The organism is Anaerococcus senegalensis JC48 (assembly GCF_000321005.1).
Taxonomy (GTDB): Bacteria; Bacillota; Clostridia; order Tissierellales; family Peptoniphilaceae; genus Anaerococcus; species Anaerococcus senegalensis.
On the sequence record NZ_HE578907.1, the window covers coordinates 735,817 to 790,194 of the forward strand.

The 54,378-nt window shown below is 29.2% G+C and carries 80 protein-coding genes, 3 tRNA genes and 1 pseudogene (2 of these 84 cut by a window edge); 8 read left to right on the plus strand and 76 right to left on the minus strand.

From position 1 onward, the window contains the following. The 38 genes from ASHG_RS03660 to ASHG_RS03830 form a co-directional block, all read right to left on the minus strand. Nucleotides 1-180 carry the start of a DUF4355 domain-containing protein gene (locus ASHG_RS03660; RefSeq protein WP_040397588.1) on the minus strand. The gene continues 408 nt to the left of window position 1, outside the view, so 180 of the gene's 588 nt are visible here — the first part of the coding sequence; the start codon lies at nt 178-180; the stop codon falls past the left edge of the window. 87 nt (nt 181-267) lie between these two features. After that, on the minus strand, nt 268-1,323 hold the full coding sequence (locus tag ASHG_RS03665) for a DNA cytosine methyltransferase (RefSeq protein WP_051145876.1): 1,056 nt from the start codon (nt 1,321-1,323) through the stop codon (nt 268-270). 248 nt (nt 1,324-1,571) lie between these two features. After that, nucleotides 1,572-1,748 (minus strand): hypothetical protein, encoded by a 177-nt coding sequence (locus tag ASHG_RS08980; protein WP_156981407.1) that lies wholly within the window; start codon nt 1,746-1,748, stop codon nt 1,572-1,574. Beyond that, nucleotides 1,748-2,665, minus strand: a complete 918-nt coding sequence (locus ASHG_RS03675) for a minor capsid protein (protein WP_040397590.1) — start codon at nt 2,663-2,665, stop codon at nt 1,748-1,750. The genes ASHG_RS08980 and ASHG_RS03675 overlap by 1 nt, the downstream gene beginning before the upstream one ends. Next, the gene (locus ASHG_RS03680) at nt 2,598-4,016 is read right to left on the minus strand and encodes a phage portal protein (protein WP_051145877.1); all 1,419 of its coding nucleotides are present in this window, start codon (nt 4,014-4,016) and stop codon (nt 2,598-2,600) included. Before ASHG_RS03680 ends, ASHG_RS03675 begins: the two co-directional genes overlap by 68 nt. Next, nucleotides 4,013-5,278, minus strand: coding sequence for a PBSX family phage terminase large subunit (locus ASHG_RS03685; RefSeq protein ID WP_051145878.1), 1,266 nt, complete (start codon nt 5,276-5,278; stop codon nt 4,013-4,015). The genes ASHG_RS03680 and ASHG_RS03685 overlap by 4 nt, the downstream gene beginning before the upstream one ends. Then, nucleotides 5,262-5,696, minus strand: a complete 435-nt coding sequence (locus ASHG_RS03690; protein ID WP_040397592.1) for a terminase small subunit — start codon at nt 5,694-5,696, stop codon at nt 5,262-5,264. The genes ASHG_RS03685 and ASHG_RS03690 overlap by 17 nt, the downstream gene beginning before the upstream one ends. Before the next feature lie 273 nt (nt 5,697-5,969). After that, entirely contained in the window at nt 5,970-6,440 is a 471-nt protein-coding gene (locus ASHG_RS03695) for a DUF1492 domain-containing protein (RefSeq protein ID WP_040397593.1), read from the minus strand. Nucleotides 6,441-6,449: 9 nt separating this feature from the next. Next, nucleotides 6,450-6,794 (minus strand): DUF1064 domain-containing protein, encoded by a 345-nt coding sequence (locus ASHG_RS03700; protein WP_040397595.1) that lies wholly within the window; start codon nt 6,792-6,794, stop codon nt 6,450-6,452. Continuing rightward, nucleotides 6,764-6,979, minus strand: coding sequence for a DUF3310 domain-containing protein (locus ASHG_RS03705; RefSeq protein ID WP_040397597.1), 216 nt, complete (start codon nt 6,977-6,979; stop codon nt 6,764-6,766). Before ASHG_RS03705 ends, ASHG_RS03700 begins: the two co-directional genes overlap by 31 nt. Then, on the minus strand, nt 6,966-7,265 hold the full coding sequence (locus ASHG_RS03710) for a hypothetical protein (protein WP_040397598.1): 300 nt from the start codon (nt 7,263-7,265) through the stop codon (nt 6,966-6,968). Before ASHG_RS03710 ends, ASHG_RS03705 begins: the two co-directional genes overlap by 14 nt. Continuing rightward, the gene (locus ASHG_RS08735; protein WP_208853623.1) at nt 7,255-7,656 is read right to left on the minus strand and encodes a nucleoside triphosphate pyrophosphohydrolase family protein; all 402 of its coding nucleotides are present in this window, start codon (nt 7,654-7,656) and stop codon (nt 7,255-7,257) included. Before ASHG_RS08735 ends, ASHG_RS03710 begins: the two co-directional genes overlap by 11 nt. 107 nt (nt 7,657-7,763) lie before the next feature. Continuing rightward, nucleotides 7,764-7,949, minus strand: coding sequence for a hypothetical protein (locus ASHG_RS03720; RefSeq protein ID WP_040397600.1), 186 nt, complete (start codon nt 7,947-7,949; stop codon nt 7,764-7,766). Next, entirely contained in the window at nt 7,946-8,155 is a 210-nt protein-coding gene (locus tag ASHG_RS03725; protein WP_040397601.1) for a hypothetical protein, read from the minus strand. The genes ASHG_RS03720 and ASHG_RS03725 overlap by 4 nt, the downstream gene beginning before the upstream one ends. Nucleotides 8,156-8,164: 9 nt before the next feature. Beyond that, nucleotides 8,165-8,398, minus strand: coding sequence for a hypothetical protein (locus ASHG_RS03730; protein WP_040397602.1), 234 nt, complete (start codon nt 8,396-8,398; stop codon nt 8,165-8,167). Next, nucleotides 8,395-8,613, minus strand: a complete 219-nt coding sequence (locus tag ASHG_RS03735; RefSeq protein ID WP_040397604.1) for a hypothetical protein — start codon at nt 8,611-8,613, stop codon at nt 8,395-8,397. Before ASHG_RS03735 ends, ASHG_RS03730 begins: the two co-directional genes overlap by 4 nt. Beyond that, a complete protein-coding gene (locus tag ASHG_RS03740) occupies nt 8,610-8,807 on the minus strand; it encodes a hypothetical protein (protein ID WP_040397606.1) in 198 nt (65 codons plus the stop codon). The genes ASHG_RS03735 and ASHG_RS03740 overlap by 4 nt, the downstream gene beginning before the upstream one ends. Then, a complete protein-coding gene (locus ASHG_RS03745; RefSeq protein WP_040397608.1) occupies nt 8,804-9,013 on the minus strand; it encodes a hypothetical protein in 210 nt (69 codons plus the stop codon). The genes ASHG_RS03740 and ASHG_RS03745 overlap by 4 nt, the downstream gene beginning before the upstream one ends. Next, on the minus strand, nt 9,010-9,405 hold the full coding sequence (locus ASHG_RS03750) for a YopX family protein (protein WP_040397610.1): 396 nt from the start codon (nt 9,403-9,405) through the stop codon (nt 9,010-9,012). Before ASHG_RS03750 ends, ASHG_RS03745 begins: the two co-directional genes overlap by 4 nt. Further along, the gene (locus ASHG_RS08985; protein WP_156981408.1) at nt 9,402-9,548 is read right to left on the minus strand and encodes a hypothetical protein; all 147 of its coding nucleotides are present in this window, start codon (nt 9,546-9,548) and stop codon (nt 9,402-9,404) included. The genes ASHG_RS03750 and ASHG_RS08985 overlap by 4 nt, the downstream gene beginning before the upstream one ends. Next, entirely contained in the window at nt 9,545-9,847 is a 303-nt protein-coding gene (locus ASHG_RS03755; protein ID WP_051145880.1) for a hypothetical protein, read from the minus strand. Before ASHG_RS03755 ends, ASHG_RS08985 begins: the two co-directional genes overlap by 4 nt. 141 nt (nt 9,848-9,988) lie before the next feature. Then, nucleotides 9,989-10,438, minus strand: coding sequence for a hypothetical protein (locus tag ASHG_RS08740; protein WP_051145881.1), 450 nt, complete (start codon nt 10,436-10,438; stop codon nt 9,989-9,991). Continuing rightward, a complete protein-coding gene (locus ASHG_RS03765) occupies nt 10,428-10,622 on the minus strand; it encodes a hypothetical protein (RefSeq protein ID WP_040397611.1) in 195 nt (64 codons plus the stop codon). The genes ASHG_RS08740 and ASHG_RS03765 overlap by 11 nt, the downstream gene beginning before the upstream one ends. Before the next feature lie 7 nt (nt 10,623-10,629). Then, on the minus strand, nt 10,630-11,112 hold the full coding sequence (locus tag ASHG_RS03770; RefSeq protein ID WP_040397613.1) for a single-stranded DNA-binding protein: 483 nt from the start codon (nt 11,110-11,112) through the stop codon (nt 10,630-10,632). After that, a complete protein-coding gene (locus ASHG_RS03775) occupies nt 11,105-11,731 on the minus strand; it encodes a hypothetical protein (protein WP_040397614.1) in 627 nt (208 codons plus the stop codon). The genes ASHG_RS03770 and ASHG_RS03775 overlap by 8 nt, the downstream gene beginning before the upstream one ends. Nucleotides 11,732-11,748: 17 nt before the next feature. After that, the gene (locus ASHG_RS03780) at nt 11,749-11,946 is read right to left on the minus strand and encodes a hypothetical protein (protein ID WP_040397615.1); all 198 of its coding nucleotides are present in this window, start codon (nt 11,944-11,946) and stop codon (nt 11,749-11,751) included. Further along, nucleotides 11,947-12,114: a hypothetical protein gene (locus tag ASHG_RS08990; RefSeq protein ID WP_156981409.1), complete on the minus strand. Its 168-nt coding sequence runs from the start codon at nt 12,112-12,114 to the stop codon at nt 11,947-11,949. A 4-nt stretch (nt 12,115-12,118) separates the two neighbouring features. Beyond that, complete coding sequence (locus ASHG_RS03785; protein WP_040397617.1) at nt 12,119-13,102, minus strand: hypothetical protein; 984 nt, start codon at nt 13,100-13,102, stop codon at nt 12,119-12,121. Nucleotides 13,103-13,129: 27 nt separating this feature from the next. Next, nucleotides 13,130-14,017 carry a recombinase RecT gene (locus ASHG_RS03790; protein ID WP_040397619.1) on the minus strand — a complete coding sequence of 296 codons (888 nt, stop codon included), beginning with the start codon at nt 14,015-14,017 and terminating at the stop codon, nt 13,130-13,132. Next, nucleotides 14,010-14,237: a hypothetical protein gene (locus ASHG_RS03795; protein ID WP_167320520.1), complete on the minus strand. Its 228-nt coding sequence runs from the start codon at nt 14,235-14,237 to the stop codon at nt 14,010-14,012. Before ASHG_RS03795 ends, ASHG_RS03790 begins: the two co-directional genes overlap by 8 nt. A gap of 73 nt (nt 14,238-14,310) precedes the next feature. Continuing rightward, complete coding sequence (locus ASHG_RS03800; protein ID WP_040397622.1) at nt 14,311-15,249, minus strand: YqaJ viral recombinase family nuclease; 939 nt, start codon at nt 15,247-15,249, stop codon at nt 14,311-14,313. Nucleotides 15,250-15,255: 6 nt separating this feature from the next. Beyond that, nucleotides 15,256-15,441 (minus strand): hypothetical protein, encoded by a 186-nt coding sequence (locus ASHG_RS03805; protein WP_040397624.1) that lies wholly within the window; start codon nt 15,439-15,441, stop codon nt 15,256-15,258. Nucleotides 15,442-15,443: 2 nt separating this feature from the next. Beyond that, nucleotides 15,444-15,626 (minus strand): hypothetical protein, encoded by a 183-nt coding sequence (locus ASHG_RS03810; protein WP_040397625.1) that lies wholly within the window; start codon nt 15,624-15,626, stop codon nt 15,444-15,446. A 70-nt stretch (nt 15,627-15,696) separates the two neighbouring features. Continuing rightward, a complete protein-coding gene (locus tag ASHG_RS03815; protein WP_040397626.1) occupies nt 15,697-15,939 on the minus strand; it encodes a hypothetical protein in 243 nt (80 codons plus the stop codon). 9 nt (nt 15,940-15,948) lie between these two features. Next, a complete protein-coding gene (locus ASHG_RS03820; protein WP_040397627.1) occupies nt 15,949-16,149 on the minus strand; it encodes a hypothetical protein in 201 nt (66 codons plus the stop codon). A gap of 9 nt (nt 16,150-16,158) precedes the next feature. After that, nucleotides 16,159-16,332: a hypothetical protein gene (locus ASHG_RS08995; RefSeq protein WP_156981410.1), complete on the minus strand. Its 174-nt coding sequence runs from the start codon at nt 16,330-16,332 to the stop codon at nt 16,159-16,161. A gap of 5 nt (nt 16,333-16,337) precedes the next feature. Further along, a complete protein-coding gene (locus tag ASHG_RS03825) occupies nt 16,338-17,102 on the minus strand; it encodes a phage antirepressor (protein ID WP_040397629.1) in 765 nt (254 codons plus the stop codon). Nucleotides 17,103-17,150: 48 nt separating this feature from the next. Then, nucleotides 17,151-17,360 carry a helix-turn-helix transcriptional regulator gene (locus tag ASHG_RS03830; protein WP_051145882.1) on the minus strand — a complete coding sequence of 70 codons (210 nt, stop codon included), beginning with the start codon at nt 17,358-17,360 and terminating at the stop codon, nt 17,151-17,153. 74 nt (nt 17,361-17,434) lie between these two features. On the opposite strand from ASHG_RS03830, the gene ASHG_RS03835 reads away from it, so the two are divergent. After that, nucleotides 17,435-18,007 carry a hypothetical protein gene (locus ASHG_RS03835; RefSeq protein WP_040397630.1) on the plus strand — a complete coding sequence of 191 codons (573 nt, stop codon included), beginning with the start codon at nt 17,435-17,437 and terminating at the stop codon, nt 18,005-18,007. A gap of 212 nt (nt 18,008-18,219) precedes the next feature. Here the strand turns inward: ASHG_RS03835 and ASHG_RS03840 are convergent, their stop codons facing one another. Continuing rightward, nucleotides 18,220-18,426: a helix-turn-helix domain-containing protein gene (locus ASHG_RS03840; RefSeq protein ID WP_040397632.1), complete on the minus strand. Its 207-nt coding sequence runs from the start codon at nt 18,424-18,426 to the stop codon at nt 18,220-18,222. Between the two features lie 74 nt (nt 18,427-18,500). On the opposite strand from ASHG_RS03840, the gene ASHG_RS03845 reads away from it, so the two are divergent. Next, nucleotides 18,501-18,749 (plus strand): hypothetical protein, encoded by a 249-nt coding sequence (locus ASHG_RS03845; RefSeq protein WP_040397633.1) that lies wholly within the window; start codon nt 18,501-18,503, stop codon nt 18,747-18,749. Here the strand turns inward: ASHG_RS03845 and ASHG_RS03850 are convergent, their stop codons facing one another. After that, nucleotides 18,750-18,953: a hypothetical protein gene (locus ASHG_RS03850; protein WP_040397635.1), complete on the minus strand. Its 204-nt coding sequence runs from the start codon at nt 18,951-18,953 to the stop codon at nt 18,750-18,752. Nucleotides 18,954-19,101: 148 nt separating this feature from the next. Further along, nucleotides 19,102-19,227 (minus strand): hypothetical protein, encoded by a 126-nt coding sequence (locus tag ASHG_RS09470; RefSeq protein WP_262359290.1) that lies wholly within the window; start codon nt 19,225-19,227, stop codon nt 19,102-19,104. A gap of 159 nt (nt 19,228-19,386) precedes the next feature. Here ASHG_RS09470 and ASHG_RS03855 point away from each other — a divergent pair, with 159 nt between their 5' ends. The 3 genes from ASHG_RS03855 (at nt 19,387) to ASHG_RS03865 (ending at nt 21,930) form a co-directional block, all read left to right on the plus strand. Continuing rightward, nucleotides 19,387-20,031 carry a LexA family protein gene (locus ASHG_RS03855; protein WP_040397636.1) on the plus strand — a complete coding sequence of 215 codons (645 nt, stop codon included), beginning with the start codon at nt 19,387-19,389 and terminating at the stop codon, nt 20,029-20,031. Nucleotides 20,032-20,117: 86 nt separating this feature from the next. Continuing rightward, nucleotides 20,118-20,735: a hypothetical protein gene (locus ASHG_RS03860; protein WP_040397637.1), complete on the plus strand. Its 618-nt coding sequence runs from the start codon at nt 20,118-20,120 to the stop codon at nt 20,733-20,735. A 67-nt stretch (nt 20,736-20,802) separates the two neighbouring features. Then, the gene (locus ASHG_RS03865) at nt 20,803-21,930 is read left to right on the plus strand and encodes a tyrosine-type recombinase/integrase (RefSeq protein ID WP_040397639.1); all 1,128 of its coding nucleotides are present in this window, start codon (nt 20,803-20,805) and stop codon (nt 21,928-21,930) included. A gap of 107 nt (nt 21,931-22,037) precedes the next feature. On the opposite strand, the gene ASHG_RS03870 is transcribed toward ASHG_RS03865, so the two are convergent. Beyond that, nucleotides 22,038-22,123: transfer RNA gene (locus tag ASHG_RS03870), tRNA-Leu, on the minus strand. Nucleotides 22,124-22,126: 3 nt separating this feature from the next. Further along, nucleotides 22,127-22,203: transfer RNA gene (locus ASHG_RS03875), tRNA-His, on the minus strand. A 323-nt stretch (nt 22,204-22,526) separates the two neighbouring features. Between ASHG_RS03875 and ASHG_RS03880 the strand changes: the two genes are divergently transcribed. Next, nucleotides 22,527-23,120, plus strand: coding sequence for a regulatory protein RecX (locus ASHG_RS03880; RefSeq protein WP_040397641.1), 594 nt, complete (start codon nt 22,527-22,529; stop codon nt 23,118-23,120). Continuing rightward, a complete protein-coding gene (locus ASHG_RS03885; RefSeq protein ID WP_040397642.1) occupies nt 23,120-23,395 on the plus strand; it encodes a GIY-YIG nuclease family protein in 276 nt (91 codons plus the stop codon). Before ASHG_RS03880 ends, ASHG_RS03885 begins: the two co-directional genes overlap by 1 nt. On the opposite strand, the gene ASHG_RS03890 is transcribed toward ASHG_RS03885, so the two are convergent. From ASHG_RS03890 to ASHG_RS04005, 25 genes are all read right to left on the minus strand, one after another. Continuing rightward, the gene (locus ASHG_RS03890) at nt 23,392-24,318 is read right to left on the minus strand and encodes a ribonuclease E/G (protein ID WP_040397644.1); all 927 of its coding nucleotides are present in this window, start codon (nt 24,316-24,318) and stop codon (nt 23,392-23,394) included. The two genes, ASHG_RS03885 and ASHG_RS03890, sit on opposite strands and share 4 nt — an antisense overlap. Next, entirely contained in the window at nt 24,315-24,941 is a 627-nt protein-coding gene (locus ASHG_RS03895) for a hypothetical protein (protein ID WP_040397646.1), read from the minus strand. The genes ASHG_RS03890 and ASHG_RS03895 overlap by 4 nt, the downstream gene beginning before the upstream one ends. A gap of 1 nt (nt 24,942) precedes the next feature. Further along, nucleotides 24,943-26,976: a penicillin-binding transpeptidase domain-containing protein gene (locus ASHG_RS09530; protein ID WP_316244688.1), complete on the minus strand. Its 2,034-nt coding sequence runs from the start codon at nt 26,974-26,976 to the stop codon at nt 24,943-24,945. A 13-nt stretch (nt 26,977-26,989) separates the two neighbouring features. After that, nucleotides 26,990-28,345, minus strand: a complete 1,356-nt coding sequence (locus ASHG_RS09535; protein ID WP_316244683.1) for a hypothetical protein — start codon at nt 28,343-28,345, stop codon at nt 26,990-26,992. Between the two features lie 11 nt (nt 28,346-28,356). Further along, nucleotides 28,357-28,848 carry a rod shape-determining protein MreD gene (gene mreD / locus ASHG_RS03905; protein WP_040397648.1) on the minus strand — a complete coding sequence of 164 codons (492 nt, stop codon included), beginning with the start codon at nt 28,846-28,848 and terminating at the stop codon, nt 28,357-28,359. Between the two features lie 7 nt (nt 28,849-28,855). Then, the gene (gene mreC, locus ASHG_RS03910; protein ID WP_040397649.1) at nt 28,856-29,686 is read right to left on the minus strand and encodes a rod shape-determining protein MreC; all 831 of its coding nucleotides are present in this window, start codon (nt 29,684-29,686) and stop codon (nt 28,856-28,858) included. 2 nt (nt 29,687-29,688) lie between these two features. Further along, nucleotides 29,689-30,702 (minus strand): rod shape-determining protein, encoded by a 1,014-nt coding sequence (mreB, locus tag ASHG_RS03915; protein WP_040397650.1) that lies wholly within the window; start codon nt 30,700-30,702, stop codon nt 29,689-29,691. Nucleotides 30,703-30,711: 9 nt separating this feature from the next. After that, complete coding sequence (gene radC, locus ASHG_RS03920) at nt 30,712-31,392, minus strand: RadC family protein (protein WP_040397651.1); 681 nt, start codon at nt 31,390-31,392, stop codon at nt 30,712-30,714. Continuing rightward, nucleotides 31,385-31,903 (minus strand): Gx transporter family protein, encoded by a 519-nt coding sequence (locus ASHG_RS03925; protein WP_040397653.1) that lies wholly within the window; start codon nt 31,901-31,903, stop codon nt 31,385-31,387. The genes radC and ASHG_RS03925 overlap by 8 nt, the downstream gene beginning before the upstream one ends. After that, the gene (locus tag ASHG_RS03930) at nt 31,900-32,283 is read right to left on the minus strand and encodes a NusG domain II-containing protein (protein WP_040397654.1); all 384 of its coding nucleotides are present in this window, start codon (nt 32,281-32,283) and stop codon (nt 31,900-31,902) included. Before ASHG_RS03930 ends, ASHG_RS03925 begins: the two co-directional genes overlap by 4 nt. Nucleotides 32,284-32,371: 88 nt before the next feature. Continuing rightward, a complete protein-coding gene (locus ASHG_RS03935) occupies nt 32,372-33,169 on the minus strand; it encodes an RnfABCDGE type electron transport complex subunit B (protein WP_040397655.1) in 798 nt (265 codons plus the stop codon). An 18-nt stretch (nt 33,170-33,187) separates the two neighbouring features. Then, nucleotides 33,188-33,763: an electron transport complex subunit RsxA gene (rsxA, locus tag ASHG_RS03940; protein WP_040397657.1), complete on the minus strand. Its 576-nt coding sequence runs from the start codon at nt 33,761-33,763 to the stop codon at nt 33,188-33,190. 8 nt (nt 33,764-33,771) lie between these two features. Then, complete coding sequence (gene rsxE / locus ASHG_RS03945) at nt 33,772-34,437, minus strand: electron transport complex subunit RsxE (RefSeq protein ID WP_040397658.1); 666 nt, start codon at nt 34,435-34,437, stop codon at nt 33,772-33,774. Between the two features lie 11 nt (nt 34,438-34,448). Further along, nucleotides 34,449-34,988: an RnfABCDGE type electron transport complex subunit G gene (locus ASHG_RS03950; protein WP_040397659.1), complete on the minus strand. Its 540-nt coding sequence runs from the start codon at nt 34,986-34,988 to the stop codon at nt 34,449-34,451. After that, nucleotides 34,981-35,919, minus strand: coding sequence for an RnfABCDGE type electron transport complex subunit D (locus ASHG_RS03955; RefSeq protein WP_040397660.1), 939 nt, complete (start codon nt 35,917-35,919; stop codon nt 34,981-34,983). Before ASHG_RS03955 ends, ASHG_RS03950 begins: the two co-directional genes overlap by 8 nt. 11 nt (nt 35,920-35,930) lie before the next feature. Then, nucleotides 35,931-37,247: an electron transport complex subunit RsxC gene (gene rsxC, locus ASHG_RS03960; protein WP_040397661.1), complete on the minus strand. Its 1,317-nt coding sequence runs from the start codon at nt 37,245-37,247 to the stop codon at nt 35,931-35,933. Between the two features lie 63 nt (nt 37,248-37,310). After that, complete coding sequence (locus ASHG_RS03965; RefSeq protein WP_040397663.1) at nt 37,311-37,967, minus strand: lytic transglycosylase domain-containing protein; 657 nt, start codon at nt 37,965-37,967, stop codon at nt 37,311-37,313. Beyond that, on the minus strand, nt 37,964-38,554 hold the full coding sequence (coaE, locus tag ASHG_RS03970; RefSeq protein WP_040397665.1) for a dephospho-CoA kinase: 591 nt from the start codon (nt 38,552-38,554) through the stop codon (nt 37,964-37,966). The genes ASHG_RS03965 and coaE overlap by 4 nt, the downstream gene beginning before the upstream one ends. After that, complete coding sequence (polA, locus tag ASHG_RS03975; RefSeq protein ID WP_040397667.1) at nt 38,541-41,183, minus strand: DNA polymerase I; 2,643 nt, start codon at nt 41,181-41,183, stop codon at nt 38,541-38,543. The genes coaE and polA overlap by 14 nt, the downstream gene beginning before the upstream one ends. A 198-nt stretch (nt 41,184-41,381) precedes the next feature. Further along, nucleotides 41,382-41,468, minus strand: a tRNA-Leu gene (locus tag ASHG_RS03980). Nucleotides 41,469-41,520: 52 nt separating this feature from the next. After that, nucleotides 41,521-42,111: a phosphatase PAP2 family protein gene (locus tag ASHG_RS03985; protein ID WP_040397668.1), complete on the minus strand. Its 591-nt coding sequence runs from the start codon at nt 42,109-42,111 to the stop codon at nt 41,521-41,523. 74 nt (nt 42,112-42,185) lie between these two features. Further along, complete coding sequence (locus tag ASHG_RS03990) at nt 42,186-43,445, minus strand: CapA family protein (protein ID WP_040397670.1); 1,260 nt, start codon at nt 43,443-43,445, stop codon at nt 42,186-42,188. 68 nt (nt 43,446-43,513) lie between these two features. Next, complete coding sequence (locus ASHG_RS03995; RefSeq protein ID WP_040397672.1) at nt 43,514-44,830, minus strand: sodium-dependent transporter; 1,317 nt, start codon at nt 44,828-44,830, stop codon at nt 43,514-43,516. An 18-nt stretch (nt 44,831-44,848) separates the two neighbouring features. Continuing rightward, nucleotides 44,849-46,171 carry a sodium-dependent transporter gene (locus tag ASHG_RS04000; protein WP_040397674.1) on the minus strand — a complete coding sequence of 441 codons (1,323 nt, stop codon included), beginning with the start codon at nt 46,169-46,171 and terminating at the stop codon, nt 44,849-44,851. A gap of 117 nt (nt 46,172-46,288) precedes the next feature. Continuing rightward, nucleotides 46,289-46,645 carry a PaaI family thioesterase gene (locus tag ASHG_RS04005; protein ID WP_040397675.1) on the minus strand — a complete coding sequence of 119 codons (357 nt, stop codon included), beginning with the start codon at nt 46,643-46,645 and terminating at the stop codon, nt 46,289-46,291. 88 nt (nt 46,646-46,733) lie between these two features. On the opposite strand from ASHG_RS04005, the gene ASHG_RS04010 reads away from it, so the two are divergent. Continuing rightward, the gene (locus ASHG_RS04010; protein WP_040397676.1) at nt 46,734-47,651 is read left to right on the plus strand and encodes a diacylglycerol/lipid kinase family protein; all 918 of its coding nucleotides are present in this window, start codon (nt 46,734-46,736) and stop codon (nt 47,649-47,651) included. A gap of 101 nt (nt 47,652-47,752) precedes the next feature. On the opposite strand, the gene ASHG_RS04015 is transcribed toward ASHG_RS04010, so the two are convergent. The 8 genes and pseudogenes from ASHG_RS04015 to greA form a co-directional block, all read right to left on the minus strand. Beyond that, a complete protein-coding gene (locus ASHG_RS04015; protein ID WP_040397677.1) occupies nt 47,753-48,355 on the minus strand; it encodes a DNA-3-methyladenine glycosylase in 603 nt (200 codons plus the stop codon). A 129-nt stretch (nt 48,356-48,484) separates the two neighbouring features. Further along, nucleotides 48,485-48,625: an NPXTG-anchored protein gene (locus ASHG_RS09325; protein WP_244264245.1), complete on the minus strand. Its 141-nt coding sequence runs from the start codon at nt 48,623-48,625 to the stop codon at nt 48,485-48,487. Between the two features lie 219 nt (nt 48,626-48,844). After that, nucleotides 48,845-49,276, minus strand: a pseudogene (locus tag ASHG_RS09575) (G5 domain-containing protein); the annotation flags it as partial. Nucleotides 49,277-49,314: 38 nt separating this feature from the next. Further along, the gene (locus ASHG_RS04025; protein ID WP_040397679.1) at nt 49,315-50,421 is read right to left on the minus strand and encodes an adhesin domain containing protein; all 1,107 of its coding nucleotides are present in this window, start codon (nt 50,419-50,421) and stop codon (nt 49,315-49,317) included. Nucleotides 50,422-50,947: 526 nt separating this feature from the next. Further along, nucleotides 50,948-51,577: an HAD-IA family hydrolase gene (locus tag ASHG_RS04030; RefSeq protein WP_040397681.1), complete on the minus strand. Its 630-nt coding sequence runs from the start codon at nt 51,575-51,577 to the stop codon at nt 50,948-50,950. A gap of 32 nt (nt 51,578-51,609) precedes the next feature. Then, entirely contained in the window at nt 51,610-52,131 is a 522-nt protein-coding gene (locus ASHG_RS04035) for a ClbS/DfsB family four-helix bundle protein (RefSeq protein WP_040397683.1), read from the minus strand. A gap of 149 nt (nt 52,132-52,280) precedes the next feature. Next, nucleotides 52,281-54,179 carry a lysine--tRNA ligase gene (lysS, locus tag ASHG_RS04040; RefSeq protein ID WP_040397684.1) on the minus strand — a complete coding sequence of 633 codons (1,899 nt, stop codon included), beginning with the start codon at nt 54,177-54,179 and terminating at the stop codon, nt 52,281-52,283. An 8-nt stretch (nt 54,180-54,187) separates the two neighbouring features. Beyond that, nucleotides 54,188-54,378: the 3' portion of a transcription elongation factor GreA gene (greA, locus tag ASHG_RS04045; RefSeq protein ID WP_040397685.1), read on the minus strand. Its footprint extends 283 nt past the window's final position; 191 of the gene's 474 nt are visible here — the last part of the coding sequence; its start codon lies off the right edge, out of view; the stop codon is at nt 54,188-54,190.

Consider the following 54,378-nt stretch of genomic DNA (forward strand, 5'->3'; position numbering starts at 1 on the left):
AAGCTCTTTTATTTTTTCATCTTGTTGTTTTTGCCACTTAGCTTTCTTTTCCTTGATAATTTCGTCTACTTGTTCATCAGAATATTTCTTTTCAGGCTCTTTATTCTCAGCCTTTTTTTCTTTTGTTTCTTCAATTTCTTCTGTAGTTTCTTCAACTTGGTTTTTAGTATCTTCTGCCATATTTACCTCCATAATTTAAAGTTGTAATGCTTAACTATCCTTAAAGTTTTACGTCATTAAAGCTTGGACAATAAAAAAATCGAACGATTAACGCACGATTAATTCATCTTTTAAACAATTCATAAAAATAGCAGCTAACACATCCACTACGATTGCATTACCTGCCTGTTTGTATAATTGACTATCGCTATTTACTTTTTGAGCCTTATAAAAATCTTCATCATCAATTCCCATAAGTCGCCAACATTCTAAAGGTGTAAGTTTTCTTATCCTTAAATCATCTGCAACAACACCTCTGTTATCACCACAAGTTAATGTCTGTATACTGTCTTTTTGAACTCTACCTCTTCTATTTTTACAATTAGGATTGATCAGATCTATACCATCTCCAGGATAAGCTTTTAAATAACCTTTCTTTGTAGAATTTTTAATTGGTATACAAGGTTGTTTTACCCTACCCCCAGTATGAGTTTGAATGATTTTAGGTTCAACAATAACATCATCATCTTTAATAATTTTAATCAATTGCCTAACCCTATCGTTAGATAAATAATATTTTTCGTCTACTTTATCTTCTAAAAAATCTTTTAATCTTGTTTTAAGTATTTGTTTTTCAGGGAATTTATATTCTTCATCACCTAGTATAGATACACAAAATACTCTCTCTCTATTTTGAGGGACCCCATAATCTTTAGCATTGAGAACTTTCCAATAATTTTTATATCCTATATCTTCTAAAGTCTTTAACCAAGTATTAAAACCTTCTATATTCTTTTTAAAAGTCAAAGCTTTTACATTTTCCATCAAAAGATATTTAGGCTTTTTATTTTTAATTATTCTTTCACATTCCCAAAGAAGAGAACTTCTTGTACCACTATCCTTACCAAATCCAGCTTGTTTGCCAGCCATTGATATATCTTGACAAGGAAAAGAGTATGTAAATAAATCAAAATCTGGTAAGTTATCGGGATTTATTTTACTTATATCACCATAATTATTTACTTTTCCATGTATTTGTTCATAAGATTTTAAAGCAAACTTATCTATTTCGCTTATCCCAACTACTTCATAATCAATATCTATTCTTTTTAAAGCCATGGCTTGCGTTCCTACACCAGCAAAAGCTTCAAATAATCTTATCATTTTATCTCCTAGCAATCCCTTTATTAACGTTCCTATACATAGGTTTACGGTTAAGAGATTTAAATTCTTCTTCTGTCAGTATCCTTTGCATTGCTATTTTGTATTTCTTGTTGTATGGATACTTATTGCTATCTATTAACCTTCTAACATTTAAAGCGTCTTTCTTGCACAAAAAATGGGCGTGTTGCTCATAAGCACCGCCATCTCTAATTAGTATCCGCTTTCTTTTTGGTAGTTTTGGATAATATTTAATTGTTAGTTTCATAATCATTAATAGTTTTTTCTATATTTTTATATCCCTCATGTAAGCCTTCCACCATACCTCTTAAAAAAGTTATTATGACTGGAGCTAAAACTAAATACCAAGACCAATTAATGTAGCCCAATGCTTTTAGTATTATTAAAGCTATTTGTATTAAAACCACTACTCCTCCTTAAAATGTGCAACAGTCGTACACCTACACCTAGGATGCCATAAAGGGATATTATCTCCCTCGACTGCTTCTGATATCTTCACAATATCCCCATTATGAGGACTACAATGCCTGCAAGCTGTAGGCTCGGTCATTATTTCTAAATACTTATAACCACCGTCCTTGTATGCTTCTATTTGCGTTTGTATCCATACTCTGCCAGATTCTGTATAGGCTAATCTTTCAGTAGCATTGGTGATATTTTTAATATCCTTACTAACTAAATCCCTAAGCTTTTTCGCAAACTCTCTAGGATTTTTTCCTTGAATTACAACCGATTCAATGTTTCTTTCAATTCGTCTCGATAATTCTCTTGTATCTCTCCAAACTCTGTCGGAAAAGTGTGCATTATGATAATCTTGATTAACAATAAATCTCGCCCTTCTTTCTATTCCTGTTCGGTTTATATTAAGTCCCAAAATACTTGCTTGGCGTTTGTACTCAGAAATAGAGCCTTTTATCAAATGGTCTTGAAGTTCATTTTCAACCTTTGAACCAGTCCCTATAATGTGAAGCCTTACCATTTGATTAAGCATTTCAAGTCGATTAAGTCGCATTGTAATGTTATAAAGCTTCATTTCTCGGTTGGCTTTTTGACTAAAATCTTTATCTTTTACATAAGTTTTTGCAAGATACTTATAATCTTCAACATCAGCCTTTTCAATCCTTTTTCTAGCCTCGTTTATAGATATTCCCTGGCTATCTGAAAATCGTGTAATTTGCCCCTGTATTTCTTTATTTATATTTCTTAAAAGCTCGTTATAAATATAGGCTATTCGTTCTTTTACGAACCTTTCATCTCTATTTTTGGATTTCAGAAGATTTTGGTACTCTCGCCTTCTCCAATATTCCTTGCTCGTCGTTGACATCTTCCATGCTCCAATCGTCGCTATGATCTTTTTCTATATCAGTATCAAATTCATCTTCTTCTTTCATCTTCTCAATTTCTTCTTTGGCATTATCGACAATAGAAAGATAAGATAAACCAGTTTCTTTGCTCACCAATCCATTTAAAGAATTAACAACCTGTGCTTCTTCTAATACGTTTTTAGGAGCGTTTCTAGTGAATTGATAGGTAATTCCCTTATAAGCTTCCTTATCTCCCCAATTTGGCAAATTACAGAGTAATTTATATCTAGTATTTAAACCAGCAGTAAACTTACGCTCCTTAGATTTACAAAGATTATCCAAGCCTTGCAGTTTATAAGATAAAGCAATACCAGATGATGTTCCAAAGTTTTCATCAGACAAATTTGGCACCATAGAAAGTTGATAAATCTTTTCTTCAAGCCTATTTAATAAATTTTCTTGCGTTTGATCAGCATCGGGTTTTGATAAAAATCCAACATCAGGAATAGTTCCATCAGCCTCGTTTGATGTTTTATACAAGTTCCAAATCCTATTTTCTTTTAAAAATCTGACTTGTTCTTCTGTAAGTTCTACACCAACAACCTTTAAATATGCATCAGCAAAATAATCAACATCATTTGCTTTTTCACTAATAACCTTGTCAATCTGATTTATAAGTGTATAAACCGATTCAAAAGCTGCTTGGCACTCCTCATTTTCCCTATATTCTATAATAGGACAAAAACCAAAATAATGAGGATATTCCTCAGAAATATAAAGTCCGTCCTTGCCCTCTTCAAAATAATAAATCTTTTCAGAATCAGAAAAAGTGCCTTTTAATTTTTTATCTTGATCTAAATAATAATGCACTCCATACCTAACCTTTTTTCTTATAGAATTATCCCTAATAACAAAAGTTTCAAGAGGACTAACATGCAAAATATTTTCGACTGCTTCCTCATCACAATAAAGCATTTCATAACCAACACCAAAAATAGACATATCCTTTGCTAACTCGTATTGCTCATCATCAATATTGTTGTAATCAGATATATCAGTAAGCTTGTTGATATATTCTTCACTATCGTGATTAATCTTAATAGGAATACCCAAAAAATATCCATTAAGAGTATCCACAATATACTTAGCAAAGTTCATAACCACCTTATTATCAGGCTTGTTAAGTGGTTTAGGTTCGTCAAATAAAATATTGTGCTTGCCTTGGTACATATTCAAAAGAGGCTCGTATCTTTCACTTACCAAGCTTTTATGTGCATTAATAAAACCCTCCAAACTTTCAAGGTCCAAAGGGTCATCTTTATCAATTATAAATTCTTTAAAATCGCCAACGATTGCTTTTGTATTTATCAAATAAAACCTCCTTTAAATAGTTTAATAGTGCCACCTTTCCCAAATTGATATTCCTCAGTTGCATACCTAAGAGCATCTAAAAGGTGGTTAAAATCATCTATCGGTTTATTAATATTCTTGCCAAACTTGTCCTTGTCCCATTGGTAGTTGGATATTTCCGTAAGAAAATTCACACATTTTGGGTGGATAATAATTTCAAACTCCTGTAAATAAGTAACTCCATTCATAATAGAGTCCTTGCCTTTTTTTGCCCCTTGAACTCTTGTTAGTCCCAAAGTCCTAAGTCTGTCATTACTTTTTTGTTCAGCAGAATCAGCAATGATTTTTTCTTTCTCATATCCTAAGCTTTTGATTTTCTTTGCTATCATTTCATTAGTCATAGCCTTTTGGTAAAATTCGTCCCAAATGTAAATCTTATGATCTTTAAAATCTACAAAGGCAACAACAAAAGCCGTAGGATCATGTACATAACCATAGTCAAGACCAAATACCGATTGAAATTTCCTAACATCTTCTAAATCAAAACTTTCTTCTCTCCAGTTTTCAAAGACTAATCCATCAACAATTCCCCAATTTCCAAGTCCAGCAACCTGGTATCTTCTAGGATTGTTTTTCTTCATTCTCTCAAAAACTTTTCTATCCGATTCCTCAAGCCATTCATTGCACTTGTAATTTGTAGTTATAGCTAAAATATCATCATCATTTTCCACATCAAAAAAACGCCCCTTAATCCAGTGGCGTTCATTCCAAGGGTTAAAAGATAAAGTTATCTGTTTAAATAAATAATCAGGAACTTCACCCCTTATAGATTCATCAAGAGTATCAAAAGCAGCTTCGTCCATTATCTCGTAAGCCTCCTCAATCCATAAAAAACACAAATAACCCTTATCAACAGTAACAGAAGTAATTTTTAAAGGATCATCCATTCCCCTAAAAAGTATCTTCTGCCCAGTAGGTAAATATGTAAGCTCCAAAGGACTTGTAGTAGACTTCCAATGCCTATCAACTTTAAGCCTATGAATTGCCCACTTAAGCTGGTTAAAACAAGAATCTTTCAAAGTTCTATAAGTTTTCCTAACAACAAGAGCATTTGATTCGGGATATTTCATAATCCTATAAATCAAATTCATAGCAGTAGTAGTTGATTTCTTAGAAGCTCTTGACCCCTTAACAACCCTATACCTGCCCTTGTAATTCCAGAAAGTTGCATAGCCTTTTCCAACAATATCTGGCAAATAAACATCGCTAATCTTCAAGTTCATCAGCTCCTGAAATTATAGTCGGCACATCTAAAGTCATATCAACCTTATCAGTCCAAGAGCCGTATCTCTTTCCTAAAAGTTCAGCAGCCTTTATCCTATCCTTAGCCGATATCTTCATAGATTGAATCTTTTGTTCGAAGTTTCCAACATTAACTAAAACATCTTCTCTTTCTTCATCTCTAACTATTCTAGTCAAGAATTGTAATATCTCGGTTTGATCTGCAATAGTTTCAGACTCAAGTTCCTTCATTCTTTCTTCGATGTAACTTGAAATCTGTCCATTATTTTCCAATAAAAACTTAGTAGCATTTTTAGCATAATTCTCACTATAACCCGCATTTATAGCCGACTGATAAGCATTCCCTGTCTTGATGTACTCATCAGCAAACTTCTTTTGTTTAATTGTCAATTTCTTCAAAGCACATCACCCCTTTCTTAAATCTATCAACTAGGCTGCCAAAAAAAAATAAAAGATAACTTACACGCACTTTTTAAAACAATAATAATTCGAAAGGAGGTTTTGGCAGCTTAGCTCATAGATTTAAATAAAAAAAAGACAGGTTCCCACCTGCCTAAAATGTTAACTTTACAACTCCATAGCCGTTTTGATAACGGCTTATATTTTAACACTTAATAATATATCATCTAAAGATAAGATTGTCATTCACTTCTTGTTTACCTTAAATTATATTTAATATTCTTTAAGTATTTTATTAATAGCTTTTAAAGCATGATCAGACTTCTTCCAAATAGCAGATTTACTTAAATGTAGCTTATTCCCCATTTGCTCCATAGTCATATCGTTGTTAATCCAAATGTGATACACAATAGATCTATAATCATCATCTTTTAAATTTTTAAGGGCATACCTTATATCAGCATTTTCAAGCCTTATTTCCGCTATTTCCCTATCAATATAATTTATCTTATCAATAACTTTTATTATTTTTTCTTCCTGTGTAGACCCACCACCTTGGACTGCTTCACTATCAGACATACAAGCCTTAATACCATCAATACTTGCTCTTAAATTATTCCTTTTATCGATTTTCATATCGATATAATCTAGGTCATATTTATATTTTTTTAATCTTTTCTTAACACTTTCCCTTTCAATCTCGTTCTTGACCTCTAACACGCTTTTTCTTTTCCTATAAACCATTATTTCTCCTTATGTTTCCAAAAATTTAAACTCATTCCCATACTTAAACAAAAACATCTTCTTTTTAAGCTTGTATACATCAGTTTTGAAACCTTTTACATCTTCAACAATCCATATCTTTTTATTATTATCAAAATATTTAAAATCAGCCTTATAAACAACTTTTCTGATAGTTTTCCCATTATGAATTTGTTTAGGAATAAGCTCAAAACTCGGTTGTAACTCTAAACAAGAAATAGCCTTTCCTTTTTCAAGAAGCTTTAATTCCTTATACCTTTTAGCTTCTTTCTTGCTATCAAATTTAATGCCGCCAATTTCAGTTTTTACTGCTCTATATTTACTGTATCTTGGCACTTTCCGATCTCCCTATTTAAATATGTTATATCCTTTCTTAAATCTTCTACCTTATCACCTTTTTTACCTGCCCTAGCTATATACTTAAAAGCATTACCAATATTAAAATTAAAGTTAAATGCATCTATTACATCAAAAGCTTCAATCCCGTTTGATTTATAATAGCCTGGTCTAATCTCTTTCATTAAAAATCCCCTTAAAACTAATTTTCGTTTCTTTCTCCAAAGTATCTGTAATATCTTTTAAACTAACACTATCATCATCTAAACAATCCATAGTCATTTTAAAATAATCAATAAAGTTTTCTAATCTGCCTCCCCCATATCCCTCTTTATCTCGTAAAAACATCATGGGTATAACAATTAATTGTTGCAGGGCTATATCAAGCCCTATGTTTTTCCCTTCTTCAAATTCAGTTTTTCTAATAATATCTACATCTTTTTTGGTGTAAATATTTTTTCTAATTCTCATTCAAATCACTCTCTTTTACAAAGCTACCATTTTTTATAACACCTTTTCTGTTTGCTATCTCGCTATAGGCACTTTCTACGCAGTCGATAAATTCTAAATCATAAAACTCTGCTACCATAATAATTCTAGTAAGTAGCATATGGATGTCTTGATTGTAGTGTTTGTCAACAAGTAAAGACGCACAATCACACATCAGATTTTTTATATACTCATACTTATCTGCATATTCACCTATTTCTTCAGATCTATTTAAAAGATAGATGGCATTTAATAAATTTTGTCTACGGTCACAAATTAAACATCCTACAACCAAAGTAACAAACACATCTCCAATAGCATCTTTGATATCCTTAACATTGTTTTTACTAATAGCTATGATAAGTTCTGACACTTCTTCTGCTGTCTTGATAACCTGACCTTCAACAGTCCCCTTTTTATCAAGGCTACGATCAATAGCCCATTGTTCAATTAGTTCAATTAGTTTAATTAATCTTTGCATTATAATTTTCTCCCTTTTTCTTCATCGTCATAATGGGACGTATAGTTAACACTAGGGCTTTTTATTTGGTGCTCTACCAACTGAGCTAATGGCACTAACTTGCACATATAGTTAACACTAGGGCTTTTTATTTTAAATATTTTTTTAATCGTTTTAATTAATTTATATTTAATGCTTTTTTTCATTCGACACTCCATTCCTTTATTTTATCCAATTCAAACTTCCAAACACCTTCATCGTAATCTTCTATTCTTAAAGTAGCACCTATGGGGATATTATGAAATCCCTCTCTTCTAAAATGTTCCATAATTTCATAATGCAAAACCCTTCCTATTATAAAAGTATCGGCTCCATTTTCAGCTTCTTTTAAAACAACTTTGATTGTATACATTCTTCCACCTTATAAATGTCTTTCATCGTATTGCCATTTCTTTGTAGTTAAACTACTACTGCCATCCCTATTAACTACACGTCTCATTCCTGTATCTGTTTTTAAATAGTCAAAATAATAAACTTCCTTTAAATCTTCTTCCATGTATTCTTCTTTAGGATTTAATTCTATCCACTTTTTTATTAAAGCTTTAGTGTTATAACCTCTTTTATAAGCTTCTTTCTCAAATTCTTCCTTGTTCATTTTTTAATCCCCATATCCATCAATTTCGCAAATGCTTCTTCTGCCTTAACATCTGTAATTCTATATTTTAATTTCAAGTTCAATTGCAACACTATATCTGAATCAGGGATAATATAGCTATTCTTCGTACAAGATTCAATATAACAGTCAATAATGCTACTAATCACTTCTATTTCTTTTCTAGTCATCATTACAGGGTATTTTTTATCACTCATTTTTCAACCTCATAATTAAAATTTGAAATCATACCAACTTCTGTTCTTCCATCATCAGCTAAAAATATTTCATTAACATCTTCAGTTAATTCAAAAATGACGTCCTCATCATCAAAACTCTTTTTTATATTAACCATTTCCTCTTCACTAACTTGGACTTCACAAGCATAATTAAATTTAATTTTTAATATCATTTTTCTTCTCCTATCCAAATTTCAATAACTCTATCTTTTCTTAAATATTGCAAATAAGAACTATTCTCGCTACTGCAATTAATTACATCATCATCACAATACCAATCATCCCAAAAATCATTTACATTGTCAGCTTTTATAATCTTACAAGGATAATCCTCATCAGAATAGTGTCTACAATCATCATAATAAAGTCTTACAATCATTCTTTTACCTCTTCTAATAATTCTTGATCTTCGTAAATATTTCCTACTACATAACAATTGCCAGCAAGCCTAGTAGTTTCATCTGAAAAATCTTCAAATCTGATATAGTCATTTTTAGTTTTTACATATGCTCCAAAGCAATTAATAATAACTTCGCCTTTAAACGATTCTTCACCGTCCCTGTATTCCACGATGTCACCTTCGTATATATCCACTCCATTTTCATCTTTTAAACCTATAGATTGCATTAAACTTATATCATTTGTAAGAAATATAGTTTCTAAATTTCCATCTCCATTAAAATCAACTAAAATGGTGTTTTCATTCACAACTCCAATGCTATAAATCATTCTTTTGTATTTATTAAAATATGCTCTAAATTTAGGTATCATTCTTCCACCTCCCTATAATCCCAACTAAAGAAACTCATCACATACTCGTACAATTCTTTTTCAACTTCTTCTTCGGTTAAATCATCGTCTAACTCTAAAACATCTTCAGTAAAGTCTAAATTTGCTGTAATTTTATATTTCATATTTTTTTCTCCCATTCTATAATCGGATATTCTGTCATAATCATTCCATTAATTGCAAGACTTGTAATAATATCTAAAGCTGTCCTTGTATCGCTATATCTACAATTCGGTCTTTTGTGTATTCTTGGGTCGCTATCAGACCAATCTATAATATCAATCATTTCTTTACTTAGAAAAATCATTTTACAACCTTTAGCCACGCATAAGTAATAGCAACCATTTTTGCCATAACTACCTTTACACTTTTTAAACCCGTATTTCTCATATTCTTTAACATCTTTAGTTGGTTTTAGCGTCATTTTTTTGACCTCTCTTCCTCCTTTTTAAAAGCATCTCTTATAAAAAGGAATAAAACTATTTCGAAAATTAATTTTAATTTATTTGTTCCACTAAAATAGCTTACAAGCCAAAAAATAACTAAAGCAAAATCAATAAAAAAACTACTCATCTTCAACCTCCACCAACTCAAAGTCTTCAAAATTTGTATGAAACTTTTCTCCCATATTCTCAATCTCTTTAAGGGTGAATTGTTTCTTATACCCCATGACTGTATACATAGCGTTTAACCATGGAGTGCCATCTGACTCATAAATTTGAAAATATCTACTATCTCCGTTAGTACATTTAAAATACCTATGTTTCAAATAAAACCTAGTTTCTTCCTTTCTATCCTCAATAGGAGTCTTTGCATACTCAACAATAAGGTTAAAAAGTTTGTCTTGATTTGTCCATTCAACATCTACAAAACAGAAAGAATTAATAACATATACTCGATACGTAGATACTTTAGCAACAGTAAATCCATCACTAACTATATCTATACATGTAACTCCCTTATGAGCCTTAAACCCTAACTCGTCAACTCTTTTTATAAATTCATTAGTTTTCATCTTCCACCTCCACAACTTCAACCTTATACCCTCTACTATTTAAACCTTTCCTTTGATTTCTCATCTTAGAATAAATAGTCATCTTATTCTTACCACTGTCTTTTGCTAATTCCTCAATACTATTACCAACAGCAATAGGCCACTCCAATTCATCTGCCGTTACCATAAAATATAATTTTTCCATAATTCACCTAAAATGGAATCCTCCCCTCATCTTGCACCTCTTGGAAATCATCATCAAAGAAAACATTATTATTTGCTCCGTAATTGCCTCTAGATTGATTTTGATAACCTTGACTACTATTTGTATTAGATTTATTATCCGCCCCGTCCTGCATTGTTCTAGTAAGAAATTCGACATGTTGAGCGACAATGTCCGTGGTAAAAACTCTATTACCGTTATTATCTTCATAAGATCCAGTCTGAATTGATCCATCAATTGCACATTGACTGCCCTTTTTTAGATATCTACTAGCATTTTCGCCCATCTTTCCCCAAACAATAATTCTAGGAAAATCAGCAGTCGGTTTATTTTGTGCTTCTAATTCCTCTTTTTTGTCCTTAGATAAATTCTTATTTACTGCCAAAGTAAATTGGCAAACTGCCATACCCGATTGTGTATATTTTAAATCAGGATCTTTGGTGAGTCTGCCGATCAGCAAAACCTTATTCATATAAACTCCTTCTCCTATTTTCCAAATAAAAATTAACAACAGAATCAACATCAGCTTGATTTTCACAAATCTTTAAAACTTCAACCCATTCGCCCTCGTGGTTTTCCTCAATCACCCAAAAGGCTTTATCACTTAATACATGTTTAACAACTAATCTAGTTTTGCAATCAATATTCCTAATAACTTCCGATTCATTTTTATTATCTTTTCTGCAATCATCAAGATTTATTAATTGGTCTATAAGCTTTTTACATTCATTTTCTACGTATCCTTGGTTGCAATGTGCAGGATTATCCCCTGCATGGTTACAATCAAAACCAAGTACATATCCATCTTCAAGATCCATGTCCTCTAAATCCATAATTCTACTCAAATAATCTGAAAAAGTTATTCCTCCATGAACCTCTATGTCGTACTCTTTTTTAAAATCCCAGTAAAACTTATCAACTAATTCATGATCATCTGGTAAAATCACATATCCGTTATACCAATTAGTCGACATAAGAACTCCTTCTAACATTTCTCTAAAAATATTGTCGTATTCTTTATCTTGGTAAATGTGTTTTATGAAATACATATATCCCTTGTAATTATCTACTCTTACTACTTTATCAATCATTCATTTCTCCTAAATGTTTACTTCACAACTTCTAAAACATTAAAATTATTTTTAATAGTTCCTGCCTTAACCTTAACTACTTCCCCACTATCTAGGACGAAAAGGTGATAAGTACACCCTTTCTCCTTGTGGTTGTTCTTATTAATCTTTGCAACATTCTCCAAATTTATAAAAACCTCTATATTTTCCTTGTCCTTGCATCTAATAAATTTCATTTACTCTTCTTCTCCTGTAAAAGGGATAATATAAATTACATCATTTAGGTTTATAATAAAATTATCTCCCCTTAAATAACCCATATCATCAAAACACATATTATTTAAACTACCTTCGTAAAATACAGTTGTTTTTCTTCCATCTTTAAATTTAACTAAATATTTCATTTACTTACCTTTCATTCATAATTCTTTCAAATCTCTTTGCCCTTGCTTTCTCTGCATAACTTTTGTATTCATCTTTAAGACTAGAGTTTTGTTTCTTGTCGTTATAATTGCCTTCCAAAACCTTTATAAAATTATTAGGTTTAATAAACCAATCAATAGTTATCCTAAAATCACTCACATATCCTTTAAGAAATTTACTTTGATCAATACTTTTAATAGCTTTAATTACAGTATCCAAACCATGTTCATTTATCCTTGCCTTTAACATGTTATATCTTTGTGTATTTGCATTTAATGTTTGTATTCTGGGGATATTTTTATCAAGAGAATTCCAAACACTTATTATTTTTTTATTCCACGTATCGCTAGACGTATCGTCCTCCCTATCGTTACACGATTCATCTTTACTACTTGGAGTGTTGAAATCTTCAACTTCTGACGTATCGTGGTACGATACGGGGTACGTATAATCATTAACATTAACATTATCATTAACATAATCATTAACATTAACATTAACATTAGATATAGCACTTCTTTTTTCTATTTCTTCTTCCATCAAAGACTTAATCATTTTGTCTACTGATCTATTAGATTTTAACCACCAATCTGACATAACTTTGTGAACCTTAATTATGTTTTCTGTAACCGTAACTTCTGATAAAAGTTGCCTCATCATATCTTCAATAGGCTTTCCGCCCTTAGAAACTGTATATTTTAAGGCTCTATAAATTGCTATTTCTTGGGACTTGTAATCATAATTAATTCGGTTGTATTTATTCATAAACCTATCTACTAAAGTTCTTACAGCCTCTGGACTGTAGCCTATTTCAAAAGCTATAAGCTTTATAGGTAGCTTGAATATCCCAAGGGCATTGCCCCTCGGACAAGTCAACAAGTACATCATAAATAACTTGTCCTCTGGGCTATACTCATCAATAATTTGTTCATCATTCCAAAATTCACGTTCAATTATTGTTTTAGCCATCAGCACCTCCTTTCTTCAAAACTCAACCTATTCACTTACAGGTTCAAACCCATCTTCAAAAAATCCCGTTTGAGCTATATCCTCACTCTTTATTTCTCCCGTTTCCTTGTCTACATTCTTTGGAGCTTCTTTCTTGTCTTCTTCAACTTCCACTTCATAATCAACATCAAATTCAATTGATCCGTCATCTTGCTTTTTATAGTCCTTAAATTCAGCATTATCAAAACTTGTAGCTTGAACCAAACTATTACTTTCAATCGCTTTAGGTGCGTATTTTAGAACTTGAATAAGTGCTGACTTTTTAGCCATAGAATCAAAATTTGTTTGCCAAGGTCCGTTGTTATAGGTTTTTGAATATGTTCTTCCGTACCTTTCGGCATCTGCCTTACTCATATAAAAAATATCTTGACCACCGTCTTTGGTTTGGTAAATTGCATAGTAACCTATAACATCTCCACTATCTCCAGCTAAACAAGGCTCATGCTTTACTTCTCCTGTTCCATAATTCAAATAAAAATCTTCATTTTTTCTTACTTCTCTTGCAGTTATTCTTTTAAATTGTCCAGTATTATATGCAAGCTTTAAAAGTCCTTGATAGCCCACTTGAAAATTAACTTTGTTCCCATAAGGAATTAAGTAAGCTTCCCCAAGTGGAGTATTAAATTCAAGCCCTAGTTGAGCCGAATTCATTATTGCTGCAAGTAAGCTTGTAGAATCACAATTTGCAAGCTTAGGATTTGAATTAATTGCAGTAAGTGCAGTCCTAATAAACTTTTCTGTTGGCATATACTTAGGCAAAGCCATTTGAATTTGGCTTTTCATACTTGTAAGCAATCCCCTAACCGTATCTTGTTTTCTTTGTGCTGGCGTTTTGTTTTGTGCATTTTTCTTTAGTGCGTTTTTTGCGTTAGTCATTCTTAATCTCCTTTACAAATAGTGCGTCGTTATTTTTCAATATATTCATCAACTCTTTTTCGTCTTTTCCGTATTTCGCAGCTAGAACAGCCCCTGCCAGTCCTGCTACTAGCATTGAATCAAAAAGTGTAGGATGAAGTTCATTAAATGGTTTACTAATTGTCATTTCAAAATTCTCCATCAATTTTTCTTCGCTGCCATCCCACATAACATCTAGCATTTTATGCATTGAACTCTTTAGTATCTCTAACAACATTTCGTTCAATAACTCGCCGCCATTCCTACTATCTTTTTTATTCATTTACTTTCTCCTTCAAATAAAATCTTCTTCCTTCACTCTGTTTTACATATTTCTTATAAAGTTCTGGTTCGTCTTCTTTAAATTTCTTACTGTCAAATCTATTAGAAATATAAGGCTTATAAGATACAGTCAAAAATTCATTTTCTCCATAATTAAAATCTTCCATTTGGAGTTTTATCGTCTGTTCTATCTCCTTATTTTGTTTTTCTAGTTCTTTAATTAAACTTTTACGGTCGATATAGTCCTTAAAGGTATCATTGCCTATCTCGATTGTTTTTGTTTCTTCTATGCCACCTTTAAATCGTTTTTTGAGACTATCATCATAAAGACTAGTTCCGTCTGGTGCTGGCACTTCATTTGCTAGTACATAATCGTTCCAAAACTCCCCTTCTTGTTTTCTTATCATGTCTATAATTTCTTCGTCTCTTTTGATTTCTCGAATTATAAAATCAGTTGAAAATATCAGACAAGCTATATAACATTTCTCAGCCCCCGTTACTGCCATATAATGGTGGCATTGGAGTTCGTATTGGATCGGTATTTCTCCATCTTCCCAATTGCTTTTTCCATAAGGACTTGTTGTTTTACATTCTAGGATTGCTTTTTCTCCTACAACCTCTCGGTCTATATCAGCAAGCATGAATGGATATTCATTATCTACCATCATGAAATTATTTCGTCTTACCTTTTTTCCTGTCGCTTCACAAAATCTTTTTGCCACATATTCTTCAAGGTCTCGCCCTTGCCTTAAAATCTCATTATCTTCTAAAGAGCCTTCAATTTGCCCAGTCTTTTCAAAAAATAATTGTGCCTTACTCTTCCAAGGATTAAGACCACAAGCAGCGGCACAATCACTCCCGCCTATTCCTTTACGTCTTAACTCTAGCCATTCTTTTCTTGTTAGTTTGGTAATATTTGCAATATTTTTCATAACTTATCAATAATCTTCCACTTCTTCTATGCTGTCATATTCAATTTCAATATCGCTTTTTTCTACATCTTCTATGTCCCACATAAGTATTTCATCTTTTATCGCTTGCAAGATATCATCAGGATCACTATCTTCATAAGCTGCTACCTGTGCTCTTGCCTTTATTGGGACTTTAAATTTAACCTCTATCATTTTTACACCTCATATAAATCTCCGAGCATTGCTATCAACTGCCTATCTCGTCTTTCCAGTTCCTTATCTAATGCTTTTAAAAAATTACTATTATCTAAATTTGCACCATTTTTTTCCAAAAGAATAATTCTTTTCTCTATAAATTCAGTCTTCCAATCTTTTATAATTTCTTTTATATCTTCCATTTTTTCTCCAAATCATGTATAATAGTTCCATAAACAAATTTCATTAAAGCCGATTTGCGTCGGCTTATTTTTATGCCCTAATTGACCCTATGCAAGCTATAAACATTGTAAATATCCCGCTTGTTTGTATAACTTCATTCCTACCGAATAACGCTAATATTAGGCTTAATAGACTTACAAATATTAAAAACATACGATCTCTTTTTCTATCTCTTTCAGGTTTTGCTGCTAGTATCAAATCTAGTTTTGTATATTTTGTTCCGTCCCATATTTCCTTTACTTCGCTTCTTTTTCTAACTTTTTTATTTTCCATAACTTCCTCCTAATTTTTAAATAAATTTTGTTCGCCTTTTAAACATCTATCTAGTGCGTTTTTATCAATTTTGTATGTGTGTCTTGTTGACCCCTCTCTCTTATATGCAATACCAAATGTGCATTTATTATTTTTTAACATTTCTCTAACTTGTTGCTCCCCCTTGCCAAGCCTTTTTGCAGCTTCTGATATTCCAATTATGCTTTCCATTTCTTCCTCCTACTCCACTTGATCAAATTCTTTACCGTAAAAGAATATTGCACTTTTATTTTCAATCTCTCCTACACCTTCAAATTCAAATACATCTTGTATATCTTCTGCTTCTATAAAAATTGTTATTCTTGTATCATCGTCATATTTATCTAAAATCTTTTTTAATTGTCTAATATTCATATTTTCTACCTTTCTATCATTGGTAAGTAGCCATTTTTCTTTAATTCGTCATACAAGAAAATTCTTCCCTTTTGTGTCCACTTAGTAAGTAGCCTTACATCTGTAGTTCCATCTTTCTTTTGGTAAGAGTGAGTTTCAGAGCTTGTATATCCCTTATCTTGTATCTTTGCATATAAAAGCCATTGTCCGCCTTGGTTATATTGGATTCTTAACTCATGTAAGAGTTTATTCATTTCCTGAGCACTCATTCCATAATCTTTTGCTATAGCACTAACCTTTATTAAAGATTTGTTTTGTAAAATTTTATCTACATAATCAGCCTTTGGTTTTAACTCACCGATTATTTGGTCTTTTTGTTTATTTTCAAGCTTTAATCTTTCCATGCTTTTTTGTGCAATAAGAACGGCTTTTGCCATAATTTCTTCTTCACTATCATTTTTATTAGCTAGCATATAGCCACCGTCTTTTCTTATAGCTGGTATGACTTCATGAGTAATCCATCTTTTAAACTGTTTAGCTTCTTTTTTTCTACTTGCTAAAATCAAATTATATAATCCATACTCATTAACCACATTAGTAGCTCCACCAGATAACCCTAAGTTGAACTTAGCCTTCTCATCATCGTCCAATCTACTGACAGCAACTGTTGGATTAGTTAGTTCTAACGCACTACATATATCTATAGCTACAAACCAAGGCTCGTTATTTTCATCTATAACAGTTCTTATCTGTCCAAACTCATTGTTTTTAAAAATTTTTAAATCTTTCATTCATTCTTCCTCCTTAACAATTAATATAGGTTTAAGTTCGTCTATATTTTATTCAAAACACGTTTTAATTGTATTTTTATTTAAAAAAATATCGTCTAAACCAACACCGAAATAATCAGCAATTTTCTTTGCAGTCTTTAAATTCATATTGTCTGAATTTTCAACCTTGCTTAATGTTTGTTGGCTAATACCTATTGCATCAGCCACTTCTTTTTGACTTACACCCTTATAAGCCCTTAATAATTTAATATTGTTCACAATAATAACCACCCCCTTAAATCTTTTCTTAGTCTCCAATGGTATAATATAAATAAAACACCCAGGAGAAAACTATGTCATTTTTAAAAAATAATTCAGAAATAATATCTACAATTATTTCAATAATAGCCCTCTTTCTATCAATCTATTCAGTTATAAAATCTAATAAAATAAATAGATTTGAAATAACGATAACTGATGTAGAATATGAACCTATCTCAAATAAAATAAGAATCAATTTTTCATTATTCAACAATTCAATAAAATCACTTTTAATCAATAAGATAGAATTCTTTTCAACCAAAACAAAAAGTAAATATTATCCAGATAACTTTGATATTGACGCTTATTACAAGCAAAAATCAGAACAAAATAAACCAAAGCCAAAACCAAAAGACCCTTTGTTTGGGAACTTGCTTAATACAAGTGATTTAGTAAGTTCATTCACAATGCCTGAATATGCCCAATCTTACGAATATCCATCAGAAACATCTAACTTAATAATCAAACCAAATGATTATCTAAATCTAACCTATTATTTTGATGAGATTAACGCAGAAACAACAATAAAAATCACTGCTAATGAAAGGCTTACTTTCTTTTCAAAAGAAAAATCATTCTCAGTCATCCCTATTAAGTCTAAATAAAATAATAGAATTCATAATCAAATGTATTACTAACATTACAAGAATTAATAAATCCATTACTCCTCCTTTTTAATTACCTGATCCTATACTGTTGATGATTGGCTCAACGATTTTTACAAACAGTACGAAGATAATTAGTAAAAGTTTTGTTTCCGAGCCTGAGCCTAACAAGCAAAGGCTCTTTTTTATCTTTTCCTTTTTTAAAAGTTTTATTATCTTTTTTCTTCATATAACAACCACCAATCAATTTCATAAAATTCACCAAGTTTTTTTGCATATCTTACAGGCAATTCCAAATCGCCCTTTTCATACAAATAATAAGTATTAATATGACAACCTAAAATTTTTGAAACCTTATTTTTGCTCAGTCCTTTTTTTCTCCTATAAAACTTTAGTCTACTACTCGTAGTATTTCCCATTTTTTCCTCCACAATATATTGTATATAATTATTTTTTTAAGTATAATATTATCAAACAAGAAAGGAGGTGCCCTATGAATCAAGACTTGGCAAAATACATTAATAATTGGATCAATTCTTCTTTAGATAATAGCTCAAATTCTGATACACAACTATCAGCCGACCTAAAAGAAATCAAGAAAACTCTTGAAAATTCAAGCTTAAATGCAGATGAATCAAAAGCTATATATGAATCAATTTACAAAACTATAAAGGCTAGTGTAAATATTTCTATAGTAGCTACATTGGAAGTTCTCGAGCAAAACGGATTCAAAATTTCATAATTAATATTTTTCAAAAGTGATATAGGGACGATATTCTTTAATATTGTCCTTATTTTCTTTTCTATCTAAGTTCTTATTTATAATCTCAATATTTCCGTAAGAATCAATCCTTATTATATTATTTGATTTATTTTCAATAGATATACATCCATCTTTCAACTTAATTTGCACTTCAACTTCTTTATTATCAACTTTTTCTTCCATATATCCCCTTCCTACCTAAAAAAATTAATCAAACTTAACAAAATACTAAAAATATTCAAACCAATTATAATTTTTAAAACATTTGAAAGTTTATTTCTATCATCTTTCATTTTTTCTATAGAATGAGTATAGTATTGATATAGTAGGGCTATGCCCTAACTATATCTATTATTTTGATGATTAACTCAATTAGCTTATCTATTAAACTGATTACCGCAGTAGCTAAAGCTAATTTTATGAGTTGATCATCTTTTTTATTGTCTTCTTTACTCATTCAATCCCCCTTTCTTGATTTGTTAATTATATAATACACGTTTTAATTGTATTTGTCAAATATTTTTTTAATTTATACTTGTATTTTTTATATAAAACACGTTTTAATTGTTGTATAATACCATTTTTAATTGTAAAATACAGTCAAGAGGTGATTATAATGCAAATAAAAGATAAATTAAAACAATTAAGAAAAGATAGAGGACTTAAACAAGAAGATGTTGCCTTTAAATTAAATATGTCTACAAGTGCGTATGGTTACTATGAACAAGGAAAAACAACTCCACCTTTATATAACTTGAAAAAACTAGCAAGTCTTTATGATATTTCAATATCAGAATTAACAGGAGAAAAAAACGACACAGTAGAAATGCTAGGTCAAGCAGTAACAATGAATAAATACCCTTACATAGACGATTACGTATCAGCAGGATCACCAGTAAATATAGAAGGTATGAAAGACGTCCCAAATATCTATGTACCAGATGAACTCCTTGGATCTTATGCAGGAAGCAAAAGATTATTCTTCCTTAAAGTAAACGGCGAATCGATGAATAAAATAATTCCCAACGGTTCAACTATAGGTGTAATAAGCTACGATAGTATTAACGATCTTAAAAGTGGTGATATAGTTGTATATTCAACTAAAGATGGAGAATATGCCGTCAAATATTTTTATAAAAAAGATTCTAAATTAATATTTAAGCCGTCTTCTACCCTAGACTATTATTATGATTTAGTTTTTAATATCGAAGATAATATAAGTATCATTGGTAAAGTTGTAATTTATTCAGTTATGCTTTAGAAAAATATAATACTTAAAATACGCTATTAAGTTAGTATGGGGGACTAACTTTAATATAAAATGTGAAAATAAAAAGGAGAAAACAAATGAAAAGTAAATTATTATCTATATTATTAGCTGCAAGCTTTATATTAACAGCTTGTGGACAAGACAAAAACGCTACAGAAACAAAAGAAGAACCTAGTAAAGAAGTTGAGCAAACTCAATCCGTAGAAAGTAACAAGGAAGAAAGTAGCGAAGAAGAAATTCAAGAAGAGAAAAAAGAAGAAGAAACAGCTACAAACGAGCAAGAAATCCAAGCAGAACCAGGAAATACCCAAGAAAAAAATTATTTTAATTGGGAAACAAATAATGCTATTTATAAACAAACAGGCGATGCATTTATTACAAATTCCAAATATGATGATAGCAAAATATTAGTAATTCCTATAAACTTTACAAACAAACAAGAAGAAGCTTCTGATCCTTGGATGACCTTTGTGCTTGATTATAAAGTATTTCAAGAAGACGAAAACCAAGAATACACACTTAACGGAGGACAAGGACAAGTTCCTGATGAATATGACTCCCCTTTAAATACAAGTGTTAAAAAGGACGGAAACACAGATTGGTATATAACCTATACACTAGAAAAACCAGAATCCGATGTAAGATTACAAACACAATTTGGTAGTGGTGTAGATTACACATTTAAACAAAAATAATTTTATAACCCCCTAATAAAGTGCAGATTAATTGCTGCACTTTATTTGTACCAGAAAGGAAAAACAAATGGCAAAAAGAAGAAGAAAATATGCGAACGGACAAGGTAGCATAACCCATGTAAAAGGGAAAAAATCTCCTTGGCGGGCTAGATTACCAGCCACTTACGATTCGTCTGGAAAAGAACATCGTAAAACTGTAGGTTTTTTTAAAACACAAAAAGAAGCTCAAAACGCCTTAGATTCCTACACTTTAATCGATGATATCAAAACATTTAAAGACATATATATAGAATATAAAAAAACAGACGATTTTTTAAATCTAACCAAAAAAACAAAAGATCGTTACGAAGATGCTTTCTTATCCTTTAAATCTCTTTGGAATAAAAATATTATGGATATAAAAGCATTACAATTACAAAAGTGTATTAACACAAAAGTGTTAGAAGGTTATTATGCAACAGAAGACGGGAAAAGAGTAAGAAAAGAATACTCAAAAGATTCCATCTCCAGATTAAAACATGTAGCAAATAAAATATATAACTTTGCAGAAAGACACGATTTAGTAGACAAAAATAGAGCAAAAGTTTTAGAAGTAAAAGGGTTAGACCCAAAACCAGAAAAAACAATATTTTTTGCAGATGAAATTGATAAATTATTTAATTCTATCCCCTACAATCCATATGCAAGGCACGTTTTAATAATGATATTTACAGGAATGAGGACATCAGAATATAGAAATTTAAAAGTAGATAACATAGATTTTGAAAACAAAATGATTACAGACTTTGGAATAAAAACAAACAAGGGAAGAAAAAGAATTATGTTTATCCATGAGAAAATAGAAGATATATTGTTAGAACTTGCAAAGGAATCCACAACAGGTTATATAGTAGAAAATATTACAATTAATAGGCAAAACAAAAAAGCTACCCACCCAAGCGATCAAACATTTAGAAAAGGTATATTTAATAAAGCACTAGAAAAAGCAGGATTAGAAAAAACTATACCCAAACAATGTAGATATACATTTGCAACTATCGCCCACCTATCTGGTATAAGTGATATGGATCTTATGGACTTAATGGGACACGAATCCATAATGACAACAAAAAATTCTTATATCCAAACTACAGATTTTTATTTAATGCAACAATTGCAAACTTATGATTTTAGAAAAGCACTAAAATTATCTTAATTTTTTAAAAAAAGACACTAAAAAAACGGATATTCAACCTTGCTGGTAACCTATTGGTAACCAAGGGAAAAATATCCGTTGATTTTAAGCCATTATCGGCTCTATATTGGTGCGGGATAAAGGAGTTGAACCTTCACGAGAAAATCTCACTAGATCCTAAGTCTAGCGCGTCTGCCAATTCCGCCAATCCCGCATATGGGGTGAGTAGAGAGATTCGAACTCTCGATCTCCTGGGCCACAACCAGGTGTCTTAACCAACTGGACCATACCCACCAAATAATTAACTTACTATATAAGTATACATCCAATTGAATCACTTGTCAAGTAAATTGTAAATTATTTTTAATTTTTTTTACATTTACTATGGCCTTTTCTTTCGACTTATATATAATATCATATTTATTTTTTTAATGCAAATTTTTTTAGATTTTTTTGTTTTACAAAAAATATATCTTATAGTAAAATACTGATAGGAAAGTGATTTGAGGTGATTTAATGAAGAAAAAGTCAAAAAGTAAAGTAATTTTAAAAATTTTTGCTGTAGTAGTTGCTCTATCTATGGTTATTCCTATTATTATGAATGCTGTTGAATCTTTATGATTGTAGAAAATATAGAGTATTCAGATAAATATAATTTGGTTAAGCTTACTATTTCGAAAGAATTTTTTTATATTTCTTACGATTTCTTTAATGATTTGAATATTTCAAAAGATCAAGATTTAGATTTTGATATTTATAAGAAAATTCTAAGCGAAGATGATTTTAATAGATGTAAGAATGAAGCTTTAAAACAAATTTCTTATAGGGCTAAAACTTCCCATGATATAATTTATAAGTTAAAGAAAAAAAATTATTCACAAGAATCTATTGACAAGGTAATAGATTTTTTAAATGAATATGATTTAATTGATGATGAAAATTATGTAAAATCTTATATTAATGACAAATCTAATATAGCAAATTGGTCTAGGGGAAAGATAAGATACAAGTTAAAGTCAAAATTTATTGATGATAAACTTATCGATAAATATTTAGATCAAATATCTTATGAAGAAGAATATGAAAAAGCTTATAATTATGGTTTAAGAAAAAAAATGAGTACGGATGATAAAAACAAAGTATATAGATTTTTAGCTTCTAAGGGATTTTCTTACGATATTATAAAAAATGTTTTGGGTGATTTGTTTTAATGAATGACGCTTACGTTTATATGTTAAGATGTTCTGATGATAGTCTATATACAGGTTGGACCAATAATATTAAAAATAGATTAGATAAGCACAATAAGGGAATTGGTGCAAAATATACAAGAGCAAGAAGACCTTGTAAGCTTGTTTTTTATAAAAAAGTAAATAATAAAAATAGGGCTATGCAGATTGAATATAGAATTAAAAGATTAAATAAAAAATATAAGGAAAATATTGTAAATAATTTTGATAGAAAAAAATTAGAGCTTATCGATTAGATAAGCTCTTTTTCTTTTAGTTTTTTTACAAGGTTTTCTCCTTCTCTTTTTAATGATAATTCAAATAATCCCATATTGGTAAAACCATAAATTGTATATGTTTTAAAATACTTTTTTATTTTTTTATTTATTTTTTCTATCAATTTGTCATTATAAGTAGAATTAAGAAAATCTATTACAATCATTCCGCCTATATTTCTTAGTTTCAGATTGTAGAATATAAAATCAATTACTTCTTCATTCACTTTGAAATAAAAATCATCCCTATCCATGGTTGATTTTTTCTTTGATGAATTAACATCTACAAAACACAATGTTTCTAAATCGTTGATTATTATTGAAAGATCATCCTTATAAATTTTTTCATCTTTTATTGTTTTTATAGAATCAAAAATTATTTTATTATTTTTTATATTAATTTCTTTACAAAGTAAATTTTTATTTTTTTCTAAATATAGATCAAATTCATTGTAGGTTTTTAATAATTTTGGTGTAGGATCAAATTTTTCCTCATTTATTAGTGAGTTTTTAATATCAATTAAATTATTATAGCTTTGGGCATTTTTATTTCTTCCATCTTTTAAGATTGGATAGCCCTTGTTCTTGAACCTATATAAATAGTAATCTTCATTTTCTATCCTAAAATTGGCACTAAATCTTGCAAGTTTATCATCAAATTCTTCTTTTACTATTTGACCAATTACGCTATCTCCAATTTTAAACTTTTTATTTGATTTTAAAAAAGCCTTCTTGTCCTTGTCATATAACAAAAAATATGCATTAATTGAATCAATTTTATCCACAACTTTAGCTCTATAAATATTATAAAGATAAGGAGAGTAAAATTTTAATTCATACAATTTATCGTCTACAATTTTTCCAAAGGCCTTTTCTTTGTAATCTACAAATATATATGATTTCATTGTGCTAATTTTTTCTTTAATTTTTCAAAAAATCCTATTTTTCCGATTGATTCTACTTTATCTTCCAATAAATTAGAAATTATAGCATCATAAGAATTATTTTTTGTCTTTAATCCCAAAAATTTTGAAGATTTATTAATAATTTGTTCTCTTTTTTCTCTAATATCGAAATACTTATCATCATTTTCAATATAAAAATAATCAGAGCTTATATCACTATCAAGTTCTTCTACATTTAAAATTTTAATTTCTTTTTTATTTTCTAATAAATTTGGATCTAATCCATAAATTATCAAATAATCATAATTCGATATTTTTTCAAATAATTGATTGATATCTTCTTTTTTGATTTTGTATTTATCTTCTACTAAAGGTGAGATAGCAAAATCAATATTTTCCTTATAAGTTCTAATTATCTTATCAAGGCCTACAATTTCAAGGAAATAATCACATATATCATATGTGATCATTCCTGCCATATCAAACAAATCTTCTATATTTTCGTTTTTGTTTCTTTTAAAAGATAGAAGTAATAAAGATTTATCTTTAGAAAGTTCATTTGAAAGTTCTTTTATAAATTTAAGTTCATTATGATTTTTTGAATTTATTAAAAACACATTCATGCTATTCTCCATTTGTATTTTCTTGTGTATTTACATTATTTTGATTATTTTCCTGATCATTTTTTTCATTATTATCTTTATTTTTATCTACAACAATGCTTTGATCATCAGGATTTATTTTAATATCAAAATATTTACAAACTATATCTCTTACAACTGGACCACAATTTATAGACGTTCCTGCTTGAACCATAAAAACTGTTATAGCAATTTCTGGGTCATCATATGGTGCAAACGCCACCATCCAAGCATAGGAATCGTAATCAGATCCATCCGGATTTTTTCCTTCAACTTCAGCAGTTCCTGTTTTTTCTCCAACTTCTATTGGTATATCCCTAAAGAATTTAAAAGCTTGAGCTGCTTGTAAGGCACCATATTTTATATCTTCAAAGTTTTTAGGATCTTTTACAGGAATTTTTGATCTTTTTACTTGATTTTTAAATAAAACATCTTTTGAATTATGATTAGTGACCTTATCAATCAAAGTATATTTATTTAAATAACCTCCATTTGAAATTGTTGATATAACCCTATTCATTTGAAGTGGAGTATATGAATTTTGTCCTTGACCAATTACAATATTTAGCATATCTGTAATATCCCATTCAGCTTGATTTAAGAAAGTATATTTTATACTATCAGCAAGCCCTGATTGTTCTCCATCAAGAACTTTTTCTGGTTCGTATCCATATTTATCAAGCTTTTTAATCAATTCATCTCTTGAAATTGATTTTGGTTTATTAGCTAATTTTACAATATTTTCAATATCTTTATTAAAATCATCTTTTGATTTTTTGGTATTTTCTTTTAAATATTTATTTAAGTTTTCTTCAAGATATTGTTTTAATAATGTTTTTGTTACTTCTAATTTTTTTTCTGTTGAAGGTATGTTTCCTCTAGATTCGCTTGGAATATTTATTTCTATACCAGTTGTTTCATCAAGTCCTAACATTTCTGCTGTTTTTCTTATATCATTAAGTTCAAGTTTTACACCAATACTTTTCCCGTTAGAAGGATTTTCTCCCAAGGCAAGTGTAAAGAAATAATAGTTACAAGAAACTTTTAAGGCATCATATAAGGTTTCGTCCCCATGTTTTATACCATATTCTGTCCACGCCAGACAAGAAAATCTTCTATTTCCTATATCCATAAATCCATTACAGTAATTTAATCTTTGTGGATCTAATCCTTTTTCTAAGGCTGCAAGTGATGAAACTAATTTAAAAGTAGAACCCGGCATTACAGCTGTTTGACTAGCCATATTTAACATTGGTCTTGGCGCTAATACAGTTGAGTTTTCTGGAACTTGTAAGCTCTCCCAATCTGTATCAGAAATTCCAGTAGAAAATAAGTTCGGATCATAGTTAGGATATGAAGCAGATGCCAAAACTTCTCCAGTTTTTACATTACTTACTACTACAGCACCACTAGCTGCATAATTACCTCTAACTGGTGGAACGTAATTTCCATAAATAGATTCGTAAGCTGTACCTGTTCTTATAGCTTCAAGCATTGCTGCCAAAGTTCTTTCAGATTCTTTTTGTAAATTTGCATCTATAGATAAGTAAACATCATTTCCTGGTTCAGAAGGAGTTTGTGATAAAGTTTTGATTCTATTTCCTGATGAATCAACTGTCACAATACTTTTACCATTTTTACCTCTTAAGGTTTCTTGGTAGGATTCTTCTATTCCAGTTTTTCCAACAATTTCATCTCTTAAATAAGAATCTTGATTTACATATTTTTCAACTTCAGTATCAGTTGCAATTGGCCCCATATAACCAAGTACGTGGCTTGCAAGATTTCTATTTGGATATGATCTTATTGGTATAGTAGCAACATCAATACCATTAGATTTTTTAATATTTTCCTCAATTCTTAAAACTGTAGATTCATCTAAATTATATACTAAATTAATTGGCCTAAAACCATAAGATCCTTGTTTGTTTACAATATTATCAATAGTTAATATTCCACAGGCTTCATAATTATTATCATTTTTTATATTTGAAACTGATTTTATATAATCAAGAATTTCTTTTGCATTTTTAGCTTTTTCTAATTTTTTTAATTATTTCATTTCTTGAATTATTTTTATCTTTGTTTGCATAATATTCAAAAAAATCTTTCTTTGCTACATTAAATGTATAGTCCCATTTTTCAGGTTTATCTTCTGTAATATCTATAGAAGGATATACACTATTTTTTGCATTTGCATTTTGTGCTAAAAATTTAAAATCTTTATCTAAAACTATATCTTTAAGTAAATGATTTTTATCTGCAAGTTCTGCTAATTCTTCTGCTGGATCTCCTGCTTGAGAATTTTTAAAATTTAATTCTACAGAATATATATTTTTATCATCTTTTGTTTCTGTTTTTACTTCTGTTTTGAAATTTGCATATATTCCTTTATTTTCTAATTTTTCAATTAAAACATCTGCCGGAATACTATAAGAACCATCATCCTCGTTTAAACTTGCTGATTTTAAGAAGTCTTTTATTGATGATTTTTTTACTATTTGATAAAAATCATCACTTGCTTTTGTATCAATTTTTATTTCAGGATAACCATTATTTAGGCTAGCTTTTTTTTGTATAAATTTCTCATCAGCAGTTAAAGTATAATCTTTAATTATTACATTTGATTGAAGATTATTTTCTTTTAAAATATTGTAAGTTAATAATCTAGCCTTATTATTTTCTAAAATATTTCTTAATACAGCTTTATCTTCTCCAATTTCACTTACAACAACATCAACAGGATCTTCATCAATAGTATGATTTATTGATTTTAATTTATTTTCTGCATTGTCTTTGTATGTTAAATTAAGGTCTCCATTTTTTTGATTTACTAAAATTGGTACATCAATTCCTCTTTTTTTCAAAGCAAGAAGGGCTGTTTTCATAGTTTCATATTTAATGCCGTTATTATCACTATGAGATTTCACAATCTCATCTATCAAGTTATTATCAATTATAGTATCTACAATTTTATCTTCTGGTGACTTTTCTTCTTTAAAATAATCTTCTTTGCTTTTATATTGGAAAGAGTTTAATCTTATATCAAAGTCATTTTGATAATTAACACCAGCTTCTTCTAAAATATTAGCCAAAGTAGTCTCAGCTTCTATCCTATCTTTGTCGTCTAAATTTGTTAATTGGTCCTTATAAAGTTGCACTGCAAAGGATGGAACTGTAGTAGCAAGCACATTTCCATTCCTATCTAAAATATCTCCCCTACTTGCAATCTCATCAACTTCTTGAACTTTTCTATTATCAGATAGGTCCCTATAATGTTCTCCTTGATTAATCATAAGTATAAATAATTTTACAAATATTGCTACAAACATCAAGCCAAAAACAATCTGTAATAGGGTAATCCTATTTTCTTTTTGTTTTTTCAAATTTTACACCCCTATATTCTGTAAGTTGGAATATACATTAATTTCTTTATTAAAAAGTGATAAACTAGATACACTAAAGTATTTAATACTGCCTCTACTAAAAGCGGTATGAATAAATAATTTTTAATTACAATAATGTCTGCTTTAAATATATAAGTTATTAAGCTAACAAAAATAAAGTTAATTATAGTAAAAACAAAACTCAAAATTAATCCTGTATTTTTATCACTATTAAATCTAAATCTATCTTCTGCGACAATATATCCAATCAAAAAGTATGATAAGGCTCTAATACCTATGATATTTGAAAACATAAAATCTTCTAAAAGACCAATTATAAGTCCCGTATATGCACCACTTTTAGAACCTAGTATTAATGAAAGACTAATTACTAGACCTATAACTATATTTACATTAGATCCAAAAATATCTATTTTTGAAAATACTGTTATTTGTAAAATAAATGTTATAAAAGCTATTATAAAAGTTTTTAATTTATTCATAATTAACCTACCTTCTAAGAATCAAAACTCTATATAAGTGAGTAAAATCTACAGGAGAATCTATATTTACATTTTTTCTTAAAGAATCTTTGCTCATATAAACATTTGATATTTCTCCTAAATATAAACCTTTTGGATATACTCCACCAATTCCACTTGTTAAAATTACATCGGATTTTTTAACATCACTATCAACCTCTAGCATATATCCATTTATAGATTTATTCTTGTAATCATCTATTACTCCATAATCCCCACTTCGAGAATTAATAAATGAAACATCATTTGAAGAATTTTTTATTGTTTCTACTTTACTTGTCGTAGAGTTAACTTTTACAACTTTTCCAATAACTGCAGATGAATATTCACTATCACCAATTGCTTGAAGTATTACATCATTAACTTTTAATCCGTCTTTACTTCCCTTATCAATAAAAAATGATTCCTGCATGCTTTTTACATCAGAACTAATTATTTGAGCTTTAAGATAAGAATATTCATTGTCATTCATAGCATCTTTTTCAGCCTTAAGAAAGTCTTTTCTATTTATTATTTCCATTAAATTAGCATTTTCTTTTAATAAGTTTTTATTTTCAATCTTTAATTTCTCAATTTCTGACCTAGTTTGTTTAGATCCAATTGTATCTTCAACTGCCTTTATTAATTCTGATGAAATAGAATAAGAAACCTTATTAAGTGGCTTAAAAATCGTATTTGTAACATTATTACCAGCCTTTGCTAAACCATTAGAAAAACTAGATACAAAAATCAAAACAACTAAAAGCGCTATTGTTACTATAAAAGATTTATTATTTTTCTTTTTTCTTCTATATGACATATTTACCTACTTTGATATTTTAAAAATCTATCTGGATTTTCCATAATTAAACCAGCACCTTTTATAGCATCAAGGTCTGGATTATCAGATACATTTGCCTTCAAATTTATTTTCTTTTCAATATATTCTCCAAGTCCTTTAACCTTTGCCATTCCGCCTGTGAGAATAAAACCATCATTTTTAATATCACTTGATAACTCTGGTGGAGTTTTTTCTAACACTAAAAAAATCATTTCAACTAAAGAATCTGCAAAATCACTCAAACAAGCAGCAATCTCTTCACTCTTTAACTTTATTCTTTTAGGTTTAGCATCTTTAAGATCTCTTCCTTCAACATCAATTGATAAATTTTTATCCTTAATTCTAAGAGATAAAATTTCTTTTTTGATTTTCTCTGCTGTATTAAGTCCAATTTCAATCTTTTTAGTATCTCTCAAAAAACTTTGAATATTTTTATCAATATCATCTCCACCGATTTTCAAAGTTTTACTAGCAACTATTCCATTTAAGCTTACAACACATACTTCACTATTGCCCGCACCTAGATTTAAAACTAAAATCCCTCTAGGATCTTCAGGACTCAAACCAACACCAAAACATGATGCTAATGATTCATCAACCATAATAACATCTCTGCTTCCCGCATGTAGTGCAGCATCTTCTACAGCTCTTTCTTCTATATCAGTTATTCCACTTGGAACACATACAACAGCTCTTGCTTGTAGAAAAGAAAAACCGGGATTTATTTTTTGAAAATAATAATTAAGCATAGCTTCTGTCAAATTAAAATCCGAAATAACTCCTTTTTCAATTGGTCTTTGTACAATAATTTCATCTGGAGTTTTTCCAATCATATCTTTAGCCTCTTGACCAATTGCCTTTATTTGTTGATTTTGATGATCTAAAACCAAAACAGTTGGCTCATTAATGACAACACCATCTTCTTTTTTATAAACTTTAATACTACTAGTACCTAAATCTATAGCAAGGTCTTCAGCCTTAATCCTTAACTTCATATTTATCTCCTACATTAAATTTTCTTTTTTAAAACTAAAATATTCTCCATTTCCAATTATAAGATGATCTAAAACATTAATATCCAAAATATCTCCAGCTTGAACTAATTTATTGGTAATAATCTTGTCGTTTTTTGAAGGTATACAATTACCACTTGGATGATTATGTATAAAAATTATAGCATTAGCACTTTTTCTAACAGCTGGTGTAAAACATTCTCTAGGATTTACAATAGATGAATTAAGATCTCCAGTAGAAATTAACTCCTTACTAATAATAATATTTTTAGTATCTAATAATATAGCATAGAAATGTTCTTTTTTTGTGTCTATAAATTTATTTTTCATTATAAAATAAGCATCATCGGCACAAGTTATTCTTTTAATTCTCTTATTTATCATTTTTTCACTTAATCTTTTGCCAAATTGGATAGCCGCAACAATCTTGCTAGCTTTTGCAATTTTAACTCCCTCTATAGAAGAAAGTTCTTCTATACTAATAGACAAAAGCTCATCAGTAGAAAATTTAGATAAAATATCCCTACTTAGCTCTATTGCATTTTTCCTTTTTGATCCAAATCCAATAAGAATAGCTAACAATTCCTCATCACTTAAACTATCATAACCATAATTTTTAAGTTTTTCTCTTGGCCTTTGGCTTATATCCAAATCTTTAATCTTTTTATTCATAAAAAATACCAATTTTGTCTAAATGCTCAATCATAAATCTAGAACTTAAACCCACAAAAAATCCAGTAAAAATTCCAATAAAAACTAAGACTGGAAAATAATAGAACATTTTTATATTCTGCATAAAAAATATAGCAACAATAATTTGTCCTAAATTATGACAAAAAGCACCAATTTCACTAACTCCAATCATAGAAAAATCATCATCAACCTTTTTAATAGCAAAGTAAATTGCAGTTGTAGAAAAAATTGCGCCTACTATCGAATAGAAAAAGCTCATAACTGATCCAGTAATCAAAACCAATAGAAAAGATTTCAAAATACTTACAGCCAAAGCTTTTTTATAATCATAAAAATATATACAAACTAATATTACTATATTAGAAAATCCCAATCTCGCACCAGGAATTGGTACCGGCATTGGGACCATTGATTCAATCAGAGAAATGGCAAGAGATAGGGCAGTTAAAAGCGATAAATTTACATAAACTTTTACATTACTTTTATTCATTTTACCACCTTATCAATATCATCACTGCTTATATCATCATCGGAAACAATTTCTAAAATTAGTCTATGAGGAAGACACACAATTGTTTCTCCAACTTTTTTTATTTTAGGCATACGAGTGCAAATTAAATCTCTACAATTTGCTTCTTTCATTTTAACCTCACCATTTTTTATATCTACAATATTATATTCATCATCCACTTTTATCTTAAAAGTTTTATCTTTATTCAAAGGGTATTTTCCATACTCTTTTCCATTTAGTTCTACTCTTAAATAATCACCATTTTGATCAGATTTAAATCCCTTCACAAAAACAGTCATTAATATACTTAAAAATAAAAGCAATACAATAACAATTATATCTCTTTTCTTTAATTTCATAAACACCTCTTATAAAAGTTTATCATTTAAAATATAATAATGTCAATTCAATAAAAAAAGACCACCGAAAAATCGGTGATCAGTAATTTTATTCTACATATATACATTTAGCTGGGCATTTTTCAGCTGCTTCTTTTAAAAGATTTATATCCAAATTGTCAGAAATCGTCTCTTTAGATAAGAAATTATCCATTGAAAAACCTTCTGGGTAAGTTCTTGCACAAATTGAACAACCAATACAACCTACTTTACAATTTCCTCTAACATCTTTTCCTTTGTCATGTGATGAACATTTTACAATTGCTTTTTGAGAATAAGGAACAAGTTCTATTATATTTTTTGGACAAGTTTTAACGCATGCACCACAGGCCACACATTTTTCCTTATCAACTACACTTACTCCATTAACCATATGTATAGCATCAAATTCGCAAGCTTTAACGCAAGATCCACATCCTACACATCCATAATTGCAGGCTTTTTTTCCACCAAAAAGTGCAATTTGTGCTCTACAATCATCAAGTCCTGCATATTCATATAAATCTTTTGCATTTTCACATGTACCATTACATTTAACAACAGCAACTTGTTTTTCACCAGCACCAGCTGATTCAACTCCCATTGCACTTGCAACTGAATCAGTTACAGATTGTCCACCAATTACACAAGCAGAAACAGGTGCTTCTCCTTTTGCAATTGCATTAGCACAACCATCACATCCTGGATATCCACAAGCTCCACAGTTAGCTCCAGGAAGTTCTTCTCTAACTCTTTCAACAATCGGATCAGTTTTTACTTCAAATTTTTTACTAATTACACCAAGTAATACTGCCAACAAAAATCCCAATCCTGCAAGTACTACCGCTGGTATTAAAATATTATTCATTAATATAACCTTCCTTCTCTATGCTAATCCTGCAAAGCCCATAAAAGCAATTGACATTAGACCTAGAGTAATCAAAGTAATAGGTCCACCCTTGAAAGCTTCTGGCAAGTCGTTATCTTCTATTTTTTCTCTTATAGAAGCAAGTATTACTAAAGCAATTAGAAAACCTACTGCTGCTGCCGCTGAGTTTACAACAGTTTCTAATAAATTATAACTATCATTAATGTTTTTTATAGCAACACCCAAGACCATACAGTTAGTAGTAATTAATGGTAAATAAACCCCCAATGCATCATATAAATTTGGCATTGATTTTTTCATAATAATTTCTACTATTTGTACTAAAGATGCAATTACAAGAATAAATACTACTGTTTGCAAATATCCAATATTTAATGGATCTAATATGTAGTATTGTATAATCCATGTAATTAATGAGCTTAAAGTTACTACAAATATAACTGCTGCTCCCATTCCTTTTGCTGTTTCTACTTTACCTGAAACTCCAAGAACAGGACAGATTCCTAAAAATTGTCCTAATACATAATTATTTACAAAAATTGATGCAATAATTATTGAAAATAAATTTGACATAATTCCTCCTACTTATTATTTTTCTTCTTGTTTGAAATAGCTGCTGCTACTGCAAACATGATTCCTAGGATAATAAATGAAGATGCAGGTTGAATTAAAAATCCAATTGTAAAATCTTCAGGAATTATTCTATTATCTAGTAATGTTCCATTTCCAAATAATTCTCTTATAGCTGCAAGAATTGAAATTGCTATAGTATAGCCTAAACCTTGGCCTAGTCCATCAATAATTGATGCAATAGGACCTTGTTGAGATGCAAATCCTTCAGCTCTAGCAAGAATAATACAGTTTACAACTATAAGTGGAATAAAAATCCCTAATGATTGATCAAGAGCTGGTAGGTAAGCTTTTATTAACATTTGTACCATAGTTACGAAAGATGCGATAACAACAATAAATGCTGGTATTCTAACTTCACCAGGTATAAAATTCCTTAATAAAGAAATAACTAAATTTGAAAGTGTAAGTACAAATATTACAGCAGCTCCCATACCGATAGCATTAAAAAGTGATGACGAAATAGCAAGTACAGAACACATACCTACCATTTGAACAAACACTGGGTTATTAGAAAATATTCCATCTTTAAAAACTTTTAGTAAATTAGGAGATTTTTTCTTTCTTTTTTCTTTTTCTTTTTGAACATCAATTGGTTTTCCCGTTTGTCTTTCCATTATAAACCTCCCTACTTAATATCCTTTAATACATCACGAGCTGTATTTATTCCCTTTAAAATAGCATCTGTTGAATATGTAGCTCCTGATATTCCAACAATTTCATTTTCAGATCCAGCTTCAGATGCTCCTACTTTTTTATCCATACTCACACCCTTAACGCCTTCTTTAAACCAATCTTCTTCCATTTGAAGACCAAATCCTGCAGATTCTGCATGTTTCAAAGGACTGAATCCTGTTAATTTATTCTCTTTATCAACACCAACGATAAATTCAATATCTCCACCGTATCCACCTTTGGCATTTACATCAAATACATAACCTTTGTCTCCATCAGCCTTATAAACTCCTTTTACAGACTCAGGATAATCTCCTTTTACTTCTTCAAAGCTTTTACCTTCTGGAAAAGCAATTTTTAATGATTCCTTCAATTTTTCTTTTTCAGCTTTTTTAATAATTGGATCTGTAACTGAATTTGTAAAGGCCAACACTAAAGCTGATACGGCTGTAATTATTAATAATTTGATTCCTAATTTTAATGCTTTATTCATCTTTTTCCCCTTTATTAGATACACCAAATACCTTAGGCATTGTTTTACTATCTATAAGTGGAACTAATAAGTTCATTAATAGAATTGAATATGAAACACCTTCTGGATATCCACCAAAAACTCTTATAAGTGAAGTGATAAGTCCACATCCGAAGGCAAATATTATCTCTCCTTTTTTTGTTACAGGACTTGTTGTATAGTCAGTTGCCATGAAAAATGCACCTAGCATAAGTCCACCTGATAATAATTGCTCAAGTATTCCATCTACAGATTTATTGAAAATCATCAACAAAACTGCTGTTGTTAATATGTATACTGCAGGTATTCTTAATGAAATAACTTTTCTAATTACTAAATATGCTGCTCCGATTAATATAGCAAGTGCTGAAACTTCTCCTATACATCCTCCCATATTACCAATAAACATATCTAATAAGCCAGGTTTATCTCCACCTGATAAAACTGTTGCTGCTGAAACTGCTGAAACTTTTCCAGGTGCTACATAATTTGACATATTTTTTGACCAAGATGCAAGTAAAAATGCTCTTGCTCCAAGTGCTGGGTTTACAATATTTTGCCCAATCCCACCAAAAAATTGTTTACAAATTACTATAGCAAATGCAGCTCCTATAACTGTTTGCCAGATTGGCATTGTAACAGGAATATTATAGGCTAAAAGTAAACCTGTAACTACTGCAGATAAATCATTTATTGATGTATCTCTTTTCATAACTTTGTTAGAAATAAATTCTGCTATTATACAACTTAAAACTGATGCTATTATTAAAGCCAACGCTTTTGTACCAAAGTAATAAACTCCTACAAGTCCTGTTGGAATAAGAGCAATTATTACATCTAACATTTCTTTAGTAACAGTTCTCTCGCTTCTCATATGAGGAGAGGATGATACTAATAATTTTTTTGCTTCCATTTAATTCTCCTCTACTTTCCTGCTTGACGAATTTGTCTTTTTCCAAATCTAATAGCTTCAACTAATGGTCTTTTAGATGGACAAATATATGAACATGAACCGCATTCAATACAATCTAGTATATGTAAATCTTGTGCTTTATCAAATTTTTCTTTAAGTGAAAATTTATGAATTAAAAGTGGCATAAGTCCTACTGGACACACGCTTACACACTTAGCACATCTAATACATGGATTTGTAATTGGTGCTTTTGATTCTTCTTTATTTAAAACTAATATACAGTTACTAGCTTTTTCTACTGGTTGGTTAACATTTGGTTGAGCAATTCCCATCATTGGTCCACCATTTATAACTTTTCCAGCATCTTCTGTCATTCCGCCAGCTTCTTCAATCATATGTTCAAAGCTTGTTCCAAGTCTAACTAAGAAATTAGAAGGATTTTTTATTCCATGACCTGTTACTGTCATGTATCTTTCTATCAATGGTTTTCCATAATAAACTGCTTCATAAACTGCGTTTGCTGAAGAAACGTTTGATACTATAACTCCAACATCCATTGGAAGACCACCTGAAGGCACTTCTCTATGTAATACTGCGTTTATTATTCTTTTTTCATCACCTTGTGGATATTTGGTAACCATTGTAGCAAGTTCTAGTTTTGTTGAATTTTTAGCTGCTATTGCTTTTCTTACTTTTTCAATTGCTTCTTGTTTATTATCTTCGATTGCTATAATTCCCTTTTTAGCATCTACTGCTTTTACAAGAAGTTCCAAACTATCTACAATTATTTCAGCTTTTGTTTTTAAAAGATAATCATCGCAAGTAACGTAAGGTTCACATTCTGCACCATTAATAATTACAGTATCAACTGGTTTATTTGGTGAATATTTTATATGTGCAGGAAATGCTGCTCCTCCCATACCTACAAGACCATTTTCTTTCATTGCCTCAACTATTTTTTCTTTAGTTAGGTTAGTAACATCTTTTCTTTCATAGTTAATTTCTTGGTCATAGCCTTCTGTATCGATTACTACAGCTTTAGCATTCTTACCTGATGCTGTTTGTATATCTATAACATTTGTAACTTTACCGCTAACTGATGAGTGAATGTTACATGAAAAATTACCTACAGCTTCACCTATAAGCTCTCCTACTTTCACTTCATCGTTTTTCTTAACTAAACATTTGCTTGGAGCTCCGATATGTTGAGTAAGTGGAATTGTTACAGTTTTTGGTACTTTTGCAACAATTAAGTTACTATTTTCACTTAATTCCTTGTACTCTGGAATCTTAACTCCATTGTCAAATGACAAATTTTCTAGAGCCATAATCTCTCCTTTCATTTATGCGTATATTATGATTATAAATTATTTGATGATTTTAATCAATAATTAGAAGACATCAAATAATATTTTTTTAACAAATTTCTTATAATTTTTAATAGATAGTTCTCTTCTATTTTTTAATTCTTTGTCACTTGGAAGTCCATCTTCATAAAAAACTTTCATCAAATCATAATTTGAATTAATTTTTATAACATATTGCCTAGTTTCTTCTACTGGAATTTTTGTTGGATCTGGGTCATGTTTATCTATCTTTTTTTCATTAATCCATTTATCTACATTTCCAATTCCACCATTATATGCTGCTAATGCTAAATCTACATTATTATAATATTTGTATAAATAATTAAAATATCCAACTCCCAAATTTAAATTATAATCAACATCTTTTAATTTATCCGGATAATATTCTTCTCCTATTAACTCTGCACTATGCTTTGCAGATGCATCTAATAATTGCATCAAACCTTTAGCATTTTGATTAGAATGAGCACCATTATCATAATCACTTTCTACTTTTATTATTGACGCAATTAATAGAGGATCCATATTATATTTCTCAGAATATTTTTTAATTTCATCTTGGTAGGCAATTTTTTGTCTTGAAGTTTGATAAGCAACTATTGAAAAACTTATTATAATTGCCATAACTATCCCTATTACTATAAGTCCTAAAATTTTAAAAATACTTTTTAAAGCTTTCATTTTTTCTCCAAATTATCTAAAGCTATATCTACTTTTTTTTCCAAATCATCTAAACTTGTGCTGTTATCAAATATAAGGTCTGACTTTTCTTTCATAAGTGAAAAGTTTTGACTATTTATTTTTTTTATGGCAAAATCTTTATCAATTTTATCTCTATTCATAAGTCTTTTTATTTGTACATCCTTATTTGTAGTAACAAGCCATACATATTCACAAGGAAATTTTTCTTTCATTTGAAAATATAAGGGAATTTCAATAAAAACATTTTTTTCCTTTGAATTTTCTATTTCCTTATTTATATATGAAATAATATTTTTATGGCTTATTTTATTTATCAATTCTCTTTTTTTAGGATCATTAAAAATAATTTCTCCAAGAATTCTTTTATTAATAATCCCATCTTCAAAGGCCTCGTTAAAGGCCCCTGATGATAAAATTTCTCTATAATTAATTTGATCTTTTTCTAAAAGTTTTGCATTAATCTTATCACTATCTATAACAAAATAACCCTTTTTTCTTAAAATATCTGATAAAGAAGATTTACCACTTGATATTGTGCCAGTTATTACAATCCTATTTTGATTCATACATGCTATCTCCGCTATCTATATCGACTAAAAGTGGTACTTTCAATTTTACCGCCTCTTCCATAGAAGATTTTAATATTTCTTTTGCCTTTTCTAAATCTTTTTTACTTGCCTCTATGATTATTTCATCATGGATTTGTAGGACAATTTTCGCATCTATCTTAGCTTTTTTTAGATTTAGGTATGAATTTATCATGGCAAATTTTATAATATCAGCAGCTGAACCTTGAATTGGAGTGTTTAATGCAACTCTTTCTCCAAAACTTCTCACATTGAAATTTTTAGAATTTATTTCTGGAACATACCTTCTTCTATTAAATATGGTGTTTACGAAGCCTTCTTCCTTGGCTTTTTTTACAATATCTTTCATATATTTTTTTATTTGAGGATAAGTATTGAGATAATTATCTATATATTCCTTGGCTCTTTTTCTAGGAATATTTAAATTTTGGCTTAAACCATAATCACTTATTCCATAAATTATTCCAAAATTCACAGCCTTTGCTTCACTTCTTTGTAATTTTGTAACCTCATCTATTGGTGTATCAAAGACTTCTGATGCTGTTTTTGTATGAATGTCTATATCATGAGAAAAAGCTTCTTGCATTTTTTTATCATTTGCAAGGTGGGCTAAGACCCTTAATTCTATTTGTGAGTAGTCTGCATCAATTAAGATTTTTTCATTATCTGCCTTAAAGGCCTTTCTAATTTTTCTTCCCTCTTCTGTTCTAATTGGAAGATTTTGTAGGTTTGGCTCAGTTGATGAAAGTCTTCCTGTAGCTGTTACATTTTGCTTGAAGGTTGATCTTATTCTTCCATCCTCGTCAATACATTCTTCTAAACTTTCAAGATAGGTTGATTTTAACTTATACATCTCCCTATATCTTTCAATTTTTTCTATTATAGGGTGCTTATCTCTTAGTTTTTCCAAAACTTTTGCATTTGTTGAATATCCTGTCTTTGTTTTTTTGATAATTGGAAGTTTTAAGTCTTCAAATAGAATTTTCGAAAGTTGTTTTGGTGAGTTTATATTAAACTCACTGCCAGAAAGCTCATAAATTATTTTTTCTAAATCTTTAAGCTCAAGTGAAACTTCATCTTTTATCTTTTCAAGCTCATCTATATCACATACAAAGCCAGTAATTTCCATATCTGCCAAAACTTTGGATAATTTAATTTCACAATCTTTATAAAGATCATACATAGATAGTTCTTTTAACTTATTAGTTAATATATCAAGACTATCCTCTATTGCATTTATAATTGATGCTAAATATTTTCCAAGCTCTTCATTACTTAAATCTTTATAAGATTTCTTATTTCTGCCCTTTCCCAACAAATCTTCTTCATTTAAAACTTCATATTTTAAAAATGCTTGACTAAAAGTTTTTAAATCATATGAAGATCTTGAAGGATCTATAAGATAGTGCATAAGCATAGTATCATCATAAGGAAAATTTATTTCTATACCCAACTTATTAAAAAGTACTATATCTTCTTTTATATCAAAAGAAACCTTATTGATATTTTCATCTTCAAAGTATTTTTTGAAATTTTCTACAAATTTTTGGTCTGGATTATAGATAAAAGTGTTGGATGAAGGTGACTTTATTGCAATCTTAAAAGCTTTTGAATGTATATAGTTATCATTTTCAAAAATAGTCTTAAAATAAAAAATCTTTTCTTTTTCAATATCTTCTATTATTGAAAAATCATCATCAGTAAAGGAGTAAGAAAAATCTAAATCTTCTCTTTGAACATCATTTCCGTCTTCAAATTTTTCCAAAAATTTATTGAAATTATATTTTGAAAATTTCTCCTTCAAAGTATTTATATCAGGATCAGATACCTTTAAATCACTTATCTTAAAATTAACAGGAGCATTTGTGACTATAGTTCCAATTTTTTTAGATAAAAAGGCAATTTGTCTTGAATTTTCAAGATTTTCCTTGGTTTTTTTGCCACTAATATCATCTAAATTTTCATACAAATCTTCCATTGACCCATATTTTTTAATATATTTAATGGCAGTTTTTTCTCCAATTCCGTCAACACCTGGAATATTATCAGACTTATCACCCATAAGCCCCTTTACATCTATTAATTGTTTAGGACTAAGGCCATAATCTTCTTTAATTTTTTCTTCGGTAATTTCTTCCACTTGAGAAATTCCCTTTCTTGTAAGATAAACAATAACATCATCATTTACAAGTTGAAAATAATCCTTATCTCCAGTTATTATTACAGTTTCAAGACCTTCATCTTTTGCAATTTTTGAATATGTCCCAACAATATCATCAGCCTCAAAGCCATCTATATCTAAATACTTGACATTAAGTGATTCAAGAATATCTTTTAAAATTCCAAATTGATAATTTAGTTCATTTGGAGCTTTGTCCCTATTTGCCTTATAATCTTCAAATTCCTTATGCCTAAAAGTTTTTGTCTTTTTATCAAAGGCAACCAAGATATAATCAGGTTTATATTCTTCAACAGCCCTAAAATACATAGTCAAAAATCCATAAACGCCATTGGTCATAACACCATCAGCATTAGTAAGATTAGGAAGGGCAAAAAAAGCTCTAAAAATCAAACTAGATCCATCAATCAGCATTACTTTTTTACTCATATAAATCTCCTTTCTATTAGTATAACATATTTTATTTTTCACAAAAAAAGTAAGTAAAAAAATCTACTTACTTAAATAAACATTTATTAATTTTAAAATATTTAATAAAATTATTGCCAACACGTTACCCACACCACAAATATAAAAAAAGCTATACCCCTTGGTATAGCTCAAATATGAAAAAAATAAAAAAATTAATGGTGCTGGTGGTGGGACTTGAACCCACACGTTCCGGAGAACAACAGAGTTTGAGTCTGTCTCGTCTGCCAATTCCGACACACCAGCATTAACACTACCTGTATATTATAGCACCATTTTTTTTCTATTGCAAATATTTTTACATTTTTCTTAAATTTTTATAATCTAATATTAACTCTTTGATATTATTTTTTAATTTTTGTCCTTTTTTAGAGTAGTAAAATTTTAGTGTTCCAACAGCTGTGAGAATTCCTATAATAATTCCAAAAATAACATCTGATGGAAAATGAACATATAAGTATAATCTAGAAAAGGCAATTAAAACTGCAAGTATAGTAGACATTATATTAATAGTTTTTGATTTTGAAAAAAATAATATTACAGTTAACATACAAAATGAAATTGCTGAATGACCTGATGGAAAGGATGGATCTTGTGGTTTTAAAACTAATAATTTTACCCCATCAACAAGTTCAAATGGCCTTGTTCTTCCTACAGCAGGTTTTAATATTAAATTAACAATAATTGTATTAACTAAAAGACAAAGAACCATTAGCCTTGCCATTTTTTTATATTCTTTTGTTGTTAGAAAAATCAAAATTAATAATATCCAAAAAATCCCCATATTACCAAGAGCAGTTATAGTTGTCATTATCTTGTCTATCAATGGACTTTTTAAGTTTTGTAAAAAATTTAAAATAGAAATGTCTATTTTCGTTATTAAATTCATATTTTCCCCTTTATATCCTTTGAATAATTTTATCATAAAGAAAGAAAATAAAAAAGACTGCACTTGCAGCCTTTTTATTCTACTTTTGTATTTACAGTTTTTCTTATCATTTCATCACATTTTCTGATTCTTTCTCTTTGGGCTTCATTTACTTTGTCGTAAAATTTTCCACCTTCAAGAAAATCTTCTGTCATAAAATCTTTTGCCAAATATCCATTCTCATCACGCATGTGACCATTCCAAATCGGATGAATTTTGACATCACCTAATTTAATTTTTCCTGTTTTATTGTTTCTAAGAATATTTATATCATAAAAAACTGATTGCTCTGTTCTTATATCTCCCAACACATCATAAGATTGGCAAGCTATAAAATTTCCACAAGAATAAGCAATATATCCTTCTCGTCCATCTTTTGTTTTATACTTTTGGGCAGGTTGTGTTACGTGAGGATGATTTCCAATTACAAGATCTGCTCCCCAATCTATCATTTCTCTTCCAAGTTTTATATGTTCATCAGTAGGATAAGATTGATATTCTACTCCCCAATGCGGATAAACTATTATTAAATCTGCCTTATTTTTCTTTGCTTCTTTTATATCTTCTTTTATTTTTTCAGGTTCCAGGTAATTAATTACATCTTCTGGTTTATTCTCAGTTACTAAACTATCAAGTCCATTTACTCCATAAGTATAAGACATAAAGGCAACTTTTAATCCTTTAACATTTCTATAAATAAACCTATCTTCTCCTGGTTTTCTTGTTCCAGTATGTGCCACTTCATATTCATCCATAGCATCAATAGTATCAAAAATACCTTGTTCAAAAGAATCTACTGAATGATTATTAGCAGTAGATAGCATATCAAAACCAGCATTTTTGATATCTCTTATATATTCTTTCGGTGTTGTAAATTGAGGATATCCAGAAGGTTCTCTTGTTTTACTTACACTTGTTTCAAAATTTCCTATGGTAAGATCTGAATCTAATAAAAAATCTTTCACATATTCAAATTGATTTGAAAAATCATATTTTCCATTTCCATAATTTCTAGCATAGTCAACTTGATCAATATGAGCCATCAAATCTCCACCAGCTTTTATATTGATTATTTCATCCTTTGTTTTCTCATCAATTTTTTTAGGTCTTTTCTTATCAATTTTAATAATGTCCTTGTTCTTATCATTTTCTTTTCTAACTTCTTTTTTTGAACTAGAAATATCTGAAGAACTAATATTATTAGCAGGATTTTCTTTTAAATTTTTACAAGAAGAAAAAGAAAATAGAATTATTATTGCTAATAAGAGACTTTGAAACTTATTAATTTTTTTCATTTTTACTCCTTTATTTATAATATCAATATATTTACTTTATTATATATTATTATATAAATAATGTCATATTAAAAAGAAATTTGATATCTTATTGCTATTATACAAAGAATTAGTGCAAGTGGGACGTATAAAAATTTCCCTAGTTTGTACCAACCATCCCCATGTTTGTGTTTTGCATTTTTGTTTATTTCTTCTAATAAATCTTCTTTCTTCATAACCCAAAACCAAGAAATCGCTCCAATTATAGCTGAAATTGGTAGGATATATATAGTTACAAAATTCATCCAAGCTCCCCATTTTGCAATAGGGTGTAAAAATAATCCACAAACAAAGACAATAATCATTAATACTACTAAAACAATAAGTCTATTTAATTTTTCAAATTTTGATGTAATAGCTTCAGCAACTGTTTCAATCATTGATTGAACTGATAAAATTCCTGCAAATACCATAGCAATATATAAAATTATTGCAAAAATTCTTCCTCCTGCTATTTCTTGTAAAACTTTTGGCAAAACTACAAATATTAATTTTGGTCCTTCTGATTGAGAAAATCCAAAAGCAAAAGTTGCAGGAAGCATTACAAATGTTGAAAGCATGGCTGCAACTGTATCAAGACTTGAAGTAATTGTTGATGAGTGAACAATATCTTCACTATCTGGAAGATATGAGCCATAAACAACCATTACAGTTGAAACAATTGATAATGAGAAAAAAGCTTGACCCATGGCTGCAATCCATAATTTGATATCCATTAATTTTTCAAAATCTAGGCTAAAAATAAATTTATATCCTTCAACAGCTTTGTTTAAAAATGCAATTCTAATAGCCAAAATTATAAATAAAATAAAGAATAATGGCATCATAAATGAATTTGTTTTTTCAATTCCCTTGGTTCCATAGGCAAGGGTAAAAAATACTATAATTATTAATAAGAAATGCTCTTTTGCTAAAACAAAATCTTTTGAAGAAATTGATTCAAACCAAACATTTGGATCTTGTGTTAACAAAACTCCAGTAATTGAATCTATCAAAGCTTTTAACACATAAGTTATTACAACAGTATATCCTATCGCAAGTAGAACTACTCCAACTAAAGGAATCCATCTTAAAACTCGTCCTACTCCTTCTTTATTTCTAGATTTCCAAACTTCTCTAAAAACCCCCATAGGGCCAGATTTATATTTTCTACCAACTGCACTTTCTGCAGAAAGTCCTACTCGCCCAAATAGAAATACAAAAAACAAATAAGGTATTAAAAAAGAAAGTCCACCATTCATTCCAATTTTATAGGGAAATGCCCACACATTGGCAAGACCAACTGCACTTCCAACGCATGCCATTATAAATCCCCATTTATTACTAAATTTCGAATTATTTTCCATAATTTTTCTCCATATATTTTAAAAAGTAACCTTAAACACTAAGGCAAGTATTGATAAACCAATTGCTATTGGAACATAAACATATTTTCCAAGCTTGTGCCACTTTTCTCCAACTTTTTTCTTAGCTCCCATATTAACTTCTTCCAATTGCTCTTCTTTTTTCCAAAAATAAAACCAAGTTATAGCCCCAATTGATGCTCCTATTGGAATAATATAAATTGAAACTAGATCCATCCATGGACCCCATTTTCCTATAGTTTCCATATTTACACCAACAAGAAAAGTAATTAAACCAATTAATATAAGGGCCTTTACCCTAGTGATATTTTTGTACCTATGTATCAGCGATTCAACGACAACTTCAAACATATTTTGTAAAGAAGAAATTCCAGCAAAAATTACTGCTAAATATAAAATAATTGCAAAGATTCTACCACCCTTAATATTTTGTAGAATTGTTGGTAAAACTTCAAATAAAAGTCCTGGTCCTCCTGCTTGATCTAAATTAAATACTAAAATAGATGGAACAATTACACATGATGATAATAAGGCAGATAGGGTATCAAATAGTGCTGTAGATTTTGCAGCTGATAAAATATCTTCCTTTTTATCAAGATAAGAACCACAAACAATCATCCCACATCCAGTAATAGATAAAGAAAAGAAAGCTTGTCCCATAGCTGAAATGACTGTATTAATATTTAGTTTATCAAAATCAAGCCTAAACATATATTTATATCCTTCAATGGCATTTGGTAGAGTAAAAATATAAATGGCTATTACTACAAACAATACAAAAAATGCAGGCATCATTATTTTATTAGATTTTTCAATCGTCTTAGCTCCTTTAATACAAGTTAAAAGTGTAGCCAAAATTATTAAAAAATGATAAACAACAACTGAATAATCATTATTTGAAAAAGATTCAAACCATTGTTTACTATTTACATGCAAAAGCTCACCACTTATTGAATCCACCAAGGCCTTACATACATAAGAAACTATTATTGCATATCCAATTGCAATAAATAAATTTCCTATTAAAGTTATAAAACCTATATTTTTACTAATAAAAGAATGACTTTTTTTCTTATTTTTTGAATTTAAGGCATATTCATAAGAGCCTAAAGTTCCTGTTTCAGCCCTTCTACCTATTGCAAATTCACTTGACAAACCTACATAAGCAAAAAGAGTAACAAAAACTAAATAAAATAATAAGAAAAATAATCCACCTTCTTGAAACCTAAAAGGAAATCCCCAAACATTTGCCATGCCTACGGCACTTCCCACTGCTGTCAGGATAAATCCTAACCTAGATGAAAATTTTTTTTCTTTGTCCATATATAACTCCTTTTTACTTTAGTACACCAAGGTATTGGTGTCCTATTGCACTTGACTTATTATATCATAAATCTATTATCTGTAAAATAATATTTTTAGGAGTCAATAAATTTAAATTTATATTTTCATAAAAGTAAATCTGCCAATTGCAATTAGTTTTTTATTATCATCAAAAACATCGCAATCTATATTCATAAGTTTTCTACCTACTTTTTTAGTCTTACATTTTGCATATAAAAATTTTGTATTTTTACCTGCTCTTACAAAATTCACATAGCTATCACTTGTTACAAATTCACCCTCAAAATATTCAGAGGCCTTCTTACCACAAGCAGTATCAATTAATGTCAAAGTCACTCCCCCATGGACAATACCATTAATATTCATACAGTAATCTTTGATAGGAATTTTTGTAATAATTTCTCCATCTTCATCTTTCACGTATTCCATTTCTAAATAATCAACAAAATTCATAAATCTTCCTTTCTTATAACTAAGGCAATTATATCATTTTTTTATAAATACTTTAATAATGGTATAATCTTAAAGCGAAGGTAAAATTATGAGAAAAACATTATTTATATTATCGTCAAAGGCAGGAAAAACTGAATTCGACATTAATGAAAAAGATATAGAAAAAATTTATGATAAAAAATATTTTGGAGAAAATATTAAAATAATTAGAACAAAATATGAAAATCATGCTATTGATGCTGCCAAATCATTTATTAATATATATAAAAATTTTAAAAAAACAATAATTGTAGGAGGTGGAGATGGGTCTTTAAATGAAATCTGCAATGTAATTTATGAAAATGATCTAGAAAATACAAGCCTAGGATTAATTCCAATGGGAACTGGCAATGACTTTTCCAAAAATTTTCCATACAAAAATTTCAAATTAGAAAGTCTATTAAACATAAAAGAAAAAAAGATTGACCTAATCAAAGTAAATGATAAGGTCGGAATAAATGTTTTATCTTTGGGTTTTGATACAGTAGTTTTAAAAAAAGCATATGAATATTTAGATAAAAAACCATCTTTAGGTAAGAAAGCATATTTTTTTGGAGTAATTAAATCCTTAAAACATTTATCCTATCTAAATCTTTCTTTAACTTTATATGATAAGAATAATGAGAAAATAAATATAAAAGATGATTTTTTGCTAAGTGCTATATGTAATGGAGGATATTATGGATCTGGTTTTAATCCAGCACCAAGTGCAAAAATAGATGATGGAATTTTAAATTTAGTTTTCGCAAAAAAACTTCCAAACATTTTATTGCCATCTTTAATTATAAGATATAAATTTGGTCTTTTAGAAAATTCAAAATACTTAGATGAGATAAAAATTAAAAAAGGAAAAATAAAATCTGATAGACCGATTTTAGCAAATATAGATGGAGAAATATTTCAAAGTAAAGAAATTAATTTTGAAATAATTGAAAAAGCTTTAACTTGGTCCTATCCTGATATGTAAAATTAAACAAATTATTATATAAAAATAAAAAGCTTTTGTAAATTATAAAACTTGAAATTACAAAAGCTTTTTTACTGATATATTATTAAAAATTCTAAACTTTAGAACTTAGATACATAATTATTATCCTTAATATAAAATCTATAAAGATAATCTTTTGCCTCTTTGGCATAGTCTATTCCAATTCTTTTTGACTCTACTATTTCAAAATTGTTATCTCCATTTTCTAAATAAAAATTATTTGAAAAAATATCCTTACCGTTAAAAGACTTATCAATTTTTAAAGCTTTTGTTAATTTTGCAGGACCATTACTTAAATTTTTCTTTTGATATGAATTTAAATCCTTATAATCTTTACCAAATCTATTGTTTGCAAATACATCAAAATTATCCAAAGGTTCAATCGCCCTTATTAAAACAGCCTCAGGAACTCCTTCTCCTACACTTGATATATTTAATAAATAATGAATTCCATATGTTAAATACACATACAATATCCCGCAATCCATATACATTATCTTATTTCTATTTGTTTTATTATCATTAAATGTGTGGCTTGCTCTATCATTAATTCCCAAATAAGCCTCAGTTTCAACTATTCTTGATCTTATTAATTTTCCATCAATTTTTCTAACAAAAACTTTGCCTAGTAAATCTTTAGCAAGTTTTATTGTATCTTTTCTAAAAAAATTTCTATCCAACATAATTTTCCCCTAAATATAATTCTATATTTAATATTTTACAATATTAATAAAAAAATAAAAGCTATGATAACTTTTAATTAAGAAAATATAAAAAATGTTAGATTAAAAATCTAACATTTTTTAAAAGCCCTATTTTTTCTTTTTCTTTGAAAAAACTAGGGTGGATAATGATATTCCTAAACTTGATAAAACTATTGATAAGATTGTTACACCAGTATTAGGATTATCTTTGTTAATATCGGAACTTTTAATTATATTACCTTTTTTCATTTTTCTTGATGGTTTTTCATTATTAACACTTATAGTTTTATTATTTTTTTCATTGTTTACTTTATCTTTTTCTTTTGAATCTTCAGGTTTTTGAGAGCCTTCTGGTGTTTCTGAGTTTTCTGGATCTTCAGGATCTGTTGGTGGAATTTCGCAGACATTTTTAGTTCCGACTTCTATAATCTTATCTTGTTTTTCTGTGATTGTCTTAGTAGTTCTGTAAACTTCTTTACTGTTTTCTATCTTAACTGTAGTTTCAGTTTTTCCTACTTTTCCTTCTTGGATTACATTAGTCTTTCCTGCTTCAAGGTCTGGATTTTCTCTAATTATGATATCATAAGCTTTTTCACTTTCGTAAGTGAATTCACCAATAGTCTTAGCACCATATTCTACAAGCTTATTTGTTGGCTCAACTAGTTCTTCTTTTACTTCGAGCTTACCAGTTTCCTTGTTGAAAGTAGTTGCATATTTTACATATCCCTTAGAACCTTCTTCGCTTGTCTTTGTTTTACCTTCTTTTAGGTCAGGATTGTATCTATATTCGGTAGTATCATGTCCAAGTTCATTTTTTCTTTCTACTGGTTTTATACCAATTCCTACAATTCTATCTTCTTTTTCTGTGATAGTTTCTATAATCTCGATTGATTTTCTAATGGTTTAGAATCTTTTACCTTTTGAGTAATAGTAACTTCTCAATTACCTAGTTTACCTTCTTTTTCTATAACTTGACTACTAGCTTCTAGGTTTTCATCATTATATTCGTCAATAAATCCTTGATCGTAATATCTTGTATCATCAAGGTTTATTTTAAATCCACTTATAAGGTTATAGTGGTCGTAACGATCTATGCCTTGGAGGTCAACCTCTACATCTTCTCCCCTGTGATTTATTATCCTTGTGCCTGCACCAGTTTGTGTATATGTTCCATAATTTTCATCATTATTAGCAATATTTTGTTCAAACTCGGCCTTGGTTCTAGGACGAGCGAAGAATTTTACTTCTAAGTTTTGGATGCCCTTGTACTTAGGGTCTTTGTAGAATATAGAATCTTTGTTTATATTTCCATTTTCATCTACAGCACCTTTTGGCATATCAACTACTACCTTACCTTCGTCATTTATGTATGCCTTCGCACCTTCAACGACTTCTCCTGTTATAGGATGGTAAACTTGACCTACTAGTCTAAGCCTTGCATTTTCGTCAAGATTTTCTACTTTTACCTTTGTTGTAATAGTTTGACCTTGGACAAATTCTTTTTGGTCATCAGTCCCATTAAGCTTTATAAGTGATAGTCTATCATTCTCATTTGGCCATGGATTTATTGTAAAGGTAAAAGCAACATTAGGACCTTCGGTAGCTTTTAAACCGCTAGGATTATCTTTTGTATAATGACCTTCTTCCCATGCCATAGTAGTATTTTTATTATCAACATTATTTATATGTTTTATATCATCTTCTGATGCATAGAGGTTTAAGTTTCTCTGTTTCTTACTAGCTGTTATTTCTACTTCTGATTGAGCTTTATAGTTAGAATCTTTAAATCCTTCTGCAAGCTTTTCACCTTCTTTTTTAGAACTCACACTTTCAGAGTCAAGAACTTCTGCCATATTACCAGTATTAGTAAAACCAAAGTCGGTGTAGGTGCTTTGACCTTTTTTCTTGTCGATTTCAATCTCCATACCCCACTTAGTTTTATCTTCGCTGGTTGCAGATGGTTCTAAATTCTTGTAGCTAAACCCGTCTTTAGAATCCATATTAGATTCAGTTGATAAATGAGTTGGTCCATTACCTTGCTCCATTTGGGTAGAACAGTAACGTTCAGAGTCATTAAAATCTTTTATTTCTTTTCATCACCTGCATAGTTTGGCTAAGTAGAATTTTGTCCTGCTTGCTGGGTTTCTGGTGTTTTATCTTCAGATAATTGAAGGTTATTATTTTCTTCTGTTATAGAATCATTTTTTACTTCTGTAACATTTTTGTTTTCTGTGTTTTCAATTTGATATGAATATTTATTTTTATTTTCTATTAATTCTTTTTAACTTACATAGCTGGTAATATCTGAAGTTGTTTCATCAGCATAGTAAACGTTTGCTAAACCGATAAAAAAAGATACTGATAATGCTAATGCTATAATATTCTTACTCTTATTCATTTTTCCCTCCTATTTTTATTTTATTGCACTATTTATATCATATTTTTATAAATCCTGTTATCATTTAAATATTTTTTATAATATTATGATTTCTATAATTAACCTTTTATTTAAAAAATACCTACTTTACTTTTATCTAAAGTAAAGTGGGTATTAAAAATTAATATTTATTTCTAAAACTTGTTTTTTATAATTTCAATAATATCATTAGGGGTTTCGGCAATGTATGTCGCATTTTTAAATTCTTCTTTATTACCATAACCATAAGCTACAGCAATAGATTTTAATTTAAGTTCTTTACTTGACTCTATGTCGTAAGACCTATCTCCAATCATAATAGAGTCGTTTTTATCTAGCTTATTTTTACTAAGAAGATGCTCAATCACTTTTTTCTTTGTGTTTTTATCATCTGATGATCCTGAAATATAAGAAAAGTATTTTAAAATTCCAAAATATTCTAGTATTTTCTTAGAAGATTCTTCTCCCTTACTCGTGGCAAGATAAATATCAAAACCACAATCATGTAATTTTTGTATCAATTCTTTTATCCCATCATAAATTTCAGTTTCAAAAATTCCTTTTTTAAAATAATATTGTCTATAATAATCAACTCCTTTATCAGCTGATTCTTCTCCCAATTCTTTTACAAAAGAATCTCTTAAAGGAGGTCCAATGTACTTATATAAATCATCTCTAGAATATGTTTTTCCCATTTTCTCCAAGGCATATTCAAAAGCATTCAAAATTCCAGGAGCGGATTTCGAAATAGTTCCATCAAGATCGAATATAATATTTTTTATCATATATTATCCTTTCTATTTTTTAAAAATGTCTATTAATTCAAGACAAATTTTTTCCACTTTCTAATTTTTGTTCTAAAAGTTCCAAATGGTGCTACTGTATTTATATGAATAAATTTATATACTTCCCAAACTGCCGTTTTTGTTGCATCATCAGCCCATTTTCTCATATGTGGTTTAAATAATTCATCATCACTTAATGAGTCAATCATTTCATACATTAACTCAATATTTCCTCTTAATTTTTCCTTTAATTCTTTTAGTGATAAATGAGCATAAGTATCCGTAAAATATTGATATAATTCGCCAAGTTGATTCCACTTAAAATATTCAGATGGCGTCTTAACTTCAAGGCCTTTCTTTTCATCATCTTCCCATTTTAAAACAAGTGTAGTCCATCCAACTTGATAAGCAAGGTTTTCAGCTGGAGTTCTATCAACTTCTTCAACTCTTTTATCTTTAAAATTTTCTGGAATATCATCAAATTCCGAAATATATTTTTCAAATTTCTTATTGATTTCAGCTTTCAACTCTTCTCTATTTCCATAAGTTCTCATAAATTACTCCGATTTTTTAAAACTCTAAGTTTCTATAGAATTAATTATATCATATATACTTATTAATAGCTTTCTACAAGAAAAAATTATCAGTATTTAAATTTTCCAACAAAAAAAGGCTGATTATTATCAACCTTTTAATAATTTTATTAATATATCTTAGCCCCTGCTGGTATATTATTTTTTAATATTATTAGATTTAATTTCTCTTGCCCATCTTTTTCATGAATTGCTGATAAAATCATTCCACATGAATCTATACCCATCATTTTTCTTGGAGGAAGGTTAGTAATTGCTAGAAGTGTTTTTCCAACTAATTGTTCAGGACTATAGTAAGCTTTTATACCTGATAAAATAGTTCTATTTTCTCCACTTCCATCATCAAGAGTAAATTCTAATAACTTTCTAGATTTTGGAACTTCTTTACAATCCAAAACTTTTACAGCCCTAAAATCTGATTTTGAAAATGTTTCAAAATCTACTTGGTCTTCAAATAAATCTTCTACAACAACATTAGTAAAATCAATATCTTCTGCTGCTTCTTCTATTGAATGTTGATTTTTTTCAATTGCTTTTTTCTCTTCACCAATTGGCTTCATTGTTGGGAAAAGTAATACGTCTCTAATTGAATGTTGACCTGTAAGAATCATAATCAATCTATCAATTCCAATTCCTAGTCCACCTGTTGGAGGCATACCAACTTCAAGAGCATTTACAAAATCATAATCCATCATTTGGGCTTCATCATCACCTGCTTCTCTTTTTGCTACTTGATCTAAAAATCTTTCTTTTTGATCAACAGCATCATTTAATTCTGAAAAGGCATTTGCAATTTCTGAACCATTTATAAAGGCTTCAAACCTATAAGTTAAGCTTGGATCATCATTTTTTCTTTTTGCAAGTGGTGAAATCTCTACAGGATAATCAACTATAAATGTAGGTTGGATAAGTTTTTCTTCAACAAATTCATCGAAAAATTCTGCTATGATTTCGCCTCTTGTCTCTTTAACTTCTACATTTTTTTCTTTAGCAATCTTAACTGCATCTTCATATTCTGTTATTTCATTAAAATCTATTCCAGAATATTCTTTAACAGCATCAATCATAGAAACTCTTCTCCAAGGAGCCTTAAGTTCTATTTCATTTCCATCAAATTCTACAATTGTGCTACCCTTAACTTTTTTAGCTACATCTTCTACCATTGTTTCTGTGATTTCCATCATATCTTCAAAATCGCCATAAGCTTGGTATAATTCCATAGTTGTAAATTCTGGGTTATGAGTAGCATCCATTCCTTCGTTTCTAAACATTCTGCCTATTTCATAAACTTTATCGAATCCACCAACTATCAATCTTTTTAGATAAAGTTCTGATGCTATTCTTAAATACATTCCTATATCTAAACTATTATGGTGAGTTATAAATGGTCTTGCAGTTGCTCCACCAGCTATTGTATTTAATATTGGTGTTTCTACTTCCAAGAAACCTCTATTTTCTAAAAATCTTCTAATTTCTGAAATTATTTTACTTCTTAAAACAAAAACATCTTTAACTTCTGGATTTACAATTAAATCAACATATCTTTGTCTATATCTAATATCAGGATCTTTTAATCCATGCCATTTTTCTGGTAAAATTTGTAAGGATTTGGTTAATAAATCTGCATGTTCTGTTTCTATTGAAACTTCCCCTTGGTTAGTTTTAAAAACTTTACCTTCAATTCCGATCAAATCTCCAATGTCATAGCCTTTTGTTTCTTTAAAATTATCGCCCATAACATTTTTACGATTTACAACTTGAATTTGTCCAAGAGAATCTTGCACATCCATAAAGCTCATATTACCATGGCCACGTCTTGCCATAATTCTACCAGCTACTCTTACAACTTTTCCTTCAAATTCTTCAAAATTATCTTTAATTTCTTTTGATAGGGTTCTATTTCTAAAATTTACAATTGTATGAGGATTTTTACCATCAGCTTTTAATTTTTCTAGCTTTTCTCTTCTAATTTGAAGCATCTCATTTAGGTCTTGATTTTTATTTGCCATATTCACTCCTATCTTATTTCTTTAATTGTGTAATAGCACTTTCCGTTTGGTGTAGCTACTTCTACTTTATCCCCTTTTTTCCTTCCAATCAAGGCTTCTCCAACTGGTGATTCATTTGAAATAAATCCATCAAGTGGATTTGATTCTGCAGTACCTACAATTTTATATTCAAAATCTTCATCAAATTCTTCATCGTGAA

Excerpts from the sequence above, each read along its gene's own strand:
- ASHG_RS04025 (WP_040397679.1), bottom strand. The coding sequence starts at position 50,421 with ATGGAGCAAGGTAATGGACCAACTCATTTATCAACTGAATCTAATATG.
- rsxE (WP_040397658.1), bottom strand. The coding sequence starts at position 34,437 with ATGGAAAGACAAACGGGAAAACCAATTGATGTTCAAAAAGAAAAAGAA.
- ASHG_RS03740 (WP_040397606.1), bottom strand. The coding sequence starts at position 8,807 with ATGATATTAAAAATTAAATTTAATTATGCTTGTGAAGTCCAAGTTAGT.
- ASHG_RS03895 (WP_040397646.1), bottom strand. The coding sequence starts at position 24,941 with ATGAATGTGTTTTTAATAAATTCAAAAAATCATAATGAACTTAAATTT.
- ASHG_RS03845 (WP_040397633.1), top strand. The coding sequence starts at position 18,501 with ATGAATCAAGACTTGGCAAAATACATTAATAATTGGATCAATTCTTCT.
- ASHG_RS03770 (WP_040397613.1), bottom strand. The coding sequence starts at position 11,112 with ATGAATAAGGTTTTGCTGATCGGCAGACTCACCAAAGATCCTGATTTA.
- ASHG_RS08990 (WP_156981409.1), bottom strand. The coding sequence starts at position 12,114 with ATGAAATATTTAGTTAAATTTAAAGATGGAAGAAAAACAACTGTATTT.
- ASHG_RS03935 (WP_040397655.1), bottom strand. The coding sequence starts at position 33,169 with ATGAATAATATTTTAATACCAGCGGTAGTACTTGCAGGATTGGGATTT.
- ASHG_RS04035 (WP_040397683.1), bottom strand. The coding sequence starts at position 52,131 with ATGAGAACTTATGGAAATAGAGAAGAGTTGAAAGCTGAAATCAATAAG.
- ASHG_RS04010 (WP_040397676.1), top strand. The coding sequence starts at position 46,734 with ATGAGAAAAACATTATTTATATTATCGTCAAAGGCAGGAAAAACTGAA.
- ASHG_RS03825 (WP_040397629.1), bottom strand. The coding sequence starts at position 17,102 with ATGAAAGATTTAAAAATTTTTAAAAACAATGAGTTTGGACAGATAAGA.
- ASHG_RS03795 (WP_167320520.1), bottom strand. The coding sequence starts at position 14,237 with ATGCTAGATGTTATGTGGGATGGCAGCGAAGAAAAATTGATGGAGAAT.
- ASHG_RS03995 (WP_040397672.1), bottom strand. The coding sequence starts at position 44,830 with ATGGAAAATAATTCGAAATTTAGTAATAAATGGGGATTTATAATGGCA.
- ASHG_RS03710 (WP_040397598.1), bottom strand. The coding sequence starts at position 7,265 with ATGAGAATTAGAAAAAATATTTACACCAAAAAAGATGTAGATATTATT.
- polA (WP_040397667.1), bottom strand. The coding sequence starts at position 41,183 with ATGAGTAAAAAAGTAATGCTGATTGATGGATCTAGTTTGATTTTTAGA.
- lysS (WP_040397684.1), bottom strand. The coding sequence starts at position 54,179 with ATGGCAAATAAAAATCAAGACCTAAATGAGATGCTTCAAATTAGAAGA.
- ASHG_RS03765 (WP_040397611.1), bottom strand. The coding sequence starts at position 10,622 with ATGGAAAAATTATATTTTATGGTAACGGCAGATGAATTGGAGTGGCCT.
- ASHG_RS04000 (WP_040397674.1), bottom strand. The coding sequence starts at position 46,171 with ATGGACAAAGAAAAAAAATTTTCATCTAGGTTAGGATTTATCCTGACA.
- ASHG_RS04015 (WP_040397677.1), bottom strand. The coding sequence starts at position 48,355 with ATGTTGGATAGAAATTTTTTTAGAAAAGATACAATAAAACTTGCTAAA.
- ASHG_RS08995 (WP_156981410.1), bottom strand. The coding sequence starts at position 16,332 with ATGAATATTAGACAATTAAAAAAGATTTTAGATAAATATGACGATGAT.
- radC (WP_040397651.1), bottom strand. The coding sequence starts at position 31,392 with ATGAATAAAAAGATTAAAGATTTGGATATAAGCCAAAGGCCAAGAGAA.
- ASHG_RS03775 (WP_040397614.1), bottom strand. The coding sequence starts at position 11,731 with ATGATTGATAAAGTAGTAAGAGTAGATAATTACAAGGGATATATGTAT.
- ASHG_RS03665 (WP_051145876.1), bottom strand. The coding sequence starts at position 1,323 with ATGATAAGATTATTTGAAGCTTTTGCTGGTGTAGGAACGCAAGCCATG.
- ASHG_RS03810 (WP_040397625.1), bottom strand. The coding sequence starts at position 15,626 with ATGGAAGATATAAAAGAAATTATAAAAGATTGGAAGACTGAATTTATA.
- ASHG_RS03720 (WP_040397600.1), bottom strand. The coding sequence starts at position 7,949 with ATGAAAAAAAGCATTAAATATAAATTAATTAAAACGATTAAAAAAATA.
- ASHG_RS03860 (WP_040397637.1), top strand. The coding sequence starts at position 20,118 with ATGAAAAGTAAATTATTATCTATATTATTAGCTGCAAGCTTTATATTA.
- ASHG_RS03880 (WP_040397641.1), top strand. The coding sequence starts at position 22,527 with ATGATTGTAGAAAATATAGAGTATTCAGATAAATATAATTTGGTTAAG.
- ASHG_RS03925 (WP_040397653.1), bottom strand. The coding sequence starts at position 31,903 with ATGAATAAAAGTAATGTAAAAGTTTATGTAAATTTATCGCTTTTAACT.
- ASHG_RS03885 (WP_040397642.1), top strand. The coding sequence starts at position 23,120 with ATGAATGACGCTTACGTTTATATGTTAAGATGTTCTGATGATAGTCTA.
- ASHG_RS09470 (WP_262359290.1), bottom strand. The coding sequence starts at position 19,227 with ATGAGTAAAGAAGACAATAAAAAAGATGATCAACTCATAAAATTAGCT.
- coaE (WP_040397665.1), bottom strand. The coding sequence starts at position 38,554 with ATGAATCAAAATAGGATTGTAATAACTGGCACAATATCAAGTGGTAAA.
- rsxA (WP_040397657.1), bottom strand. The coding sequence starts at position 33,763 with ATGTCAAATTTATTTTCAATAATTATTGCATCAATTTTTGTAAATAAT.
- ASHG_RS04005 (WP_040397675.1), bottom strand. The coding sequence starts at position 46,645 with ATGAATTTTGTTGATTATTTAGAAATGGAATACGTGAAAGATGAAGAT.
- mreB (WP_040397650.1), bottom strand. The coding sequence starts at position 30,702 with ATGAAGTTAAGGATTAAGGCTGAAGACCTTGCTATAGATTTAGGTACT.
- ASHG_RS03685 (WP_051145878.1), bottom strand. The coding sequence starts at position 5,278 with ATGAACTTGAAGATTAGCGATGTTTATTTGCCAGATATTGTTGGAAAA.
- ASHG_RS03745 (WP_040397608.1), bottom strand. The coding sequence starts at position 9,013 with ATGATTGTAAGACTTTATTATGATGATTGTAGACACTATTCTGATGAG.
- ASHG_RS08740 (WP_051145881.1), bottom strand. The coding sequence starts at position 10,438 with ATGAAAACTAATGAATTTATAAAAAGAGTTGACGAGTTAGGGTTTAAG.
- ASHG_RS03780 (WP_040397615.1), bottom strand. The coding sequence starts at position 11,946 with ATGAAATTTATTAGATGCAAGGACAAGGAAAATATAGAGGTTTTTATA.
- ASHG_RS03840 (WP_040397632.1), bottom strand. The coding sequence starts at position 18,426 with ATGGGAAATACTACGAGTAGTAGACTAAAGTTTTATAGGAGAAAAAAA.
- ASHG_RS03990 (WP_040397670.1), bottom strand. The coding sequence starts at position 43,445 with ATGAAAAAAATTAATAAGTTTCAAAGTCTCTTATTAGCAATAATAATT.
- ASHG_RS03790 (WP_040397619.1), bottom strand. The coding sequence starts at position 14,017 with ATGACTAACGCAAAAAACGCACTAAAGAAAAATGCACAAAACAAAACG.
- ASHG_RS03695 (WP_040397593.1), bottom strand. The coding sequence starts at position 6,440 with ATGGTTTATAGGAAAAGAAAAAGCGTGTTAGAGGTCAAGAACGAGATT.
- ASHG_RS03805 (WP_040397624.1), bottom strand. The coding sequence starts at position 15,441 with ATGATAGAGGTTAAATTTAAAGTCCCAATAAAGGCAAGAGCACAGGTA.
- ASHG_RS03785 (WP_040397617.1), bottom strand. The coding sequence starts at position 13,102 with ATGGCTAAAACAATAATTGAACGTGAATTTTGGAATGATGAACAAATT.
- ASHG_RS09325 (WP_244264245.1), bottom strand. The coding sequence starts at position 48,625 with ATGAAAAAAGGTAATATAATTAAAAGTTCCGATATTAACAAAGATAAT.
- ASHG_RS03735 (WP_040397604.1), bottom strand. The coding sequence starts at position 8,613 with ATGAGTGATAAAAAATACCCTGTAATGATGACTAGAAAAGAAATAGAA.
- mreD (WP_040397648.1), bottom strand. The coding sequence starts at position 28,848 with ATGAATAAATTAAAAACTTTTATAATAGCTTTTATAACATTTATTTTA.
- ASHG_RS03865 (WP_040397639.1), top strand. The coding sequence starts at position 20,803 with ATGGCAAAAAGAAGAAGAAAATATGCGAACGGACAAGGTAGCATAACC.
- mreC (WP_040397649.1), bottom strand. The coding sequence starts at position 29,686 with ATGTCATATAGAAGAAAAAAGAAAAATAATAAATCTTTTATAGTAACA.
- ASHG_RS04030 (WP_040397681.1), bottom strand. The coding sequence starts at position 51,577 with ATGATAAAAAATATTATATTCGATCTTGATGGAACTATTTCGAAATCC.
- ASHG_RS03675 (WP_040397590.1), bottom strand. The coding sequence starts at position 2,665 with ATGTCAACGACGAGCAAGGAATATTGGAGAAGGCGAGAGTACCAAAAT.
- ASHG_RS08985 (WP_156981408.1), bottom strand. The coding sequence starts at position 9,548 with ATGAAATATAAAATTACAGCAAATTTAGACTTTACTGAAGATGTTTTA.
- ASHG_RS03705 (WP_040397597.1), bottom strand. The coding sequence starts at position 6,979 with ATGAAAGAGATTAGACCAGGCTATTATAAATCAAACGGGATTGAAGCT.
- ASHG_RS03985 (WP_040397668.1), bottom strand. The coding sequence starts at position 42,111 with ATGAATTTAATAACGAAAATAGACATTTCTATTTTAAATTTTTTACAA.
- ASHG_RS03725 (WP_040397601.1), bottom strand. The coding sequence starts at position 8,155 with ATGTATACAATCAAAGTTGTTTTAAAAGAAGCTGAAAATGGAGCCGAT.
- ASHG_RS03965 (WP_040397663.1), bottom strand. The coding sequence starts at position 37,967 with ATGAAAGCTTTAAAAAGTATTTTTAAAATTTTAGGACTTATAGTAATA.
- ASHG_RS03850 (WP_040397635.1), bottom strand. The coding sequence starts at position 18,953 with ATGGAAGAAAAAGTTGATAATAAAGAAGTTGAAGTGCAAATTAAGTTG.
- rsxC (WP_040397661.1), bottom strand. The coding sequence starts at position 37,247 with ATGGCTCTAGAAAATTTGTCATTTGACAATGGAGTTAAGATTCCAGAG.
- ASHG_RS03955 (WP_040397660.1), bottom strand. The coding sequence starts at position 35,919 with ATGGAAGCAAAAAAATTATTAGTATCATCCTCTCCTCATATGAGAAGC.
- ASHG_RS03855 (WP_040397636.1), top strand. The coding sequence starts at position 19,387 with ATGCAAATAAAAGATAAATTAAAACAATTAAGAAAAGATAGAGGACTT.
- ASHG_RS03930 (WP_040397654.1), bottom strand. The coding sequence starts at position 32,283 with ATGAAATTAAAGAAAAGAGATATAATTGTTATTGTATTGCTTTTATTT.
- ASHG_RS03950 (WP_040397659.1), bottom strand. The coding sequence starts at position 34,988 with ATGAATAAAGCATTAAAATTAGGAATCAAATTATTAATAATTACAGCC.
- ASHG_RS03800 (WP_040397622.1), bottom strand. The coding sequence starts at position 15,249 with ATGAAAAATATTGCAAATATTACCAAACTAACAAGAAAAGAATGGCTA.
- ASHG_RS03815 (WP_040397626.1), bottom strand. The coding sequence starts at position 15,939 with ATGGAAAATAAAAAAGTTAGAAAAAGAAGCGAAGTAAAGGAAATATGG.
- ASHG_RS03750 (WP_040397610.1), bottom strand. The coding sequence starts at position 9,405 with ATGATACCTAAATTTAGAGCATATTTTAATAAATACAAAAGAATGATT.
- ASHG_RS03730 (WP_040397602.1), bottom strand. The coding sequence starts at position 8,398 with ATGAACAAGGAAGAATTTGAGAAAGAAGCTTATAAAAGAGGTTATAAC.
- ASHG_RS03890 (WP_040397644.1), bottom strand. The coding sequence starts at position 24,318 with ATGAAATCATATATATTTGTAGATTACAAAGAAAAGGCCTTTGGAAAA.
- ASHG_RS03820 (WP_040397627.1), bottom strand. The coding sequence starts at position 16,149 with ATGGAAAGCATAATTGGAATATCAGAAGCTGCAAAAAGGCTTGGCAAG.
- ASHG_RS03835 (WP_040397630.1), top strand. The coding sequence starts at position 17,435 with ATGTCATTTTTAAAAAATAATTCAGAAATAATATCTACAATTATTTCA.
- ASHG_RS03755 (WP_051145880.1), bottom strand. The coding sequence starts at position 9,847 with ATGACGCTAAAACCAACTAAAGATGTTAAAGAATATGAGAAATACGGG.